54 protein-coding genes and 1 tRNA gene are annotated in these 56,035 nt (G+C 64.2%); 23 read left to right on the top strand and 32 right to left on the bottom strand.

What is annotated here, in order from left to right:
- Positions 1–14 precede the first annotated feature (14 nt).
- From lon to HG262_RS00255, 5 genes are all read right to left on the bottom strand, one after another.
- A complete protein-coding gene (lon, locus tag HG262_RS00275) occupies positions 15–2,465 on the bottom strand; it encodes an endopeptidase La (protein ID WP_169269120.1) in 2,451 nt (816 codons plus the stop codon).
- 206 nt (positions 2,466–2,671) lie between these two features.
- Complete coding sequence (gene clpX, locus HG262_RS00270) at positions 2,672–3,970, bottom strand: ATP-dependent Clp protease ATP-binding subunit ClpX (protein WP_006225306.1); 1,299 nt, start codon at positions 3,968–3,970, stop codon at positions 2,672–2,674.
- Positions 3,971–4,072: 102 nt separating this feature from the next.
- Complete coding sequence (gene clpP, locus HG262_RS00265; RefSeq protein ID WP_006225307.1) at positions 4,073–4,726, bottom strand: ATP-dependent Clp endopeptidase proteolytic subunit ClpP; 654 nt, start codon at positions 4,724–4,726, stop codon at positions 4,073–4,075.
- A 4-nt stretch (positions 4,727–4,730) separates the two neighbouring features.
- Positions 4,731–6,041 carry a trigger factor gene (tig, locus tag HG262_RS00260; RefSeq protein WP_169269119.1) on the bottom strand — a complete coding sequence of 437 codons (1,311 nt, stop codon included), beginning with the start codon at positions 6,039–6,041 and terminating at the stop codon, positions 4,731–4,733.
- A gap of 165 nt (positions 6,042–6,206) precedes the next feature.
- Entirely contained in the window at positions 6,207–6,962 is a 756-nt protein-coding gene (locus HG262_RS00255) for a M48 family metalloprotease (RefSeq protein WP_006225309.1), read from the bottom strand.
- Positions 6,963–7,226: 264 nt separating this feature from the next.
- Between HG262_RS00255 and HG262_RS00250 the strand changes: the two genes are divergently transcribed.
- Positions 7,227–7,772 carry a TIGR00645 family protein gene (locus tag HG262_RS00250; RefSeq protein WP_169269118.1) on the top strand — a complete coding sequence of 182 codons (546 nt, stop codon included), beginning with the start codon at positions 7,227–7,229 and terminating at the stop codon, positions 7,770–7,772.
- Positions 7,773–7,943: 171 nt separating this feature from the next.
- Here the strand turns inward: HG262_RS00250 and HG262_RS00245 are convergent, their stop codons facing one another.
- From HG262_RS00245 to HG262_RS00225, 5 genes are all read right to left on the bottom strand, one after another.
- Positions 7,944–8,150 carry a cold-shock protein gene (locus HG262_RS00245; RefSeq protein ID WP_006225311.1) on the bottom strand — a complete coding sequence of 69 codons (207 nt, stop codon included), beginning with the start codon at positions 8,148–8,150 and terminating at the stop codon, positions 7,944–7,946.
- A 330-nt stretch (positions 8,151–8,480) separates the two neighbouring features.
- Positions 8,481–9,044, bottom strand: coding sequence for a DUF924 family protein (locus HG262_RS00240; protein WP_169269117.1), 564 nt, complete (start codon positions 9,042–9,044; stop codon positions 8,481–8,483).
- A gap of 115 nt (positions 9,045–9,159) precedes the next feature.
- A complete protein-coding gene (locus HG262_RS00235) occupies positions 9,160–9,363 on the bottom strand; it encodes a cold-shock protein (RefSeq protein WP_006220190.1) in 204 nt (67 codons plus the stop codon).
- 370 nt (positions 9,364–9,733) lie between these two features.
- Complete coding sequence (locus tag HG262_RS00230; RefSeq protein WP_006225315.1) at positions 9,734–10,054, bottom strand: hypothetical protein; 321 nt, start codon at positions 10,052–10,054, stop codon at positions 9,734–9,736.
- Positions 10,055–10,149: 95 nt separating this feature from the next.
- The gene (locus HG262_RS00225) at positions 10,150–10,548 is read right to left on the bottom strand and encodes a hypothetical protein (protein WP_169269116.1); all 399 of its coding nucleotides are present in this window, start codon (positions 10,546–10,548) and stop codon (positions 10,150–10,152) included.
- Positions 10,549–10,668: 120 nt separating this feature from the next.
- Between HG262_RS00225 and HG262_RS00220 the strand changes: the two genes are divergently transcribed.
- On the top strand, positions 10,669–10,971 hold the full coding sequence (locus HG262_RS00220) for a DUF2513 domain-containing protein (protein WP_006225318.1): 303 nt from the start codon (positions 10,669–10,671) through the stop codon (positions 10,969–10,971).
- An 18-nt stretch (positions 10,972–10,989) separates the two neighbouring features.
- Here the strand turns inward: HG262_RS00220 and HG262_RS00215 are convergent, their stop codons facing one another.
- Genes HG262_RS00215 through HG262_RS00205 form a run of 3 tightly spaced genes read right to left on the bottom strand, consistent with a single transcriptional unit; the run spans position 10,990 to position 12,901 of the window.
- Positions 10,990–11,262 carry a hypothetical protein gene (locus HG262_RS00215; RefSeq protein ID WP_169269115.1) on the bottom strand — a complete coding sequence of 91 codons (273 nt, stop codon included), beginning with the start codon at positions 11,260–11,262 and terminating at the stop codon, positions 10,990–10,992.
- Positions 11,263–11,313: 51 nt separating this feature from the next.
- On the bottom strand, positions 11,314–11,709 hold the full coding sequence (locus HG262_RS00210) for a Rid family hydrolase (RefSeq protein WP_169269114.1): 396 nt from the start codon (positions 11,707–11,709) through the stop codon (positions 11,314–11,316).
- A 37-nt stretch (positions 11,710–11,746) separates the two neighbouring features.
- Positions 11,747–12,901: a DSD1 family PLP-dependent enzyme gene (locus HG262_RS00205; RefSeq protein WP_169269113.1), complete on the bottom strand. Its 1,155-nt coding sequence runs from the start codon at positions 12,899–12,901 to the stop codon at positions 11,747–11,749.
- Between the two features lie 128 nt (positions 12,902–13,029).
- Between HG262_RS00205 and HG262_RS00200 the strand changes: the two genes are divergently transcribed.
- Positions 13,030–13,941, top strand: a complete 912-nt coding sequence (locus HG262_RS00200; protein WP_169269112.1) for a LysR family transcriptional regulator — start codon at positions 13,030–13,032, stop codon at positions 13,939–13,941.
- Positions 13,942–13,951: 10 nt separating this feature from the next.
- Here HG262_RS00200 and HG262_RS00195 read toward each other — a convergent pair whose 3' ends face one another.
- Complete coding sequence (locus HG262_RS00195) at positions 13,952–14,350, bottom strand: RidA family protein (protein ID WP_169269111.1); 399 nt, start codon at positions 14,348–14,350, stop codon at positions 13,952–13,954.
- 65 nt (positions 14,351–14,415) lie between these two features.
- Entirely contained in the window at positions 14,416–15,606 is a 1,191-nt protein-coding gene (locus HG262_RS00190; protein ID WP_169269110.1) for an MFS transporter, read from the bottom strand.
- Positions 15,607–15,700: 94 nt separating this feature from the next.
- Between HG262_RS00190 and HG262_RS00185 the strand changes: the two genes are divergently transcribed.
- The 3 genes from HG262_RS00185 to HG262_RS00175 all read left to right on the top strand — a co-directional run bounded on the left by HG262_RS00185 (position 15,701) and on the right by HG262_RS00175 (position 18,233).
- Positions 15,701–16,285, top strand: coding sequence for a TetR/AcrR family transcriptional regulator (locus HG262_RS00185; protein WP_169269109.1), 585 nt, complete (start codon positions 15,701–15,703; stop codon positions 16,283–16,285).
- Between the two features lie 92 nt (positions 16,286–16,377).
- Entirely contained in the window at positions 16,378–17,811 is a 1,434-nt protein-coding gene (locus HG262_RS00180; protein WP_348984349.1) for an MFS transporter, read from the top strand.
- A gap of 113 nt (positions 17,812–17,924) precedes the next feature.
- Positions 17,925–18,233: a hypothetical protein gene (locus HG262_RS00175; protein WP_169269108.1), complete on the top strand. Its 309-nt coding sequence runs from the start codon at positions 17,925–17,927 to the stop codon at positions 18,231–18,233.
- 7 nt (positions 18,234–18,240) lie between these two features.
- Here HG262_RS00175 and HG262_RS00170 read toward each other — a convergent pair whose 3' ends face one another.
- Positions 18,241–18,498: a hypothetical protein gene (locus HG262_RS00170; protein ID WP_169269107.1), complete on the bottom strand. Its 258-nt coding sequence runs from the start codon at positions 18,496–18,498 to the stop codon at positions 18,241–18,243.
- 168 nt (positions 18,499–18,666) lie between these two features.
- The gene (locus tag HG262_RS00165; protein ID WP_348984348.1) at positions 18,667–20,226 is read right to left on the bottom strand and encodes an MlaD family protein; all 1,560 of its coding nucleotides are present in this window, start codon (positions 20,224–20,226) and stop codon (positions 18,667–18,669) included.
- A gap of 254 nt (positions 20,227–20,480) precedes the next feature.
- On the opposite strand from HG262_RS00165, the gene HG262_RS00160 reads away from it, so the two are divergent.
- The gene (locus HG262_RS00160) at positions 20,481–20,972 is read left to right on the top strand and encodes a GNAT family N-acetyltransferase (RefSeq protein WP_169269105.1); all 492 of its coding nucleotides are present in this window, start codon (positions 20,481–20,483) and stop codon (positions 20,970–20,972) included.
- Here HG262_RS00160 and HG262_RS00155 read toward each other — a convergent pair.
- Both HG262_RS00155 and kdsA read right to left on the bottom strand, forming a co-directional pair.
- Positions 20,969–21,277, bottom strand: coding sequence for a carbohydrate isomerase (locus HG262_RS00155; protein ID WP_169269104.1), 309 nt, complete (start codon positions 21,275–21,277; stop codon positions 20,969–20,971). The two genes, HG262_RS00160 and HG262_RS00155, sit on opposite strands and share 4 nt — an antisense overlap.
- A 66-nt stretch (positions 21,278–21,343) precedes the next feature.
- Positions 21,344–22,201: a 3-deoxy-8-phosphooctulonate synthase gene (gene kdsA, locus HG262_RS00150; RefSeq protein ID WP_105557658.1), complete on the bottom strand. Its 858-nt coding sequence runs from the start codon at positions 22,199–22,201 to the stop codon at positions 21,344–21,346.
- A 251-nt stretch (positions 22,202–22,452) separates the two neighbouring features.
- Between kdsA and HG262_RS00145 the strand changes: the two genes are divergently transcribed.
- Positions 22,453–23,670: a hypothetical protein gene (locus tag HG262_RS00145; RefSeq protein ID WP_169269103.1), complete on the top strand. Its 1,218-nt coding sequence runs from the start codon at positions 22,453–22,455 to the stop codon at positions 23,668–23,670.
- Positions 23,671–23,681: 11 nt separating this feature from the next.
- Here HG262_RS00145 and aqpZ read toward each other — a convergent pair whose 3' ends face one another.
- The gene (gene aqpZ, locus HG262_RS00140) at positions 23,682–24,395 is read right to left on the bottom strand and encodes an aquaporin Z (RefSeq protein ID WP_169269102.1); all 714 of its coding nucleotides are present in this window, start codon (positions 24,393–24,395) and stop codon (positions 23,682–23,684) included.
- 221 nt (positions 24,396–24,616) lie between these two features.
- Between aqpZ and HG262_RS00135 the strand changes: the two genes are divergently transcribed.
- Entirely contained in the window at positions 24,617–25,246 is a 630-nt protein-coding gene (locus tag HG262_RS00135; RefSeq protein ID WP_169269101.1) for a LysE family translocator, read from the top strand.
- A 15-nt stretch (positions 25,247–25,261) separates the two neighbouring features.
- On the opposite strand, the gene HG262_RS00130 is transcribed toward HG262_RS00135, so the two are convergent.
- Positions 25,262–25,654 (bottom strand): VOC family protein, encoded by a 393-nt coding sequence (locus tag HG262_RS00130; RefSeq protein ID WP_169269100.1) that lies wholly within the window; start codon positions 25,652–25,654, stop codon positions 25,262–25,264.
- A 258-nt stretch (positions 25,655–25,912) separates the two neighbouring features.
- Here HG262_RS00130 and HG262_RS00125 point away from each other — a divergent pair, with 258 nt between their 5' ends.
- Entirely contained in the window at positions 25,913–26,920 is a 1,008-nt protein-coding gene (locus tag HG262_RS00125; protein WP_169269099.1) for a tripartite tricarboxylate transporter substrate binding protein, read from the top strand.
- A 1-nt stretch (position 26,921) separates the two neighbouring features.
- Here HG262_RS00125 and HG262_RS00120 read toward each other — a convergent pair whose 3' ends face one another.
- The 5 genes from HG262_RS00120 to HG262_RS00100 are packed head-to-tail and all read right to left on the bottom strand — an operon-like array spanning position 26,922 to position 33,733.
- Entirely contained in the window at positions 26,922–27,506 is a 585-nt protein-coding gene (locus tag HG262_RS00120) for a glycerol-3-phosphate responsive antiterminator (protein WP_006225339.1), read from the bottom strand.
- Positions 27,507–27,508: 2 nt separating this feature from the next.
- Positions 27,509–29,065, bottom strand: a complete 1,557-nt coding sequence (locus HG262_RS00115) for an FAD-binding oxidoreductase (RefSeq protein ID WP_169269098.1) — start codon at positions 29,063–29,065, stop codon at positions 27,509–27,511.
- A complete protein-coding gene (locus HG262_RS00110; RefSeq protein ID WP_169269097.1) occupies positions 29,062–30,741 on the bottom strand; it encodes a glycerol-3-phosphate dehydrogenase/oxidase in 1,680 nt (559 codons plus the stop codon). The genes HG262_RS00115 and HG262_RS00110 overlap by 4 nt, the downstream gene beginning before the upstream one ends.
- Positions 30,738–32,279, bottom strand: a complete 1,542-nt coding sequence (locus HG262_RS00105; protein WP_169269096.1) for an FGGY family carbohydrate kinase — start codon at positions 32,277–32,279, stop codon at positions 30,738–30,740. The genes HG262_RS00110 and HG262_RS00105 overlap by 4 nt, the downstream gene beginning before the upstream one ends.
- A complete protein-coding gene (locus HG262_RS00100; protein WP_169269095.1) occupies positions 32,276–33,733 on the bottom strand; it encodes an MFS transporter in 1,458 nt (485 codons plus the stop codon). The genes HG262_RS00105 and HG262_RS00100 overlap by 4 nt, the downstream gene beginning before the upstream one ends.
- Before the next feature lie 408 nt (positions 33,734–34,141).
- Between HG262_RS00100 and HG262_RS00095 the strand changes: the two genes are divergently transcribed.
- Positions 34,142–34,378: a toluene tolerance protein gene (locus HG262_RS00095; RefSeq protein ID WP_169269094.1), complete on the top strand. Its 237-nt coding sequence runs from the start codon at positions 34,142–34,144 to the stop codon at positions 34,376–34,378.
- A 386-nt stretch (positions 34,379–34,764) separates the two neighbouring features.
- On the opposite strand, the gene HG262_RS00090 is transcribed toward HG262_RS00095, so the two are convergent.
- A complete protein-coding gene (locus HG262_RS00090) occupies positions 34,765–35,313 on the bottom strand; it encodes a hypothetical protein (protein ID WP_248293176.1) in 549 nt (182 codons plus the stop codon).
- Positions 35,314–35,564: 251 nt separating this feature from the next.
- Here HG262_RS00090 and HG262_RS00085 point away from each other — a divergent pair, with 251 nt between their 5' ends.
- Both HG262_RS00085 and HG262_RS00080 read left to right on the top strand, forming a co-directional pair.
- Positions 35,565–36,800 carry a molybdopterin-dependent oxidoreductase gene (locus HG262_RS00085; protein WP_169269093.1) on the top strand — a complete coding sequence of 412 codons (1,236 nt, stop codon included), beginning with the start codon at positions 35,565–35,567 and terminating at the stop codon, positions 36,798–36,800.
- Between the two features lie 9 nt (positions 36,801–36,809).
- Positions 36,810–37,169, top strand: coding sequence for a sulfite:cytochrome C oxidoreductase subunit B (locus HG262_RS00080; RefSeq protein WP_169269092.1), 360 nt, complete (start codon positions 36,810–36,812; stop codon positions 37,167–37,169).
- 235 nt (positions 37,170–37,404) lie between these two features.
- On the opposite strand, the gene HG262_RS00075 is transcribed toward HG262_RS00080, so the two are convergent.
- A tRNA-Leu gene (locus tag HG262_RS00075) sits at positions 37,405–37,491 on the bottom strand.
- A 47-nt stretch (positions 37,492–37,538) separates the two neighbouring features.
- Here HG262_RS00075 and dapC point away from each other — a divergent pair.
- The 9 genes from dapC to HG262_RS00030 all read left to right on the top strand — a co-directional run bounded on the left by dapC (position 37,539) and on the right by HG262_RS00030 (position 49,209).
- The gene (gene dapC, locus HG262_RS00070) at positions 37,539–38,735 is read left to right on the top strand and encodes a succinyldiaminopimelate transaminase (protein WP_169269091.1); all 1,197 of its coding nucleotides are present in this window, start codon (positions 37,539–37,541) and stop codon (positions 38,733–38,735) included.
- Positions 38,736–38,759: 24 nt separating this feature from the next.
- Positions 38,760–39,581, top strand: a complete 822-nt coding sequence (gene dapD, locus HG262_RS00065) for a 2,3,4,5-tetrahydropyridine-2,6-dicarboxylate N-succinyltransferase (RefSeq protein WP_169269090.1) — start codon at positions 38,760–38,762, stop codon at positions 39,579–39,581.
- Complete coding sequence (dapE, locus tag HG262_RS00060; protein WP_169269089.1) at positions 39,581–40,765, top strand: succinyl-diaminopimelate desuccinylase; 1,185 nt, start codon at positions 39,581–39,583, stop codon at positions 40,763–40,765. The genes dapD and dapE overlap by 1 nt, the downstream gene beginning before the upstream one ends.
- A 108-nt stretch (positions 40,766–40,873) precedes the next feature.
- Positions 40,874–41,770 (top strand): 50S ribosomal protein L3 N(5)-glutamine methyltransferase, encoded by an 897-nt coding sequence (gene prmB, locus HG262_RS00055; protein ID WP_169269088.1) that lies wholly within the window; start codon positions 40,874–40,876, stop codon positions 41,768–41,770.
- The gene (locus tag HG262_RS00050) at positions 41,767–43,701 is read left to right on the top strand and encodes an ATP-binding cassette domain-containing protein (protein WP_348984347.1); all 1,935 of its coding nucleotides are present in this window, start codon (positions 41,767–41,769) and stop codon (positions 43,699–43,701) included. The genes prmB and HG262_RS00050 overlap by 4 nt, the downstream gene beginning before the upstream one ends.
- A gap of 123 nt (positions 43,702–43,824) precedes the next feature.
- Positions 43,825–44,313 (top strand): RNA polymerase sigma factor, encoded by a 489-nt coding sequence (locus HG262_RS00045; RefSeq protein ID WP_169269087.1) that lies wholly within the window; start codon positions 43,825–43,827, stop codon positions 44,311–44,313.
- A complete protein-coding gene (locus HG262_RS00040) occupies positions 44,313–45,236 on the top strand; it encodes a FecR domain-containing protein (RefSeq protein ID WP_169269086.1) in 924 nt (307 codons plus the stop codon). The genes HG262_RS00045 and HG262_RS00040 overlap by 1 nt, the downstream gene beginning before the upstream one ends.
- 122 nt (positions 45,237–45,358) lie before the next feature.
- Positions 45,359–47,983: a TonB-dependent receptor gene (locus tag HG262_RS00035; RefSeq protein WP_169269085.1), complete on the top strand. Its 2,625-nt coding sequence runs from the start codon at positions 45,359–45,361 to the stop codon at positions 47,981–47,983.
- Positions 47,984–48,117: 134 nt separating this feature from the next.
- Complete coding sequence (locus tag HG262_RS00030) at positions 48,118–49,209, top strand: cytochrome c peroxidase (protein ID WP_248293175.1); 1,092 nt, start codon at positions 48,118–48,120, stop codon at positions 49,207–49,209.
- Positions 49,210–49,252: 43 nt separating this feature from the next.
- On the opposite strand, the gene HG262_RS00025 is transcribed toward HG262_RS00030, so the two are convergent.
- The 3 genes from HG262_RS00025 to HG262_RS00015 are packed head-to-tail and all read right to left on the bottom strand — an operon-like array spanning position 49,253 to position 53,060.
- On the bottom strand, positions 49,253–49,558 hold the full coding sequence (locus HG262_RS00025; protein WP_169269083.1) for a chorismate mutase: 306 nt from the start codon (positions 49,556–49,558) through the stop codon (positions 49,253–49,255).
- A 2-nt stretch (positions 49,559–49,560) separates the two neighbouring features.
- Entirely contained in the window at positions 49,561–51,855 is a 2,295-nt protein-coding gene (locus tag HG262_RS00020) for a UvrD-helicase domain-containing protein (protein WP_105557636.1), read from the bottom strand.
- Positions 51,852–53,060, bottom strand: a complete 1,209-nt coding sequence (locus HG262_RS00015; protein ID WP_105557635.1) for a fatty acid desaturase — start codon at positions 53,058–53,060, stop codon at positions 51,852–51,854. Before HG262_RS00015 ends, HG262_RS00020 begins: the two co-directional genes overlap by 4 nt.
- Before the next feature lie 446 nt (positions 53,061–53,506).
- Here HG262_RS00015 and HG262_RS00010 point away from each other — a divergent pair, with 446 nt between their 5' ends.
- Positions 53,507–53,815 carry a hypothetical protein gene (locus HG262_RS00010; protein WP_248293174.1) on the top strand — a complete coding sequence of 103 codons (309 nt, stop codon included), beginning with the start codon at positions 53,507–53,509 and terminating at the stop codon, positions 53,813–53,815.
- 22 nt (positions 53,816–53,837) lie between these two features.
- Here the strand turns inward: HG262_RS00010 and HG262_RS00005 are convergent, their stop codons facing one another.
- Positions 53,838–55,298 (bottom strand): RsmB/NOP family class I SAM-dependent RNA methyltransferase, encoded by a 1,461-nt coding sequence (locus tag HG262_RS00005; RefSeq protein ID WP_169269314.1) that lies wholly within the window; start codon positions 55,296–55,298, stop codon positions 53,838–53,840.
- Positions 55,299–56,035 lie beyond the last annotated feature (737 nt).

The following is a 56,035-nucleotide window of genomic DNA, read 5'->3' as shown; positions in this document are numbered from 1 at the left end:
CCTTGGGGTCGCGATCAGTGCTTGAGCACCGGATCGGTCGAACCCGGCTCAGCCGGCTTGGCCACCAGGGGCTCCTTTACCGCTTCTTCCTCGGCCAGCGGCTCGGGCAGGCGTTCCAGGGCCAATTCCAGCACCTTGTCGATCCAACGGACTGGCACGATCTCAAGGTGGTTCTTGACGTTGTCCGGGATCTCCGCCAAATCCTTGACGTTTTCTTCCGGGATCAAGACCGTCTTGATGCCGCCACGGTGCGCAGCCAGCAGCTTTTCCTTCAGGCCGCCGATCGGCAGCACTTCGCCGCGCAGCGTGATCTCGCCGGTCATGGCGACATCGGCGCGCACCGGGATGCGCGACAAGGCCGAGACCATGGCGGTCGTGATCGCGATACCCGCGGACGGACCGTCCTTGGGGGTCGCGCCTTCCGGCACGTGCACGTGCATGTCGTGCTTCTCGAACACGCTGTCGGCAAACCCCAGACGGCGGGCACGCGAGCGCACCACCGTACGAGCCGCTTCAACCGATTCCTTCATCACATCGCCGAGCGAACCCGTGCGCTGGATGACGCCCTTGCCGGGCATGTCCGCGACTTCGATCGTCAGCAGGTCGCCACCGACTTCCGTCCACGCCAGGCCGGTCACCTGACCGATCTGGTTTTCCTTTTCGGCCATGCCGAAGGTGTAGCGGCGCACGCCCAGGTAGTCGCTCAGGTTTTCACCCGTGACATTGACCGGCTTGACCTCAAGGGTCTTGCCTTCGGCTTTGGCGCGATCGGTCTGGGTCAGCAATTGCTTGATGACCTTGCGGCAGATCTTGCCCACTTCGCGTTCGAGCGCACGCACACCAGCTTCGCGGGTGTAGTAGCGCACGATGTCGCGCAGCGCGGAGTCGTCCACCGTCAGCTCGGTATCCTTCACGCCGTTGTTCTTCATCAGCTTGGGCAGCAGATGGTCGCGGCCGATATGGATCTTTTCCTCTTCCGTGTAACCAGACAGGCGGATCACTTCCATACGGTCGAGCAGCGCCGGCGGAATGTTCAGCGTATTGCTGGTGGCCACGAACATGACGTCCGACAAGTCGAAGTCGACTTCGATGTAGTGGTCCTGGAACGTGTGGTTCTGTTCCGGATCCAGCACTTCGAGCAACGCCGAAGAGGGGTCGCCACGGAAATCCATGCCCAGCTTGTCAATTTCATCAAGCAGGAACAGCGGATTGCGCACGCCGACCTTCGACATGTTCTGGACGATCTTGCCCGGCATCGAACCGATGTAGGTCCGGCGATGGCCACGGATCTCGGCCTCGTCGCGGACGCCGCCCAACGCCATGCGCACGAACTTGCGGTTCGTTGCCTTGGCGATGGATTGGCCCAGCGAGGTCTTGCCCACGCCCGGAGGTCCAACCAGGCACAGGATCGGCGCCTTCACCTTGTCCACGCGCTGTTGCACGGCAAGATATTCCAGGATGCGTTCCTTGACCTTTTCCAGACCGTAATGGTCGTTGTCCAGCACCGTCTCGGCGTTGGCGATCGAGTTGTTGATCTTGCTCTTCTTCCTCCAGGGGAGGTTGATGAGCGTATCGATGTAGTTGCGCACCACGGTGGCTTCAGCCGACATGGGCGACATGAGCTTGAGCTTCTTGAGCTCGGCATCGGCCTTCTTGCGCGCCTCTTTAGGCATGTGGGCAGCGATGATCTTCTTTTCAAGCTCTTCGATGTCCGCGCCCTCTTCGCCTTCGCCCAACTCCTTCTGAATGGCCTTGACCTGCTCATTCAGGTAGTAGTCGCGCTGGCTCTTTTCCATCTGCTTCTTCACGCGGCCGCGAATCCGCTTTTCGACCTGGAGGATGTCGATTTCGGTTTCAAGCTGAGTGAGCAGACCTTCAAGGCGCTCGGAGGTGCCGACGATCTCGAGCATCTTCTGCTTCTGCTCGAGCTTCAGCGGAAGATGCGCGGCGATCGTGTCGGCCAGGCGCCCGGCATCATCGATGCCTGCCAGCGAGGTCAGGATCTCCGGGGGGATCTTCTTGTTGAGCTTTACGTACTGTTCGAACTGGGCAACGATCGCGCGGCGCAGGGCCTCGGTTTCGGAGCCTTGCATGGCGTCCGGCTCGATCGGGGTCACCTGGCAGGTGAAATGCGAATCGGCGTCTTCGATGGTGTTGATGCGGGCACGCTGGGTGCCTTCGACCAGCACCTTGACGGTGCCGTCGGGCAACTTGAGCATCTGCAGGATGCCGGCTACGCAACCAATCTCGTAGACGTCTTCAGGGGTGGGGTCATCTTTGCCGGCGGACTTTTGGGCCACGAGCATGATGCTTTTGCCCGCTTCCATCGCAACCTCGAGCGCGCGAATGGAGCGCGGACGGCCGACGAACAGCGGGATGACCATGTGCGGGAACACCACGACGTCGCGAAGTGGAAGCAGGGGCAGGTCGATCGGGTCGGAAGGCAGGGTCTGGCTGGCAGACATAGGAGGTTCCTCGGTATGACTCGGCGTATCGGGGACAGGAGGCCGGGGTATACCCCGAGCTATCCACGTCAGTTACGTCTGTTATGGGAACAATAGCCGAAAATTCAAGATCCCGGCGGCCCGATAAACGAAAGGCAAAAAAAAATGCCCCTGAGGGTCGCCAGGAAGGAAAAAAACCCGTTACAGGAACGGGTTTTTTTGAAATATCAGGCTGCGGCGTCGCGGACTTCTCCGCGGTCCGGCTTTTCTGTTTCGCCGGCTTCGTCGGCGTAGATCAGCAGGGGCTTGCCTTCGCCTTCAATGGCGTTTTCGTCCACCACGACGCGCTTGACGTTGCCTTGGGAGGGCAACTCGTACATGGTGTCCAGCAGCGTCTGTTCGATGATCGAACGCAGGCCGCGGGCGCCCGTCTTGCGCTTGAGCGCCTTGCGGGCGATCGCCTTCAAGGCGGCAGGCCGCAGATCGAGCTCGGCGCCTTCCATCGCGAACAGCTTCTGGAATTGCTTGAGCAAGGCATTCTTGGGCTCGGTCAGGATCTGCACCAGGGCCGCTTCGTCCAGCTCGTCCAACGTAGCGACGACAGGCAGGCGGCCGACCAGCTCAGGGATCAGACCGAACTTGATCAGATCTTCGGGTTCGACTTCCGAGAACAGTTCGCCCACGCCACGTTCGGACTTGGCCCGCACGGACGCCGAGAAACCGATGCCCGATTTCTCGGTGCGGTCGCGGATGACCTTTTCCAGCCCATCGAAGGCGCCGCCGACGATGAACAGGATGTTCGTCGTGTCGACCTGGACGAAGTCCTGGTTGGGATGCTTGCGGCCGCCCTGCGGGGGCACCGAGGCAACCGTGCCTTCGATCAACTTCAGCAAGGCCTGCTGCACGCCCTCGCCCGACACGTCACGGGTGATGGACGGGTTATCGGACTTGCGGGAAATCTTGTCGATTTCGTCGATGTAGATGATGGCGCGCTGCGCCTTCTCGACTTCGTAGTTGCAGTTCTGCAGCAACTTCTGAATGATGTTTTCGACGTCTTCGCCCACGTAGCCGGCTTCAGTCAGCGTGGTGGCGTCAGCCATGACGAAGGGCACATTCAGCATGCGCGCCAGCGTCTGGGCCAGGAGCGTCTTGCCCGACCCGGTGGGGCCGATCAGCATGATGTTGCTCTTGGAGAGCTCGACTTCGTCACCCTTGATCTCGCCGTGACGAATGCGCTTGTAATGGTTGTAGACCGCCACGGCCAGCATGCGCTTGGGCGAATTCTGCCCAATCACGTACTGGTCCAGGAAGGTCTTGATCTCGGCCGGAGTAGGCAGTTCGGAACGAATAGCCGCGCGCGCGGTCGCTTGCGCTTCCTCGCGGATGATGTCATTGCACAGGTCTATGCATTCATCGCAGATGAACACCGACGGACCCGCGATCAGCTTGCGGACTTCATGCTGGCTTTTATTGCAAAACGAGCAATGCAGCACTTTTGCGTCTGCCGATCCCTTTTTTTCAGGCATATTTGTTTCGTATCTCAGGTAAAGATGCGCCAGACCGGGTAAAGGGTCCAGCGCATGCGCTTACTCAAACTTGATGGCAGCGGGTTTGGATCAACCGGGAAGTCAGCCTTCCGAGCGGGAGGTCATCACCTTGTCCACCAGTCCATACGATACCGCATCTTCGGCGGACATGAAGTTGTCACGTTCCGTGTCCAGGCCGATGCGCTCCATCGACTGGCCGGTATTGTCGGCCAGGATCCGGTTCAGGCGTTCACGCAGGTCCAGGATCTCGCGAGCCTGGATCTGGATGTCGGACGCTTGGCCCTGGGCGCCGCCCGACGGCTGATGGATCATGATCCGCGAGTTGGGCAGCGTGAAACGCTTGCCCTTCTTGCCAGCCGCCAGGAGGAACGCGCCCATGCTGGCCGCCAGGCCAGTGCACAGGGTCGATACGTCCGGCTTGATGAACTGCATGGTGTCAAAAATGGCCATTCCCGCATACACCGACCCGCCAGGCGAGTTGATGTACAGGGAAATGTCCTTGTCAGGATTCTCCGATTCCAGGAACAGCAACTGCGCCACAACCAGATTGGCCGTTGCGTCATTGACCGGACCCACCAGGAAAATGAGCCGTTCGCGGAGCAGACGCGAATAGATGTCGTAGGCGCGTTCGCCGCGCCCCGACTGCTCGATAACCATGGGAATGTAGCCCAGGCCGGTGGGGGTCACCGAAGACCCGCCATTCATTGCCGCATAGAAATCGGTGAATCTCTGCATAGTGTTACGCCATCCCCATCAACTGATCGAAAGGCACCTTTTCGTCGGTGACCTTGGCCTTTTCCAACACGTGCGCGACGACGTTGTCTTCCAGCACGATAGCCTCGATTTCAGCACGACGCTGGCGGTCAGCCAGGTAATAGCTGACAACCTGAGCGGGTTGTTCGTAGTTCTCGGCGAATTCTTCAATGCGCGCGCGAACTTGCTCGGGCTTGGCTTGCAGCTGGGCTTGCTTGACCAGTTCCGACACCAGCAGGCCCAGGCGGACACGGCGTTCGGATTCGGTCGAGAAGGCTTCAGCCGGGATCGGCACGGACTCGGCGTTCGGGATGCCGCGCTGCTTGAGCTCTTCGCGGGCAGCGGCGACACGGCCTTGCACGTCGTTGTCGACCAGGGCCTTCGGCACGTCGAACTTGCCGGCTTCGACCAGGGCGTCCATGACGCTGGACTTGGTGCGGCCAGCCGAACGGACCTTGACTTCGCGCTCGATGTTGCTGCGGATGTCTGCCTTCAGCTTTTCGATGTCGCCTTCGGCTTGGCCGAGGGACTTGGCGAATTCGCCGTTCAGTTCGGGCAGGACGCCTTCAGCCACTTCCTTGACGGTGATGGTGAACTCGGCGGTCTTGCCGGCGACTTCCACACCTTGGTAGTCGTCAGGGAACTTCAGTTCGAAAACCTTGGTTTCGCCAGCCTTCAGGCCGCGGGCGGCTTCTTCGAATTCCGGCAGCATGCGGCCTTGGCCGAGCACGAACGGGAAGTCTTCGGCCTTGCCGCCTTCGAACGGCACGCCGTCGATGGTGCCGGCGAAGTCCAGCGTGACGCGGTCGCCGTCTTGCGAGGCGCGGCCTTCACGGGCTTCGAACGTGGCGCGCTGCTTGCGCAGGACGTCCAGGGTTTGTTGGACTTCGGCGTCGGTGACGGCGGTGTCGAAGCGGGTGACGGCCAGGGACGACAGGTCCGGCACGGCGACTTCGGGGTAGACCTCGAACGTAGCGGTGAACGCCAGCGTGTCGTCGGTGACGCCTTCAGTCTTGGGTTCCAGGTTCGGGGCGCCAGCGACGCGCAGCTTGGCGCCGTCGATGGCTTGTTCGAACGCACGGCCAACTTGGCTATTGATCACGTCGTAGCGGATGCTGGGGCCATGGCTGCGCTCGAGCATGGCGAGCGGAGCTTTACCCGGGCGGAAGCCGGGGACCTTGGCGGTGCGAGCCACGCGCTTCAATTGCGCCTGGACTTCCTTTTCGACGTCGGCCACCGAGACGGCCAGATCAACACGGCGCTCCAGGCCGGAGAGGGTTTCAACCACAGGCTGCATTAAAAGACCTATTTTCCGAGAGATGAGATTACGGGCGGATAAACGCGGCATTTTACCGGAAACTTCCGGATCCCTGACGCAAAGGGGCGCGAGCCCCGGATTTGCCCGGATGCTCGCGCCCCGTTTTCCGCCCGAAAAGGGAGGGGAAACGCCTTTTCGGCGTCTTTATTTGGCCTTGGCGATGCGATCTTCGATGTGCTGAGCGCGCTTGGCCGAGGACGGGTGCGAGCTCATCATATCGCTCTTGCCGCCATCCAGCTCTGCCAGCTTCTGAAATGCCGTCACCAGACCACGGGTATTGAGCTTCTTGGCCTGCAGCTGGTCGAACGAATAGTCATCCGCGGCGCTTTCCTGCGATTGCGAGAATTGCGCGTTGATGAACTTCTCGGTCAGGTCGCCCAGCTGCGAGGAATTCAGGGCTGCGACCGTCGCACCGCCGGCCGCGCCGGCGGCGTCGCGCGCGGCCGATACGGTGTAGGCCGTCTGCATGGCCTTCTTGCTGTGGCCGAGCGCCACGTGGCCGATTTCGTGGCCGACCACGCCCAGCACTTCGTCGTCGGTCATCATGTCCATCAGGCCGCTATAAACGCGGATGCAGCCGTTGGCCATCGCCCAGGCATTGACGTCCTTGGTGATGTAGACCTTGTAATTGGCCTTTTGGCCATTGACCGTACCGCCCAGCGACTTGGCGATCTTCTGCAGGCGGGCGTCGTACTTGCTGCCCGGCGCGGCGATTTTTTCCTGCGAATCGCTTTGCGCGCAAGCCTTGTCGGACAAGGTCTTGATTTCAGCGTCGCTCAGGGTGGCAGCTTGCACGACCTTGCTGCCGGCGCCCACCAGGCCGCCGATATCGAGGGCATGCGACGCAGAATAAGGGGCAAGCGCAACGGTCAACGCGGCAACGGTGTAGCGGATCTTCATGGGAACAAACTCCTCTTGACTGGCTCTATGCGAGTGAGGCGGCAATTCTATCCATGCCAAAAGCGCTCAAAGCGTTTCGCCACAGAGTTTCGCAAATGGCAGTTTCGCTTACATAAAAGCCCAGCAGACCGCGCGCAGGCGTGCTATTGCGCAGCGTTCCCCAACATGAACGCGCCACAAAAAACTCATGCCAGTCCAGTCCGGGCATTGATAGAATTGCCGCCGCACTTTTCATCGCCCCATTACAAACGGCTCGCACCCAACATGCATAACACCCCCCCTCCCCGCCTAGGCCTGCTGCCCAGCCTGATCTTCAGTTCGCGCTGGCTGCAACTGCCCCTGTACTTGGGCCTGATCGTCGCGCAAGGCGTCTACGTCATGCTCTTCTTGAAAGAGCTGTGGCACCTGGTGACGCACGCCAGCAGCTTTGGCGAAATGGAGATCATGCTGCTGGTGCTGGGCCTGATCGACGTGGTGATGATTTCGAACCTGCTGGTCATGGTGATCGTGGGCGGCTACGAGACCTTCGTGTCCCGCCTGCGTCTGCAGAACCATCCGGACCAGCCTGAATGGCTGAGCCACGTCAACGCCAGCGTGCTCAAGGTCAAACTGGCGATGGCCATCATCGGCATCTCGTCGATCCATTTGCTGCGCACCTTCATCGAAGCCGGCACGATCGGCACGCCCAACGCGCGCTTCACCGAAGCAGGCGTCATGTGGCAGACGATCATCCACGCCTTGTTCATCCTCTCGGCGCTGGGGATCGCGTTGGTGGACAAGCTGTCGACGACCAGCCCGCAAAAGCACTAAAACAAGGCAAAACGCCCCCAAGCCTCGCACGCGCTGCGTGCTTGCTGCCTCCAAGGAAGCACTTTTGCCTTGGGACAGCCCGGCGAAAAAAAAGCCCCCATGCGTTGCGCATGGGGGCTTTTTTATGGGCCGAACACCGGGATCCCGCCCCGGAGCGCTACCCGGAAAACATCAGGCCGCGACCTTGATGTTCTTGGCGCTTGGCCCCTTGGGACCGGTGCCGACCTCGAACGTGACGCGCTGGTTTTCCTGCAGCGACTTATACCCTTCGCTGCGGATTTCGGAGTAATGGGCGAAAAGGTCTTTGCTGCCGTCGTCGGGCATGATGAAGCCATAACCCTTTTCGGCGTTGAACCACTTAACGATGCCGGTTGCCATGGAGTGTCCTTGAACCTAGAAAGTGCGATTGCTCGCGGGGCGCCAGATCATCAAGGATGGGAGAGGAAGCAACCGCAGCACCACTGACGGCGACAAGTTAACGCAGACCGCGTCGCTTGAAAATCTCGCTGAACTCAGTGTATTGGTGAACCCCGAAAAACGTCAAATATGCGAATGGTGGAAGCCGCAAGCCGGCATGCGCAATTGCCGGACACGGCCTACCGTCAACGCATCGCGCCAGAGAATATTTTCACCTTGGCATGAACTGATACATGCCGATACCGCGCGCTTCGCCTGGCCTGGCCGGCCTTATCCGCCCTGCCGGACGCCTTAGCCCGAGAAGCCGCCAGCGTCGAGGAACTCCTGCTCGGCCTGAGTGGTCTGGCGGCCCAACGCCGCGTTGCGGTGCGGGAACCTTCCGAAGCGCTTGATGATGTCGCGGTGCAGAACGGCCCAACGCAGGGAATCCGCGTCCAGGGGCTCCATCAGCGCGACGCCGCGATTCTGCGTCACCAGGCTTTCCGCATGTTCGAACGGGAGATAGAAAAATTGGCGCAGCTGCGGATCAACGGCAAGGTCTTGACCGGAAGCAATCGCGCGTTCGGCGAAGTATTGGGCCAAGGGATCAGTGGCGAACATGTGCGCCGTTCCCCGGAAGGCGTTTCGCGGGAACTGGTCCAGCAGGATCATCAGCGCCAGGGCGCCGTCTGCGTCTTCCAGCCAGTCATCGAGTTCGCGCGCAGCGGCGGCCCAGTGCGCGGCTTCGAAACGCCGGCGGAACTCGGCGTCGAATGCTTCGTTCTTGCTGAACCACTGCTGCGGCCCCGCATCCATCCAGAACGCGACCACGTCTTGCGCCTGCACGGCGAGAGGTTTCGGGGAGGGGGAAGTCATAGCGAGGATCCTGGGGGCATTGAGAAGCGGCAGCGCACATCTGCGGCCAGCACCAGAGGATACCGCGCAAAAACAAAAAAAGCCCCCGAAGGGGCTTTTTTGAAAACTCAGACCTTTACAGGACCTGAATCTTCGTGGCTTGCGGGCCCTTGGGGCCATTGGCCGTCACAAAGCTGACGCGCTGGTTCTCTTCCAGAGACTTGAAGCCAGAACCCTGGATTTCGGAGAAGTGAGCGAACAGATCCTTACCACCCGCTTCCGGGGTGATGAAGCCATAGCCTTTTTCCGAATTGAACCACTTAACGACGCCGGTTTCCATACTGTATTTCCTAGAGATAATGGGCAAATGCCCGGAGGTCACGAATCAATCAAGGAGGGGACAGTAGAACAATAACGCTGAGCCGGAAAAGGCACGGCACTGAACGAAAATCGCAACGCTTGTGATCGTGTGCCGACACTATCGTTATGTTCCCCTCACAAGTCAACATAATCCTAAAAAATACGTGCCAATAATGCAACAAAGAGAAACTGCGTTGAAAATTTGCACGTTTTCATAGGCAAAACTTGTCCCTGCATAGGTGTAAACACCCATACATCATAAAAAAACAATCAAGGCTTATATAAATGCCGTCTAAACCCGTACACCCTTCATACGCCGTTCAGATAGGCACTTTGGTTTGCCGCCAGGCTTACTCGTCGATAGGTAAACCCAACAAATCGAGTGCCGCGCCAAAAGCATCGGAACCCGAGCAAAGGAAAACCGCCACGTCGCCGGGATTCATATTTTCCAGGACTTGGTCGATTTGTTCTTGCGCATTATCAACATTGTCGACATTTGAAGCGTGTATATCCGCCCCAGCCTCGACTTTTTCGATGGGGACGATGTCCGCGATCGCATTGAGATCGGTTACGCCCACCACGACATAGACGCTGATGGACTCGCCATCAATCGTCGTGAGCAGCTCGACGCCGCCCGTCACGTCGGCAAGGTGCCGACTTACTATTTCCATGTTCAATCTTCCTTGATCAGCGGGCGGGGCCCGCTTGGACGCACGCACCGTGCAGGTGCAATCTCACGCCCAGGCGCGACTATAACAGCCTTATGCTAATGCTTCTTGACATTCGGTCCCAGGGACTTCCTGGCGGCGCCGGACGTGGCGGCGACGCTACGGCAACGCACCCCGGCATCGGCCAGGACGCGGATCAGCGGCTTCTGGGCGTCCAGGAAGGCGGCCTTCTCGTCGCCAGCCAGCTTGCAGATGAACATCTGGGCCAGCAGCTGGGTGCGGCGGGCCTTGCGGTTGCCGGCCTCTTCGGCAAGCCATTCGCCGATCCAGGCGGCGGCCGCTTCGGCGTCGCCCTGTTGCTTGACGTGGCCCAGCAAGTCGTAGACCGTCACGCCGGCGATGCGGTCGTCTTCGCCGCGCGAAAGAAAGAGCTTGGCAGCCTGGCCCGAGTAGCCGGGGATCAGCGCGAGGCAATCGCGTTCAGCGGGTTTCTTCATAGCGTTCTGTGTGTTTCGTTGTCGAGAACCCTGGACTGTAACCCGGCCTTGCGCCCTGTCGCATCGGCGCCACGGAACTCTGCTATTGTCGGCTTACCCATTTTCTACACGGTGAACATCATGCAACGCGATTTCGATCTGGTCGTCACGATTCTGGGCGCCCTGCGCGACGCGCCTGGCCCCAACCTGAGCACGCACGACATCAAGAACGCCGCCCTGGCCCCGCACCCCGAAGAGCAAGGCCTGCAGACCATTGCGCATCATCTGGACCTGTTGTCGGACGCCGGCCTGGTCAAGCAGGTCAGCGAGACGGCCGCCAGCGCCGCCGCGACGCGCTGGCGCATCACGTGGAAGGGCTACGATGCCCTGGAGCAGGACGAGGACGACGAAGAAGACGCCGAAGACTTCGACGCCGAAGAATAAGGCGATAGCGCCTGGCGCTCAGCGGCGCTGCAAGATGCGCCGCGTGAGCAGCGATGCGGCGGTGCCGATCACCAGGCTGAACATGAAGGCGGCGATCGACAGCATTGCCGACAGGTCGCTGAAGCCGCCATGGCGCGACAGCAGGAAAACCGCCACGAAGACCGCGACGGCCAACGCGACCACCCCGATCAGCACGTGTTTGACCGAGCGCAGGCGGCCACACAGCGAGCCGCCGATCAGCGCGGCCGCCACCATCGCGGCCATGGACCAGAACAAATATTCGTACTGCATGCGAACGTTCTCCCCCGAAGGCATGAAGGCGTCCGCATTATAGGCGCGGGATCAGCCCTGGGCGGCGACCGCCACCACGCTGATCTCGACCAGCGCGCCGTAGTGCAGTTCACGCGTGGGCACGATGGCCCGCGCGGGGCGGTGGGCACCGAATACCCGTTCGTAGACCCGGTTCACCTCATCCCACAGCGCGACGTCCGGGATATACACCGTGACGCTGGCGACCGTGGCCAGCGACGCGCCAGCGGCCGCCAGGATGGCCTTCACGCTCCGTAAGGCCTCTTCGGTCTGGGCGGAGGCCCCCACAGCCAGCTGCGGCTTGGCGCCGGCCTGCGCGGGCGCCAGAAAGCCCAGTTGGCCGGATACGAAGACAAAACCGTTTGCCCGCACCGCCTGCGAGTAATGTCCGGCGGGCGGCGTGGCGTCCGGGGTGTTGATCAATTCCATGGTCGATTCCTGTGGATGTGGGGAAGACGGCAGAGGCCTACCAGCCGCGGAAGCGTTCCCAGCGGGCCACCACGCCAGGCTCGCCCAGACGCACGACTTGATAGGCGTCGTGCTGCGCGCACGTGGCGCACGCGTGGTTCGGCATGATGCGCAGCTTCGTCCCCAGGGGCAGATCGGGCAGCCGGGCGTCGCTTCCGGCGCGCAGCGTGATAATGCCCTGCTCCTGGTTGGTTTCGGCCAACAACAGATCGGGATAGACCTCGCCGTCGATGTCGCAAACCAGGCCGTAAAGCTGATCCACCGGTTGCTTGGCAGTACCCCGGTCGCGCGACATGGCCATCCAACCCGCATCGACGAGGATCCAGCCCTTGTCGGCCTGATGGCCGATCACGGTCGTCAGCACGGTGGCCGCGATATCGTCGACCGTGCACACGCCCAACCCCGCCATCACCAGGTCGAAGAACACGTAGACGCCTGCGCGCACTTCCGTCACGCCGTCGAGGTGGCGGGCAAAGTGCGCGGTGGGGGTGGAACCGACGCTGACGACCGGGCACGGCAGCCCCGCCTGACGGATCGCTTCAGCGCAGCTGACTGCGGCCCAGCGCTCTTGTTCGGCCATGTCGGCAATCGCCTCGGCGCTGCGGCAGCCATAGGACTCGCCGGCATGGGTCATGACGCCTCGCAGGCAGCCCGCGGCATGCAGCACGCGCGCGATGGACAGCAGATGCCCGTGGTCGCCCGGCTGCACGCCGGCGCGGTGCCCGTCGCAATCGATCTCGATCAGCGTAGGCACGGGGCCGCCCGTGGCCGTGGCGCGGGCGGCGACGGCCTGGGCGGCCTCGACGCTATCCACCACCACGGTCAGGTCCACGCCTTTCTCACGCAGGGCCAGTACGCGGTCGAGCTTCGAGGGCGACACGCCGACGGCATAGAGCAGATCGGTGACGCCGGCCGCGGCGAATTGCTCGGCCTCTTGCAGTGTGGAAACGGCAGCCGGCCCCTGGGGGCTGGCCATCACGCGCCGTGCCACGTCGATCGATTTAGGCGTCTTAAGATGCGGCCGCAATTGCACCCCGTGGCCGGCCATCAGCGCATTCAGGCGCTGGATATTGCGCATCATGCGGGTTTCGTCCAGAAGCAAGCAAGGGGTGTCCAGGGAATCCAGGGACGTCGGCGGACGGAGGATAGTCATCGGGGTGGGTCTCGGCAGGTCGGATCGGATGGACGCCAGGCAGGCCTGGGTCAGGTAGCAGGCAGTATGGCGCGCCGCGGTCCATGCGTGTTTAATACAGGCTTAATTTTCAATTAATGTGAATCTGAATGATCACCACTGACGACCTGCGTTTTTTCATGAGCCTGGCGGCCACGCCATCGCTGGCGCAGGCCGCGCGCGCCCTGGACGTGACGCCCCCTGCCGTCACGCAGCGGCTGAACGCGCTGGAAAAGCGCCTGGGCGTCAGGCTGGTCAACCGGTCCGGACGCGGCACCGCGCTGACCGACGAGGGCCGGCTGCTGGCCTTGCGGGCCGGGCAGATCTGCGGCGAATTGGGCGATCTGGCCGATGAACTGGCAGGTCGGCGCGGCGTCGTGGCCGGCCATCTGCGCGTGGTGGCGCCCCTGGGTTTCGGCCAGCGTTACGTGGCCGGGCTGGTGGCCGGTTTCCGGAAAAGCAGCGGGGACATCACCGCCAGCCTGACCCTGTCCGACGGTCCGCCGCGACTGGCCACCGATAACTGGGATGTGATGGTGCATATCGGCGAACTGCGCGATTCCACGCTGGTTGCTTACCCGCTGGCGCCCAACCGCCGCGTCCTGTGCGCGTCGCCCGCCTATCTGGCGCGGCACGGCGCACCCGCCAAGCCTGAAGACCTGCGCGAGCATGACTGCATCGCCTTGCGCGAAAACGACGAGGACGTGACCTTGTGGCGCTTCAAGCGCGGCCGCGGGCCGGCGGTCGGCGTACGGATCGCCCCCGTGCTGTCCAGCAATACTGGGGCGGCCGCTGTGGCGTGGGCGCTGGCCGGGCACGGCATCATCGCGCGGTCGGAATGGGATGTGGCCGAACACGTGAAAGCCCGGTCGCTGGTGCCGCTGCTGGCCGGGTGGAACCTGCCCGACGCCAATGTCGTGGCGCTGGTGAAATCGCGCCAGGATTTGTCCGCTCGCACCTCGGGGTTCCTGGCCCATCTGCGCGCGGCGTTCGCCACCACGCCCTGGCGCGAAAAGGGCTGAATCGCCCTGCTCAGTCCAGCATCGCTTCCGCTTCGATCTCGACCAGCCACTCGGGCAGGGACAGCCCGCTGACGATGACCCACGACGAGGGCGGAGGGTCCACCGGAAAGCGGTCGCGCAAGGCTTGCGCGATCACTTCCTGGTCTTCACGGGCCGTCTCGCAGATGTAGATGCGCAGCATGATCACCTGCGCCAGCGTGCCGCCCGCCGCGGCCAGCACGCGCTGGACATTGTCCAGCGCGGCCTCGGTCTGCTCTTGCAAGCCCGGCCCGACCGTGCGTTCGTCGATATCGACGCCGACCTGACCCGACAGCAACATCCTGCGCTGCCCGGTCACGATGACGGCCTGGCTGAATCCGTATTGGACGGAGTTGAAAACAGTGTCGGGATTGACGACGGTTCTAGACATGAGGTGCTCCTGTGGACGGCGCGCCCCGCAGCGCGCCGGAACCGCCATTCTATCGACCTGCGCGATCAGGACGCGACGCGTCCCGCCGCGCCGGCCCGCGCGCCCGCCAAGGCCACCAGCAGCACGATCGCGCCTGCAGCGACCGCCGTCCAGAATCCCGCCCGCACACCGTAATGGTCGACCACCCAGCCCGCCATCGCCGCGCCCGCGGCCACGCCCGCGCCCAGCCCCGTCACCAGCCACGTCAGCCCTTCGGTCAGGCGCTGGCCGGGCACGCTGCTTTCGACCAGCGCCATGGCGATGATCATGGTGGGCGCAAACGACAACCCGGCCAGCAGCACGCCCAGCGAGAGCGTGACCAGGTCATTCACCAGCAACAGCGGCAAGGTCGTGAAGGCTGTGACCGCCGCGGCGATGGACAGCATCCGGGCAAGCGGCATCTGGAATTTCAGCACGCCGAAAAGCAGCCCCGCCACACACGAGCCCAAGGCATAGGCAGACAGGATCAGGCTGGCGCCGGCCGGCACGCCTTGCGCGCGGGCGAACGCAACGCTGAGCACATCGATCGTGCCGACGATCACGCCCATGGCCGACATCATGGCCACCAGCGACCGCATGGGGGGCATGCGCAGGACCGAGGCCTCGCGCCCTGCCGGCCTGATTTGCACGGCGGGCGCCGTGGCCCGCTGCAGGACGAATGCCGTCACGCCCACAGCCAGCAGCAACGCCGCGACCAACGGGGCCGCCTGGGGAAACAGCGCCACGCTCAGGCCCACTGCAATCGGCGGCCCTACGATGAAGCTGAGTTCGTCGGCGACGGATTCCAACGCGTAAGCCGTGCGCAGCTGGGGTTGGTCGCGATAGATTTCCGTCCACCGCGCACGGATCATGGCGGGCATGCTGGGCAAAGCGCCTGCCAACGCGGCGAAGACGAACAGCGCCCAATCCGGCGCGTTCCATTGCACGCACGCCGCCAGGCCGATCAGCGCCAGCACGCATATGCCCGCCGCCACCGGCAGCACCCGCTCCTGTCCATGCTGGTCGACCAGGCGAGAAATGCGCGGCGCGAGCAAGGCCGTGGCCAGCGCGAACGTCGCGGCAACGGCGCCCGCCAGCCCGTACGCGCCGCGCACTTCGGACAGCATCGTGATGATGCCGATGCCGATCATCGGCAAGGGCAGGCGCGCGATCGCGCCAGCCAACACGAAACCCGTGGCGCCAGGCGCCTTGAACAACTCACGATACGGATTGGACACCGACAACCTTTTGAACCTGGTAGACGGCGAGATCGTATTCACATACATTGCGTATGTCAATTAACATACGCGCCGTATGTCACTGGAGAACCGCATGTCGCGTTCGCGCGCCGAGATGATCGAAGCCACCCGGGCCAAATTGCTGGCGACTGCCCGCCAAGCCTTTCAACGCGCGGGATACGCCGCCACGTCCATGGACGACCTGACCGCTTCCGCGGGGCTGACGCGAGGGGCTTTGTATCACCATTTTGGTGACAAGAAAGGCTTGTTGGCGGCCGTCGTCGAACAAATCGACGATGAGGTCGATCAGCGCCTGAATGCCGTTTCGGCGCAAGCCGCCGCACCCTGGGACGCGTTCCGTGGACGCTGCCAGGCCTACTTGCGCATGGCGACCGAGCCCGAGATCCGCCGCATCGTGCTGCAGGACGCGCGGGCGGTGCTGGGTCCGACGTCCGACGCCGCGCAACAACAATGCGTCGCGTCACTTGCCGGGCTGCTGCAGGACCTGATGACGGCGCGCATCGTCGACAACGCCGACCCGCAGGCCCTTGCGCGGCTGGTCAACGGCAGCCTGACCGACAGCGCATTCTGGATCGCCGACGCCCCCGATGACGCGCCCCGCCTCGAGCATGCCTTGCAGGCATTGGATCTGTTGCTGCGCGGCCTGTTGCGACGATAAGACCCCGCTGATCGCAGGCCTTCAGTTGCGCATGTTGGGCCGCGCACGTATTATCCAAGCATAATCTTGCTTAAATAATGATGGAGACCGTTGTGGCCGTCAGTACAACCCCTGATTCGAGCGCTTCCTGGGCCGACCTGCTGCATGGCGCCAACGCCCTGCGCTCGATCGCCCTGGCAGGCGGCGTGGCGCTGCATGCCATCAACGTCTATATCGTCACCACCATCCTGCCCAGCGTCATCCAGGATATCGGCGGCCTGGAATACTACGCCTGGAACACGACGCTGTTCGTCGTGACCTCCATCATCGGGTCGGCCTTGTCGGCCAAACTGATCGAAACCGTCGGACCGCGCGCCGCCTACCTGCTGGCCGTGGCCATTTTCACCACCGGCGCGGTCGCCTGTGCGCTGGCGCCGACCATGCCCGTGCTGCTGGCCGGCCGCAGCATCCAGGGCCTGGGCGGCGGCATTCTCTTTGCCTTGAGCTACGCGCTGATCCGCTTAGTGTTCGACGCGCCCCTCTGGTCGCGCGCGATGGCGCTGGTCTCGGGCATGTGGGGCGTGGCCACGTTGTGCGGACCGGCGATCGGCGGCGTCTTCGCCCAGACCGGCCACTGGCGGCTGGCGTTCTGGGCACTGCTGCCCGTTGCCGCGGCGCTGGCCTTGATCGTGGCGATCAAGGTCGGCGGCCGGTCTTCGGTGCCCCCTGCCCCGCCTTCGTCTTTGCCCGTGGGCACACTCGCGCTGCTGGTGGCCTCGGTGCTGGCCGTCACGCTTGCCAGCCTGTCGACGGATCTGGGCTGGAATCTGGCCGGCATCGCCGGGGGGCTGGCCCTTGCAACGCTGATCGCCCGGGTGGACTCGCGCGCCAAGCGGCGCCTGCTGCCGACAGGCGCCTATTCCTTGCGCGCACCGCTGGGCGCGCTGTATGCCGTGATGTGCCTGGTGGTCGCCGCCATCACGACCGAGATCTTCGTGCCGTATTTCCTTCAAGTCATCCACGGCCTTTCGCCGCTGACTGCAGGCTATATGACGGCGGCGATGGCGGCGGGCTGGACGCTTGCCGCCATGCCCAGTTCCACGCGCACGGGCACCGCCGCCGATCGCCTGGTGCGCACCAGCCCCGTCGTGATTCTGGCGTCGTTGATCGCTCTGGCCCTCATGACACCGCAGACGGGGATGCTGTCGTCCCTGGGGGGACTGGCGGCCTACATCGTGGCGCTGGCGGGCGTGGGTTTCGGCATCGGGCTGGCGTGGCCCCATCTGCTGACCCGGATATTCAACGCCGCGCCCAAAGGCGAAGAAACGTTGACATCGTCCTCGATCACCACCGTGCAGCTCTACGCGTCGGCGGTGACCGCGGCGTTGGCGGGCGTCGTCACCAATAGCGCGGGCTTGGCGGATCCTGGCGGCGTCGAGGGCGCGCAGCACGCGGCCCGGTGGCTGTTCGCCGCCTTCGCCGTCGCGCCCGCGTTGGCGGTGCTGCTGCTTGCCCGGGTCACGCGCAGCGCGGACGGCAAGCCCTGAAGCTACCGGGTATCGGCGAATCTTGGAACATAAGGACTGAAATCCACCAAACGCGGTATGGAACGCCGCACGGGTCTTTGCTACGCTGACGGCACCTGAACAGGGTGACGTCCATGAGCAACAAGATCCGACTGCTTTGCGTTCAACCATCCTCGCTTTCGGCGCGCTTCGCCTTCGTGGCGATCGCCTTGCGATGGTCGATGGGGGCCACGCCACGGCCCACGCGCCTGATGATTGGGCCGCACGAACTGGAGCCGGTCGGCACGGAATCCGCGTTCTGGCAATTTGCGCTGCGCCATGCCCTGCTGGGCCAGTCGTTTCTGGTCACCCGCGGCAGCCACTGGGACGTGGCCGCCTCCGTGGAGGGCGACGAAATCCGGGCATTCGGCCGCAAATTCAACCTTAGCCAATGCTTGTATTGAGGCCTCGCTACACACCGAATTCGCGCTTGCGGTGGAAGGCGGCCAACTCCTCGGCCGTCCAGCGCTGCCTCGCTTCTTCCTGACAGCACGTGCGAAAAACCAGCGCGCCGACTTCCAGGAAACGCCTGACATCCGCGTCCGACAGTTTGGCCTGCACCTGCAGCAGGCAGTCCGCGTAGGCCGAGAGTATGCCGTCCCAGCCGTCGAGCTTGCCCGGCGCAACGGGCTGCGAGATCATGCGCACCATCATTTCACTGTGGTCCATACGATTGTCCCCCTCGGATACCACGCCGGCGCCCAACATCCGGCGGCCGGTCGCGCAATGCTTGCAGCAAGTGCCGTACCCGAGCCCGCGGCGCCATGCCCGCCCGACCGTGGCCGCCGCCGCGGTAAAGGCGCCGCCTTAAATGAAAAAAATACCGCCGGCAAACCCCTACCGGCGAGCCGGCGCGTCCGGCGCCCTTCCCTTAAGCAACGCCTCCGGATTCGTCTGGAGGTAATCCGATAGTTCCCGCAACGATCTGGCCGCCCTGGCCAGTTCGCGCAAGGCGGTATCGGTGTTCTGGGGCAGCACGGAATCCGGCGCCAGCAGCCCGCCAACCGCCGCCAGCGACCGGTTGGCTTGCCGCAGCAAGGCCTGTGCCTCGGGTGCCAACTGCGTGTCCATCCGCCTGACCAGGCTCGATGCCGCGCGCAACGCCCCGCTAAGCTCGGTTCCGATCGCGTCGAACGGCACGCGGTCGAGCTTGGTGAGGATGCTGTTGATCTGCTGCTGCAACTGATCCAGGTTATTCGGCGCGGTCGGGATGAAAGGTTCGTCTTCCATCTTGAACTCCACGGGCTTGGAGTTCGGGAGTTCGACCATCGCCACATACAACTGGCCTGTCAGCAAGTTGCCGATACGCAACTGCGCGCGCGTGCCGCGCTTGACCATCGCCGCCAACACTTTCCCGCTGGGATGCTCCAGGTCGCCTCCGGCGTAATCCTGGATCTCGCTTAACGTCTGCCCGCCCAGACGCTCGGGATAGAGCGTGGCGGAGACCACCGCGTAGAACTGCCGGGCGCTCCTGTCGAAATCCAGGTTGATCGCTTCGACCTGGCCGATCGTCACGCCGTAGGCATCGATGGGTGCGCCGACCGCCAGGCCACGCACCGACTGGTCAAAGCGCATACGGATGCGTAGCGGCACGCCATCGGGTTGCGCACGGGCCGCCTCCTCGTTGGGATAGATGACAAACGACGCGTCCCCCGCCGCTGCCTGATGGCTGTGTTGTTCCTGCGTGTCGAACGCCACTCCGCCGACAATTACGGACAGCAGGGATTGCGACCGCATCCGCAGGCCGCGCGCATCGACGCTGAAGTCCACGCCGCTGGCGTTCCAGAAGCGCGTGCCCGCGTTGACATAGGCATCGTTGGGGGCATCGACGAACACCTGCACATCGACGCCTTGTCCGCCCTTGGACAACCGGTACCCCACCACCTGCCCCACCGCGATGCGGCGGTAGTAGACGGGCGACCCGATGTCCAGCGATCCGAGGTCCTGTGCATGCAGCGTGAAGCGCTTGCCCGCGCGGTCCTGAGACACCTCGGGTGGCACTTCCAACCCGGTGAATTCGTACTGGCTCTTCGGCCGCGGCGCGTCCTTGCCGCGGTGTCCCGACGGGTCCAGGCCAATATAGGAACCGGACAGCAATGTGCTCAAGCCGGACACCCCGCTTAGCGTCAGGCGCGGCCTGACGACCCAGAACACCGTGCCCTCCTGCAGCAGGCCGATGGCGTCCTTTTCGAGGCGGACCGTCACGTCCACCCCCGAACGATCCGGATTCAGGGCCAGGCGCTCCACAAGGCCGACGGCGAGTTCCTTGTAGCGCACCTGCGTCTTGCCGGCCTCCAGCCCCTCGGCGGTCTGGAAATGGATGATGGCCGTGGGTCCCGCGTTCAGCCAGACCTGCACCACCAGCAGCAGTCCGCCCAGCGCCGCGACGATGGGCACGAGCCAGATCCAGGAGAGTCGCCGCCGCCCGCGCGGCACGGGCGATGGCGGTTGACCAGCGGCAGAACCAGACTCAGCCATAGAGGACATCCCCTTTGTGAACACGTCCGGACGCGAGGGCGGATTCCTCCGCTAGAGTCGCGCCGTGCTCCACCCAACGCAAGAGGGGGGATTCCCGGTGACTGCGCCCCGGCAGCGTGAGCACCCCCTCGCATTAGCGGGTAGCATGGCCGTCCCCTTTGGAGGAAGTCAACGTGAATATCACCATCCGCCCCGCCACCCCCTCGGATGCGGCCCAAATCTACGCTTTCATCACCGAATTGGCCGTCTACGAACGCGCCGCGCACGAGGTGATCGCCAGCGCCGACGACGTCGCCCGCACCTTGTTCGCCCCGCAGGCTCCGGCCAAGGCCCTGATGTGCCTGGCTGACGGCAAAGCCATCGGCTATGCCGTCTATTTCTACAGCTATTCGACCTGGCTGGGCAAGAACGGAATCTATCTGGAAGACTTGTACGTCACGCCCGACCATCGCGGCATCGGCGCCGGGCGCGACCTGTTGCGCCACCTGGCGCAGGAAGCCGTCGCCAACGACTGCGGGCGGCTGGAATGGAGCGTGCTGGACTGGAACAAGCCGGCAATCGATTTCTACCGGTCCATCGGTGCGTTGCCGATGGATGAGTGGGTGCGCTACCGTCTGACCGACGATGCGCTGCGCGGCTTTGCCGAAGGCCGCCGCGCCGCCTAGAACTCGGGCAGATCGAACAGGGTGTGCAGCGTGGAGCTGGGCACCGGAACGGACGCCAGATGCTCGCGCCCATCGTCGTCGACAAGCACCCGCACCGGCCGCAATGCCACGCTGGTGCCTTCGACGCTGAAGGCCGTTTCAACATCCCCGCCGTCCTTGATGACTTCGATGACCTCGGATGCCGCCGCCGTCACGGGTTCCGTGACCCAGCCGGGCACGCCGCGCTCGGCCTGGCCCCAGCGCACATAGGCGATATGCCCGCTGACGGGTTCTTTTCGAACGGCGACGATCACATGCAAAGACATCCAGGCCTCCCTAAAGTGTGGCCTGGATCGTATAACACGTTGACGTAGGCTGGATGACAGTCCGCGTCACGGCTCGATGTCGATGGGGGCAAAGGATTTCACCAGGTCGTCCAGCTGCTTGAGCTGGGTCAGGAAAGGTTCCAGTTTGTCCAGCGGCAAGGCGCTGGGGCCGTCGCACTTGGCGTTCTTGGGATCGGGATGCGCTTCCAGGAACAGGCCGGCCAGGCCGACTGCCATGCCAGCGCGCGCCAGTTCGGCGACCTGCTCGCGGCGGCCACCCGAAGCGGCGTCCAGCGCCGAGCGCTGCTGCAAGGCATGCGTCACGTCGAAAATCAGCGGGCGGTTGCCCGTCACTTTTTTCATCACGCCGAAGCCCAGCATATCGACGACCAGATTGTCGTAACCGAAGCTGGTGCCGCGGTCGCACAGGATCAGCTTGTCGTTGCCGGCCTCGGTGAACTTCTCGACGATGTTCAGCATCTGGGTCGGGCTCAGGAACTGGGGCTTCTTGATGTTGACCACGCGCTGCGTTTGCGCCAACGCCACCACCAGATCCGTCTGCCGCGCCAAGAAGGCGGGCAGTTGCAGGATGTCGGCCACTTCGGCCACCGGCGCGGCCTGCCAGGGTTCATGCACGTCGGTGATGACCGGCACGCCGAATTCTTTCTTGACCGCCTCGAAGATCTTCATGCCCTCTTCCAGCCCCGGGCCGCGGTAAGAGTGGATGGACGAACGGTTGGCCTTGTCGAAGGACGCTTTGAACACGTACGGAATACCCAGCTTGCGGGTCACGCGCTGGTACTCCTCGCAGGCGCGCAGCGCCAGATCCAGCGATTCCAGCACATTGATGCCCCCGAACAGCACAAAGGGACGATCGTTGGCGCAGGGGATCGACGGGGAAATAACGACTTCTGGGGCGGTCATGGTGAAGGAATCCTGTAGAGATAAAGCAGGTGACAGTGCGTAATGTACAACTTGCCCGCCAGTTACCCACCTTCCGGCACGCATTCCCCTGCTGTCAGCGGCTGCCAACAAACCGCCAAGCGTAGGGATCTCCGACTTACGGCACCCTGAGCAACGGGCGTTATCGCTGGACGCCGTGGTATTCACTGGCCACAATGACCCGTCGCGGACCGGCCATCGCGCTGTCCGGCATTTGAATCAAAGGTGGGCTCATGGGGTTTTTGGATTTCTTCTTCCGGCGCAAGCCCTCGCCGGACCAGTTCGCCAAGCTGTTCGTCGCCGCGGCGCGGCGCGAAGGCTTCGCGAACGCGCTGACCTACAAGGCCGATGAATTCCGGTTGCTGCTGGGCGAAGGCTCGTACTTCAATCTGCACAATGCCTATCATGCCTATTGCAACACTCGCGGCGCTGAACAGAAGCGTGCGCTACAGGGCTTCGTATCGGCGCTATCCAGCAGCACGCAGGGCACGCCGCAACAGGCTTGCGTCGCCCGGCCGATGCTCAGGCCCGTGATCCGCGGCCGCAGCGCGCTGGAAGACGTGCGCCTGCACCACGTCCGCACCGAAGGCAACGATTCGGCGTTCCATCCTGCCTTCCGCCCCTTTGGCGACGATTGCGTCGTGCTGCTGGCGCTGGACCATCCCGACGCCATCTCCACGCTGACCAATGGCCCCGAGGCCGCATGGGCGTTGACGTTCGAGCAGGCGCTGGCAGTCGCCGTCGACAATCTGCGGGATGCGCCCGACCACTTTTCCGAATTGGCGCCCGGCGTCTTCCGCGGCGGCTGGGCAGACGGCTACGACATCAGCCGCGCCCTGCTTGCCGACATGCTTGAGCGTGTCCCAGTGCGCGGCCGTCCCGTGTTCATGATGCCCACCCGCGACGTGCTGCTTGTCACCGGGGACAACGACGATGACGGACTGACCGCCATGGTGGAATTGGGCCTTCAGGCGTTGCAGCACGGGCGGGTGGTCAGCGCGCACATGTACCACTATGAAGACCGCGAACCCGTGCGCTACCGGCCCGCCAGCCCGGCTTTGGCGCACCGTCTGGCGCATCTGGCGCGCCTGCTGGACAAGTCGGAATACGACGCCCAGAAAGAAGCGTTGGACCATATCCATGAAGAACAGGGCATGGATATCTTCGTGGCCCACTACAACCTGTTCACGCAAGACGACGATCCCGCCACGTCGTTCTCGCTGGCGTCATGGACGCGAGGCGTGGACACGTCCCTGCCCAAAGTCGACCGCCTGGCGCTGGTGCGCCCGGACGCCGAAGACGAGATCGGCGAAGTCCGGGTGGTGTCCTGGGAACAGGCGGCGCATCTGCTGGAACCCTTGCTGGCCAAGGAAACCGGCTACCCCGTCCGGTACCGCACGCGAGGTTTCCCGGCCGACGCCCAGCTGGCGCAGCTGGACGAGCTGCCTTAGCGAATTCCGGGCTAGCCCCTTTCCGCTGCCGGATCGCTGACCAGGCGATAGGCGATGGCGCCGATGATGGCGCCAGCGATCGGCGCGACCCAGAACAGCCACAGCTGTTCGATCGCCCATCCGCCCACGAACAGCGCCGGACCGGTCGAACGCGCCGGATTCACCGACGTGTTCGTGACCGGGATGCTGATCAGGTGGATCAGCGTCAGCGCCAAGCCGATGGGAATCGCGGCAAAACCGGCCGGCGCGCGCTTGGACGTGGCGCCAAGGATCACGAACAGGAAGCCCGCCGTCATCACCACTTCCGTCACCAGGGCGGACACCAGCGAATACTTGCCCGGCGAATACGCGCCGTAGCCGTTGGCCGCGAAGTGGCTGCCCTTGAGATCGAAGCCCAGCTTGCCGCTGGCGATGCACGCCAGCACAGCCGCCGCCACGATTGCGCCCAAGACCTGCGCAATCACGTAGGGCAGGATCTCCTTGGCGGGGAAGCGGCCGCCCGCCACCAGGCCGACGGTGACCGCCGGGTTGAAATGCCCGCCCGAAATATGGCCCACCGCGAATGCCATGGTCAGGACCGTCAGGCCGAACGCCAGCGCAACGCCCGCGAAACCGATACCCAGCTCCGGGAATCCGGCGGCCAGCACCGCGGCGCCGCACCCACCCAGCACCAGCCAGAACGTGCCGAAAAACTCCGCGCCGCAACGCTTTGAAAGCGAATACATGTCAACTCTCCGAATAGAAAGGTCCACGGTATCGCGCGGCGGCGATCATGACTTTAAAGAACTGAAAATCTTGACAGTTCTTGTCCGGACAGACTGGGCGCCGGCGCATTGCTGACGGTAAGGCGCGAACCGGGATCCAGGGATCGTGTAAACGGGCTAGTCCGAAAGGTCCGGCCTTTTCGCGCTATCCTGATACGGCCCCTTGGAACTCCCCCCCCGATATGGACGCCACCCCCCTCTTGCTCTATATCGTCGCCGTCAGCGCGGTGATGATCACGCCCGGCCCGTCGATGCTGCTGGCCTTGAACAACGGCGCTTGCCACGGCATGCGGGTGGCCCGGTGCGGCATCGCGGGCGCGGCCCTGTCGGACCTGATCCTGATCGGCGCGGTGGGTTGCGGGCTGGGCGCGTTGTTGCAAGCGTCCGAGCAATGGTTCTCGATCGTGAAATGGGGCGGCGCGGCCTACCTGCTTTATCTGGCTTGGGCCATCTGGCGGTCACCGGCAGAAGCCTTGCGCGTGGATGCGGCGCAGCCGCTCGCAAGCGGCCGCTCGGCATTTTTCAGGGCGCTGTTCGTGGGATTGTCCAACCCCAAGGGGGTGTTGTTCTTTTCGGCGTTCCTGCCGCAATTCATCCAGCCTGCCGCGCCTGTCGCCCAGCAATACCTGGTGCTGGCATTGACCAGCGCCGCCATCGACTGCGTGATGATGAGTCTTTACGCGTTCGGCGGACGCCACGCCATGCGCACGTTTTCCGCGCGGGTAATGACGTGGATCAACCGGGGCTGCGCGGGCATGCTGGCCGCCTTGGCGGTGGGCCTGACGCTATACCGGCGCAGCGACCTGCGCTGATTCCGCCCAGGCGGATCAGCCGTGCATCGGCGTGCACAACTCCACAAGCGTGCCGTCGGGACAACGCAGGTACGACACGACCTGGCCCCACGGCTTCGCCGTCGGCGCACTGAGTTCAGTGGCGCCCAGCGAGATCGCCTGGGCATGCGCGGCGGCGACATCCTCGGTCACGAACGCCACTTCCATGCCCAGCGGTTTGGGGGACGACGAGGCTTCGACGTGCCCGGTGCTGAAGTTCATGCTGCCCAATTCGTGCGCGGCAAACGACAGCGTGGTGTCGCCCGTGTCGAGTTCGCCGTAAGTCTGGGATTCATGCAGGAACCGGCGCGGAAATCCGAAGGCGCGTTCGAAGAACGTCAGCGATGCCGCAACGTCCGGCACATAGATGATGGTGTATCCGAATTTCATGATCAGCCTTGCAGTGGGAAAAAACGGGCCCCAGGGCCACGCGTGGCGGTGGGTACTCAAGCACATTGAACCAAATTACTGGATAACTATCCAGCACTCCACATCAACGGCCATCAGACCGTCAAATTATCTTTGACACCATGTCAACTGCGGACGGCATTGTCAAAGAAACGCACGAGGGCAAGAATCGCCGGATAAGCGCGATGGCGTCCGGGCCCCTCCCTGGCGAACAAACGCGCAACTTCTGGAGACAAGCCCATGACTGCGCACGCCCCCCGTCTGCCGCGCCGCCAGTGGTTGAAACAAAGCGCTTGGAGCCTGGCCGCGCTTAGCCTGCCCCCTTTCGCTTTCGCTCAAGACGCCTGGCCGGCCAAGCCCATCAAAATCGTGGTGCCCTACAACGCCGGCGGCGCCACCGACATCGTGGCCCGTCTCGTGGCTGAACGGCTGTCCGCCGCCGTCGGACAACCGGTACTGGTCGAGAACCGCGGCGGCGCGTCCGGCATCTTGGGCACGGACGCCGTCGCCAAAGCGGCGCCGGACGGCTACGCCCTGACCGTGTCACTGAGTTCATCGTTGCTGTTGAACCAGTTCCTGTACAAGAACCTGCCCTACGACACGGGCCGCGACCTGGTACTGGTCTCGCAGATCGCCATGGCGCCCGTGACCCTTGTCGTCCACCCCAGCGTGCCGGCACGCAACGGCGCGGCGCTGCTCGACTACGTGCGCCGCAACCCGGGCAAGCTGGCATACGGCTCCTGGGGCGTCGGCTCGTACGCGCATCTGGGCGGCGCCTATCTCAGCGAAACGCAAAAGGGCGACATGACGCACATCGCCTACAAGGGCGAATCGCCAATGCTGCAAGACCTGATCGGCGGACGGATCCAGATGGCGTTCGCGAGTGCCCTGGGCGCGAAACCCTACGTCGACAACGGCAGGCTGGCGCTGATCGGCGTCACCGGCGAACAGCGCATGCAAGTACTGCCCGACTCCCCAACCCTGGCCGAGCAAGGGCTGACGGACGACGCCTACCGCGTGGTCGGGTGGGTGGCGATGGCCGCGCCCATCCAGACGCCCAAGCCCGTCGTGGCGCGCTTGGCCGGCCTGATGCAGGCCATGACGCGCACACCCGACATGCAAGAGCGCCTGAGCGCGATGGGCTTCATCGCGCTGGGCAACACGCCCGAGGCTTTCCTTGCGAACTACCAGGGCGAGTACGCCGTGTGGCAGGAACTGGTGCGCAAATCGGGTGCGCAACTGGACTGAATCAGCCTTTGAGCTGACGCGGGTCCAGACTCCACAAGGCATGGTCGCTGGTCGACACGCCCACCGCGCCGTGTTTCATCGCGATGCCGATATCCGTCTGGTTGCACACGAATCCCGACGCCACGATGGGGGGCAGCGCCTTCAGGTCCTGTTCCGCCATGTGCGTCAGCATCGGCGCCGGCATCAACTGGACCAGATTGGGGTCGCTTTGCTCCAGCGCCTTGACGCTGCGCGGCCAGGTGGAACGGTCGGTCACGAACACCTTCTGCATCGTGACCATGCCCGCCCGGTTGGCGCGCTGGATGGTGGCCACCCGCGTGGACACCAGGCTGGCCACGCCGATATCGGCCAGGTATTCCACCCCGCCCTTGTCTTGCGAGAGGCCTTCGCAGCTGTCTATGTTGACGATCGCGAACTTGCCCGCCCGGTTCAGCGCCGCGATCACCGGCGCCAGCTTGCGCAGCTCGACGTTGGCGACGATACCGATTTCGGCCACGCTGCCCACGAAGGTATTGATCTGCTCAAGCCCATACATCGTCGCAATGACGGGATGACGCGCCAGACATGCCCCGAATGACCTATCCATGGTTATCGATTTTCCTGACCGTAAGAACGCTGATCGCTTAATCCCAACTTGCCGGGGTTGAGGATGTTCTGCGGATCCAGCGTGCGCTTGATCGTGCGCAGCACGTCGAACGCGCCGCCCAACGATTCCTGCATGTACGGCGCGCGCAACAGGCCCACCCCGTGATGGTGGCTGAGCGCGGCATTATATTTAATCAGCACGGCGTTGGCCGCATCCCAGGCGGCGCGATACCACTGGGCTCGCCGTTCCACTTCGACTTCGCCACGCAACGAAAAATACAGGCAAGCGCCGTCAACATAGGCATGCGATTGGTGCGCCGAGCCGGCCAGCGTACCGGGCACCGCGTTGACCGCCGCCACCACCTCCGCATAGATGGCCGGCAGGTCGCTCCAGCGGCCCGCCATTTCCAGCGTGTCGGCCACGAACCCCGGGCTGCGCTTGAAGCCTTCAGCGCTCTTGCCGGTCAGGTAGCGGGTGTCCAGCCAGCGTTCGAAAACCGCGTCGCCATCCAGTTTTTCTCCCCGTTCCTCGCATACGCCCTGGCTGATCTCCATGACGGCGTCAACAATCTGGCGCGCGCCTTCATCCGCCACCAGCAGCACGTTCAAGTCGGGCCGGTTGAACTGCACGCCGCTTTCCAGTTCGTCATAGAGCCGCAGCGCGGCCGGGTTGGCGCCGCGCTGCATGATTTCGCGGCACACATCCAGGCCGATGGCGAACGTCTTGAAGCCATAGGCGATGGCGCGGCCGTAATCCGGTAAGCGGTGCAGCTTCAGACGCAGGCGCACGATCACGCCCAGCGTGCCCTCCGACCCGATGAAGACCTGCTGCAGGTCGGCGCCCACCGCCGCGCGCGAATACCCGCCCACGGTGACCAGGCTGCCGTCGGCCAGCACCACGTCCATGCCGAAGACCATGTCTTCGATCTTGCCATAGCGCGTGGACAACTGGCCCGCGCCGCGGCACGCCGCCCAGCCGCCCACCGTGCTGATGCCGAACGACGACGGCCAATGGCCCATCGTCAGGCCATGCTCTTTTTGGATCGTTTCCTCGAACACATCGCCGAACATGCCCGCTTCGACCTCGACGATCTGGCTTTCACGATCCACGCCGATCAACTTGTTCAACTGGCAGACGTCCAGCACGATGCCGCCGCGCACGGGCAAGGCGGCGCCGGTAACGTTGCTGCGGCCCGCCGACACGGTGACCGGAATCGCGTCCGCGTGGGCGATGCGCATCACCGCTTGAACCTGCTCTACTGTGGACACCTTGACAATCACCGCCTGGGGCGTGGCGGGCTTGCCGCCCGTCTCCGACACCATCGACCCGGCCCACCAGTCACGCGTCCAGGCCACGACGTTGGCGGTATCGGTCAGGACATCGTCGGCCACATGGCGCAACGCGTCGATTCGCGCCTCCGGCACGCGTACCGGATCGCGCTGCATCCCGGGCTCAGAGCCGGTCTTGCTCAGTGCCGCCGCATAGGCGGGCGGGGTGTGCGCGCCGACAACGTAGTTGCCGCGGTTGTAACCGCGCTTGATGGCTTCTTTGCTGATCATTCCTTGTCTCCCATGAGTACGGATTTTTCGTGCTTGACGGCAGCCAGGTAGTCATTGACCTGCTGCGTAATGCATTCGGGCGCCACGCCCAGTTCGGTTTGCAAGATCTGCCCCACGCGCGCCGCGGCCAACGCCGATGCGTCGCGCGCCATCAGGCGGGCGCGCATCCTGCGCGACAGCACGTCCTCGACGGTCGCGGCCAGCTCGTGGCGCACGGCGTACAGGACTTCGGCCTCGGTATAGGGCAGGCCCTGGACGATGGGCGCCTGCAGTTCCGGCGCGGCTTGCATCAGGTCGCTGACAAAGCGCGCCTCGGTGCCATAGCGTTCGCCCAGATGCGCCGACATGCCGCCCGAAGCCACAATGGCCTGCGCGTCATAGCCGGCCGCGCCCAGCAGGTAGGCCTTCTTCGTCTGGCAAGGGTTGCGCTGGCCAATGACCTGTTGCGCGGCGTCGATCGTTTGCTCGGCCATGTGCCGCGACGTGGTCAGCTTGCCGCCCACGATCGTGACCAGGCCGTCCGCCGCCACTCGGATTTCGTGGTTGCGCTTGATCTCCAGCGTCTTGCCGCCCGGCGGCCCGACCAGCGGACGGCAGCCCGCAATGCTGCCCACGACATCCTCGGGCTGCAGGTCAGTCTTCAACGCGGAGCGCGCCCCTTCCAACAGGAAGTCCAGCTCGCGGCGCGTGCAATAGACGTCGTCCAGATCGCCTTCATAGTCTTCGTCTGTCGTGCCCAGATAGGACACGTTGCCCCAGCGCGTGATCGTGGCGCGGCGGCTGCGGCCGGGCACCGGAATGGTGACCGTGCAATCGTTGCGCACCTTCAGCCAGGGCACCGCCACGTGTACGCCCTTGGCGGGGCGCACGTGCAACGCGGACGCATCGCCCCTTTTCGCGCCGCTCCAATCGCGCAGCCAGACGCCAGTCGCCATGATGACCACACCGGCGCGCGCGCGGATCTCTTGCTGGCCCGCCTGGACGATCACACCGTCCACCTTGCCCTGCGCGTTGCGCGTCACCTCGATTGCCTTGGCGTGATTGATGACGGTCGCGCCATGGAAGGCCGCAGTACGCGCGACGGCAAGCGTCAGACGCGCGTCGTCCACGCGTGCATCGAAGTACAGGAATCCGCCCAACAACCCCTCTTCCTTGAAGGTCGGGCAATGCGACAGCACTTCCGCGGCAGTCAATTTCTGATGCAGGATGCCCTCGCGCCACCCCCCTGCCATGTCGTATGTCCACAGCAGGCTTTCAAAGGCCTTGGCCAGGCGCTTGTCGAACACCCCGTCCCGCTCCAGGATCGGAAACAGGAACGGCAGACGCTGCACCAGATGCCGCGCGTTGCGCCGCAGGCGCTGGCGTTCGTGCAGGGAATGCCGCACCAGGCCCAGGTTGCCCTGTTCGATGTAGCGCAACCCGCCGTGCACCATCTTCGAGGACTTGGAAGACGTACCCGACGCGAAATCATCCTTCTCGATCACCGCCACGCGATAGCCGCGCAGGCTGGCGTCCAACGCCGCATACGCGCCCGTAATGCCGCCGCCCACGATCAGCATGTCGTACTGCTCACTGCCCAACCTGTCCAATTGCTCTTGCCGCATCAGACGTAATGGCTCGGTGTTCGTCATATCGGCCCGGTCCTTCCTGGGCTTTCTGGATAGCCAACCGATCATTTGTGCAACGCCTCCTCATTTTCCTGCTTGAACTGCCTGACGTGGCCCAATTCGGAACCCACCCGTGCGTGCCACAATGCCCGGCGTCGCGTGCGCTCCTGCGCGTCGATGGTGGGTTCGAATACCGCATCGGTCGCGATGGTCTGGCATGCATCGCGCAGCGAGGGCCACAACAGCCCCGAAGAACCCGCCAGATACGCAATGCCGCGCAGGCTGGCCCGGTCGGACTCCTGCATGCGGCGGATGGGGATGCCGATCAGATCCGCCTGGATCTGCAACAAGGGATCGCTGCACGATAAGCCGCCACCGACCACGAGTTCCGACACGCGCACGCCCGACACGGCTTCATCCGCCTCGATGCAACTGGCCACGGAATGCGCGATGCCTTCCAGAATGGCGTAGGCGACCTCGGCCTGCGTGGTCGCCATGGACACGCCGGTGAGCGACGCGCGTGCCCCCGCCTCCATCCGGGGCACGCGCAGCCCCGTCAGGGCCGGCACGAACGTCACCCCTTGCGACGAGTTCACCGTGGCGGCCAGCGCACTGATCTCGCGCGCGTCCGCGAACCACTTCAGCTTTTCGCAGACCCAGTTCAAGGCCGAGCCGGTCGTCGCTACAAACGTCTCGACTGCGAAATGCGACACCCCATGCTGGCGTCGGGCGGTCATTGTCAACGCCCCCTCGGACAGGCCGGAATTCACGGGCGGCTCGGGCCCGATGATCAGATCCACAAAGCTTCCGGTGCCGTGTACGCACATCCCCTGTCCGCGTTCCAGGCAGCCCAGGCCGATGGCGCCGGCATGCTGGTCGCCCGCCGATGCCAGGATCGGCACCTCGATGCCCAGCACGTCGGACCGCGTCCGCCCAAAATCGTCCGCGTCCTGGCGCAACGCGGGCAAAAGCTCGAACGGAAAGTCCAGCGCCTGCGTCCATTCCAGGTAATAGCGGTGGTCCGCCAGCACATAGGCTCCGGCCGACGTGGCGTTGGTCGGCGTCGTGACGACCTCCCGCCGTTGCGAGAAATGCCACAACAGCCAGCTGTCCACCGTGCCGAACGCCAGGCGCCTTTCGCGCCAGGCTTGCGCCACATGCGGCGTGTCACGCAGATGGCGCGCCGCCCACAGATAGAGCGATCGCACGCCCACCGGACGGCCCACGCGGTCCCGCAAGCGGGCATCCCATTCAGGCGCCAACTGGTCCAGCTCGTCCACAAAACGCGTGTCCTGCCAGACCATGGCCGGCACCAGCGCGGCCCCCGTCTGCGTGTCCCACAAGACGGCAGTCGCACGCTGCGTCGCCAACGCCAGCGCGACAATGCACTGCCCTGCCCGTTCTGCCTGGGCAATGGTGGCCCGGCAGACGCTGATCGTCTTTTCCAGAATCTCGTTGGCGTCCTGCTCGACCACGCCGGGCCGGGGCGTCTCGACGTGCAGCGTCAGGTACTCCAGGCAGGACACATGGCCGTCGGCGGACACGGTGGCCGCCCGCGTGCCGGACGTGCCTTCGTCAATCGCCAGAATTACATCGTTGTTTGTCATCGCGAGGCTTTCCCAATGGCGGGGTCCAACGTGGCCAGCGCGTCATCGTCCTTGAACTGCGGCGCGCCGGTTTCCGTGTCGGGGTTGATGGTGGTGCGGGTGGGATCCCACTTGATCACAAAGCAGATGATGCTGGCGATCAAGGGCACCACGGACAGGATCAGGAAGGTCTTCTCCAGGCCGTAGTTCTCCCGGAAGATCGGGAACACCAGCAAACCGATCGCCGCGCCGGTGGAACCCAGCGCGCCGATGATGCCGTTGGCGCCGGCGCGCAGTTCGCTACGGAACGACAGCGACGACAGGCTCTTGCCGTTGGCCCCCGGGCCGCCCGAGTGGAACAGGATGAAGAGCGACGGCAACGCGACCGCCAGCCACAACGGCATCTGGCCGTGGAACGTGCCCAGGACGAGCAAGATCACAAACACCATCGCGAAGCCGAACGCCGACGCGCGCCGCAGCCCCAGCTTGCGCCCGATGTAGGGCGACAGGAAGCCGCCGAAGATCCCGAAGACGTTAAAGACCAGCGCGCCGATCGTCGCGTAGATGAAGTCCTTGCCGAACAGCGCCGCGCTGATCAGCGGCAGGTACCAGCCCACGGCAAAGTACTGGATCGACTGGCCGATCTGCACCGTGGCCGCCAGGATCGTGCGCGGCAAGTACACCCCGCGGAAGATCAGCAGCACATTGGCCAACCCGCGCTTGGCCTGATTGACGACCGCCACCCGCTCCGCCAGCGGCGCGGCGGCAAAGGCCTGCCCGTAGATCCGCGTCATGGCCTGCGCGGCCTGCTCGACGCGTTCCTTGCGCGCCAGCCAGATCGGGCTTTCGACCATGTAACTCAGCTGCAGCACCAGGATGATCAGGGCAAAGATGGCGGTGGCCCCGACGGAATAGCGCCAGATCGAATCGCCCACATCCCACGAAAAGAACAGCATCGCCAGCAGCAGGTTCGTGCACACGGCCGTGTACCACATGCCCTGCCAGGTGTTCAGGCGGCTCTTGAATTTGACGGGGGTGAACTCGGCCAGCACCGCCATGGCGATGGCGAAGTCGATGCCGTACGCCGCGCCCACAAAGAAGCGGCCGACCAGGATGACTTCGAAATTGGGCGCAAACATCACCAGCGCGGCACCGATGACCGCCAGGAACTTGGCGATGATCAAGGGGCGGATACGCCCCCAGCGATCGGCCATCCAACCGCCGATGGGGTTGAAGGCAATGGCCACCCAAGAGGCGAACGAGGTCATCAACGCGACCTGGCCCGCCTTCAGTCCCAGGTCTCGAGTCATCGGGCCCAGGCCCGCGCTTAATGCCGAGTTTGCAAACGCATCCAGGAACAGCCCGCCCAGCGCCAGCCACCAGATCAGGCCAGCCCGGCCGGCGATGCCGGGGCGTGAATCGATAAAAGCGATGACATCGTCGATGCCACGTATTTTCACGGTCGATGATTGCACAGTCGTCTCCTCTTGGAATTATTTCTGTAAGAGGTCGACGCAATCTGCACGCGATAAAAGACCACCTTACAGATGGTCTTTTATCTAAATCTGTGCGGTGACTTTATGGGCTGCGCGATAGGGTGTCAAGCGGGATGCGCATCAGGACAAACCCTGTCTCCCATTGTTTTTTCGCCTGCGAGAAAAAGTATCCAAAGTACTGGGAAAGTATAAGGAAAACTCGGTTTTTATAATTTTTATCGTTATTTTTCAATGACTTGCATTAATCCTGCAAGCTGGCAAACTACGCCAGATCCAAAAAAAGATCCCTGCCGCAGGCGCCGTATTCACGCGCCGCGCACGTGCACATCCGCCCCCACCCAAATCCGCCAAGAGGCGATCACACAACCCTGCTTCAAAGGAACTCCCATGCGCTTAATCACCGATCAGGAACTCGGCAATATGTCGACTGAAAATAAACGCCGCCGCCATCAGGAACTGGACAAGAAACTGTCGGTTGCGGCCGATCGAGGTTGGGCCTGCGTACCGCGCATCGAAGCCAGCCGCGCAAAAGTGCATGCGGCAATCTTGATGGACGTGCAATTAGGCCGCGACGTGGAACCCAGGACGGAAAAGCGTCGCGACCGCGTCAAGACCAAGAACTGATCAATTCCGCGCCACCTGCCGGGCATGCTGATGACGGACGATGAGCGCGACTTCATGTCGCTGAACGGATTTCCGAACCGCCCGGCACCGGAGGCGGAAGGCGGATAATCGGGAAAGGGTCTGGGCGAGATGGATTCCAGACCCGGTAGTACAGAAAAAGGCCTCTTGGCAAGCATGCCAAGAGGCCTTTTTTGCGTGCGCGGATTACCGTGCGCCGTTTTGCTGTTGACCCGTCTTCATGTAGTACTTGGCGCGCGCAAGGTCACTGAGATCTCCTAGTCGCACTGATGAACTTCGCCAGAAAGACGACTGAATCGGAACCAATGACAATATCCGGTGGCGCCCCGCCCCAGGTGCGATGCGATGCGGGGCGCAGCCGAATTCGCTCAGGCGCCCATCAGAATGCCCAGGCGGCTATTCCAGGTATCGCCATACCCTTTACCGGCGACGGGAACATGGATCAACGGTCTTTTGAGGTCGTTGGTGGAAAAGGCGAAATGGACGTTCTTGAAGGCGAGCCCGCCATTGCCTGAAACCTCGGTCCATTTCAACTGCCATTGCCTGATGTATGAAAAGTCGAGGACCTCGCCGGGATCCTTCGCGCCCGACACCATGCAGAGTTTTCGAGTTTGGGGATCAAACGCAATGACAAACTTCTTGTCCTTGTCGCTGAGGATCAGCTCGCTGTCCACGCTGGTTTCAGGGAAGGACGTACCGAGGCGCTGGTTGTGTTCGCGAAACTTCGCCAACAACGCGTTGTGCCGTTTCTTTTGGCGGTGGATTACCCAGGCAATCAGGGCAGCAAGAGTGAGGACGATGGAGATTAAATCAAACATGACGCTGTTTTTCCGATGGCCTATGGAAGCGGTATCGGCATTAACGGCAGCCAGAGCGGAAACTTGAGCGCGGCGCCGGGGCAATTCAGGCTTTTGCATGCGCGCTGCATACTCGATCACCGCGTATCCCGGCCGAATACCCTCCAGGGCCGGACATTGACGAACGTCGGGCGGTTGCCTAAACGTCAGTCTCTTTGGGCGGAAATGCACTGATTGTGCAGAGAACGCGATTATTGGAACGGCCGTTGCAAGACGCCGCAACAATTAACGTGGCCGTCAGCTAGCCCGGCGTAGCCTGATTCGACGGCACCGCGAGTAGCCGGGTACTGGAAAACAACGAGGAGACAAGCATGAGCACATTCGATCCGGATGGGCGCCGGCGCTTCCTGCGCCAAGCCTGTACCGTGGGCGCGGCCGGCACGCTGGCCGGCCATGCCCTGGTCAGCCTGGCCGCCCCTGCCACCGTCACGCTGCCTTTCGCGAACGGCGAGCGCGACCTGATCGCCTACCCGCAAAAGCGCCCCCTGATCCGCCAGACTTCGCGGCCGCCGCAACTGGAAACGCCCTTCGAAGTATTCAACGACAGCGTCATCACGCCCAACGATGCGTTCTTCGTGCGCTACCACCTGGGCAACATCCCCACCGCCATCGACCCCGCCACCTACCGGCTACGCGTGGGCGGGCTGGTCAACACGCCACTTGAGCTGTCGCTGAATGACCTGAAGCAGCAGTTCGGCGCGCCCGTCGAACTGGTGGCCGTCACCCAATGCTCGGGCAACAGCCGGGGCTTTTTTGAACCGCGTGTGGGCGGGGGCCAACTGGGCAATGGCGCGATGGGCAACGCCCGCTGGGTGGGCATTCCGCTCAAGCGCATCCTGGAAAAGGCTGGCATCCAGGCCGGCGCCCGTCAAATCACCTTCGAGGGGCTGGACCGACCCGTGCTGCCGGGCACCCCGGAATTCGTCAAGGCGCTGGACGCGGCCCACGCCCTGGACGGCGAAGTCATGCTGGCCTACGCCATGAACGGCGCCGACCTGCCCATGCTAAATGGCTATCCCGTGCGGCTGGTGGTGCCCGGTTATTACGGCACCTACTGGGTCAAGCACCTGGCCGACATCAAGGTGCTGAACACCGAGTTCGACGGCTTCTGGATGCAGAAGGCCTACCGCATCCCTGACAACGACTGCGCCTGCACGCCGAAGGGTAAAGCGCCAGAAAAAACTCGCCCCATCGGCCGCTACAACGTACGCAGCTTCATCACCAACCTCGCCGACGGCGCCCGCGTGGCCAAAGGCCAACGCGTGCCGGTGCGTGGCATTGCCTTCGACGGCGGCCGCGGCATTCGCGACGTGCAGTTCTCGGCCGACGACGGCAAGACCTGGCGCGCCGCCTCGCTGGGCGAGGACCTGGGCCGCTATTCCTTCCGCGAGTGGCACGCCGACTTCACCCCTGAGCAGGCCGGCGCCTATGTCCTGAAGGTACGCGCCACCAATACGGCGGGCGAAACCCAACCCTTAGATCCGCTGTGGAACCCGCCTGGGTACATGCGCAACGTGGTCGAAACCGTGCGCGTCGACGCTACGTAAGGAGCCCCCATGACCCGCCCCGCCCGTCGTCATCCCCACGCCAGCCTGGCCAGGCTGGCCATCGCCCTGGCCGCTATGTCTGCCTGCGCATCCGCCGCCGCCCTGGACATCCAGCTCCCCCCTGAAACCGCAACGCTGCACCCTGGCACCGGTGCCGGTGCCCAAAGCGCGGCCCTATGCCTGATGTGCCACTCGGTCGATTACCTGTCGTCGCAGCCGCCGATGCCATTGGGTTTCTGGAATGCCGAAGTCAAAAAGATGGTCGGCACCTACGGCGCCCCCATTCCGGCCGAACAAGTGCCGCTGATCGTGCAGTACCTGAACCAGGCCTATCCCCCGCCCCAGCCCGCCGGGTCTCCCAAGCCCTGAGGCCTTGTCTCCCACGGGCCGCGCTTGCAGACCTCGGCGCGCCATGTGTCCCCACGCGTGCGAAAAGGGGCCAGTGTCCCCTTTTGGCCCGAATCCCGGTGTGGATTTGACGTGGCAAAGTGGGCGAGTTAATGGGGAATGCAACGCCGGGGCAAAAGAAAACCCCCGGCGCATTCGAGCGCTCGGGGGTTGTATGACATTGTCGGCGTACGGCCAAACAACGTCAGGCAATAGGTGGTGCGAAGGAGGGGACTCGAACCCCTACACCTGTTACGGCGTCAGGACCTAAACCTGGTGCGTCTACCAATTTCGCCACCTTCGCTAAAGGTCAAGCCCGCTATTGTAGCTTGCTTGTTAAAATCTTGCGTCATGAATCCGCGCCTCGATGCTTTACACCCCTACCCGTTCGAAAAACTGCGGGCGTTGCTGGCTTCCGCCAGCACGCAGCCGGACGGCCTGACGCCCATCAATCTTTCGATCGGCGAGCCCAAGCACGCCGCGCCGGAACGGGTGGCGCAGGCGATCCGCGACCACATGGACGGGTTGTCCGTGTACCCCTCCACCAAGGGCGACCCGGCGCTGCGCCAGGCGATTTCGGGCTGGCTGGCCCGCCGCTACAGCATCCCCGCCCCCGACGCGGACACGCAGGTGCTGCCGGCGCTGGGCTCTCGCGAGGCGCTGTTCGCGTTCACGCAGACGGTGATCGACCCGTCGGCCGGTTCGGTGGTCATCTGCCCCAACCCGTTCTATCAGATCTACGAAGGCGCCACGCTGCTGGCGGGCGCCACGCCCTACTTCGTCAACGCCGATCCATTGCGTAATTTTTCCAGCGACTGGAACCAGGTGCCCGACGCGGTCTGGAAGAGGACGCGGCTGGTCTTCGTGTGTTCGCCGGGCAACCCCGCCGGCAACGTCATGGCGCTGGACGACTGGGAAACGCTGTTCAAGCTGTCCGACCGCCATGGCTTTGTCATCGCGTCGGACGAGTGCTATTCCGAGATCTATCTGGATGAAGGCAACCCGCCCCTGGGCGGCTTGCAGGCGGCGCGCCGCCTGGGCCGGGACGACTACCGCAACCTGGTGGCGTTCTCCAGCCTGTCCAAGCGGTCCAACGTGCCCGGCCTGCGGTCGGGTTTCGTGGCCGGCGACGCGGCGCTGATCGGCCGTTTCCTGCTGTATCGCACGTATCATGGCAGTGCGATGAGCCCGCTGGTCTCCGCGGCCAGCGTCGCGGCCTGGTCGGACGAGGCGCACGTGAAGGACAACCGGCGCCTGTACCGCGAAAAGTTCGACGCGGTCGTGCCGATTCTTGAAAACGTGCTGGACGTGTCGCGCCCGCAGGCATCTTTCTACCTGTGGGCGGCCACGCCGGGGTCGGATACGGCCTTTGTGCGTGACCTTTACGGCCGCACCGGTGTTACCGTTCTGCCGGGCAGTTTCCTGGCGCGGGAAGCGCATGGCGTGAATCCCGGCCACGGCCGCATCCGTATTGCGTTGGTGGCGCCTTTGGCTGACTGCGTGCAGGCAGCCGAACGCATCGCCCATTTTGTACATACTTCTGTTTGATCAACCTTTAAAAGCTGAGCCGCTATGACTCTCGACCTGCAGACCACCATCGAAAAAGCCTGGGACGACCGGGCGAACCTGACGCCCGCCGACGCCAGCGCCGAAGTGCGCGAAGCGGTGGAACACACCATCGACGGCCTGGATCTGGGCCGCTTGCGCGTGGCCGAGAAAATCAATGACGACTGGGTGGTCCACCAGTGGATCAAGAAGGCCGTGCTGCTGTCGTTCCGCCTGAGCGAGAACGCCATCATGGGCCAGGCCCCGCTGCAGTTCTACGACAAGGTGCCGCTCAAGTTCTCGGAATACGGCGACAACGCCTTCAAGCAAGGTGGCTACCGCGTGGTGCCGCCCGCTGTCGCCCGCCGCGGCGCCTTCATCGGCCGCAACGTGGTGCTGATGCCCTCCTACGTGAACATCGGCGCCTACGTCGACGAAGGCACGATGGTCGACACCTGGGCCACCGTCGGTTCGTGCGCCCAGATCGGCAAGAACGTCCACCTGTCCGGCGGCGTCGGCATCGGCGGCGTGCTGGAACCGCTGCAAGCCAACCCCACCATCATTGAAGACAACTGCTTCATCGGCGCCCGTTCGGAAGTCGTGGAAGGCGTGGTCGTGGAAGAGAACTCGGTGCTGGCCATGGGCGTGTTCCTGTCGCAAAGCACCAAGATCTTCGATCGCGCCACCGGCAAGATCACCTACGGCCGCGTGCCGTCCGGTTCGGTCGTGGTTCCGGGTTCGCTACCGTCGGCCGACGGCTCGCACAGCCTGGCTTGCGCCGTCATCGTCAAGCGTGTCGACGCGCAAACGCGCGCCAAGACCAGCATCAATGATCTGCTGAGGGCGTAATGAGCAGCACGACCGCACGGCCGCCCGAAGGGCGTGCACCCTCCCAAGCCTCCAGCGCCGTACTGGATCTGGTCAAGGACCTGATCGCCCGCCCGTCGGTCACGCCGGCGGACGAAGACTGCCAGGCGGCGCTTGCCGCCCGGCTGGAGCGCATCGGCTTCACGTGCGAGACCATCGCGCAGGGCGGTGTCACCAACCTGTGGGCCCGGCGCGGCAGCGCCGCGCCGCTGACCGTGTTCGCCGGTCACACGGACGTGGTGCCGCCGGGCCCGCGCGAAAAGTGGGAGAGCGATCCGTTCGTGCCCACTGAGCGCGACGGCTGGCTGTACGGCCGCGGGGCGGCCGACATGAAGAGCTCGATCGCCGCCTTCGTAGTGGCGGCCGAGGAATTCGTGGCGGCCCACCCGCAACACGACGGTTCGATCGCGCTGCTGATCACGTCGGACGAAGAAGGCCCGTCGATCGACGGCACCGCCATCGTCTGCGACGCGCTGAAAGCGCGCGGCGAACAGCTGGACTACTGCATCGTCGGTGAGCCGACCTCGGGCGACGTGCTGGGTGACACCTGCAAGAACGGCCGCCGCGGTTCGTTGTCGGGCAAGCTGACGGTCAAGGGCATCCAGGGCCACGTGGCCTACCCGCACCTGGCGCGCAACCCGGTGCATCAACTGGCGCCGGCGCTGGCCGATATCGTGGGCATCGAATGGGACCAGGGCAATGAGTACTTCCCGCCCACGACGTTCCAGGTGTCGAACCTGAACTCGGGCACCGGTGCGACGAACGTGGTGCCCGGCGAAGCCGTGGCGCTGTTCAATTTCCGTTTCTCGACGGCCAGCACGCCGGAAAGCCTGAAAGCCCGCGTGCATGCGGTGCTGGACAAGCACGGCCTGGAATACGACCTGGACTGGGAACTGGGCGGCGAGCCTTTCCTGACCCCGCGCGGTTCGTTGACCGATGCGCTGGTGCAGGCGATTCACGCTGAAACCGGCGTCACCGCCGAACTGTCCACCACCGGCGGCACGTCCGACGGCCGCTTCATCGCCAAGATCTGCCCGCAGGTGATCGAATTCGGTCCGGGCAACGCCACGATCCACAAGGTCAACGAGCGTGTCGAAGTGGCCTCGCTGGATCCGCTTAAGAATATCTACCGGCGCACGCTGGAAAATCTTCTGCTGAAAAAGTGAAACCGCCCCACGGGCCATCCGCTTGGACGGACCGTGGGGAAACGAAACTGCCCCCTCCGAGGGGGCGCTTTCCCCTTGGGGCCGCCCGTGGGGAAAAAAGGCCTGACTATGTATCAATCCGCCCGCCAAGAATTGCTGACCCTGCGCGACCTCATCCGTTACGGGGTGTCGCGGCTGAACGGCGCCCAAGTGGCGCTGGGACACGGCAGCGACAACGCCTGGGACGAGGCGGTCTACCTGACGCTGCACGCCCTGCACTTGCCGCTGGACACGCTGGAGCCGTTCCTGGACGCCCGCGTGGTCCGCGAAGAGCGTGACCGCGTGCTGGACCTGCTGGAACGCCGCGTGACCGAGCGCGTGCCCGCCGCGTACCTCACCAACGAGGCCTGGCTGCGCGGCCATCGCTTCTATGTGGACAAGCGCGTCATCGTGCCGCGCTCACCCATCGCGGAACTGCTGGACCAGGGCTTGTCGCCCTGGGTGCAGGATGCGACGGCGGTAGAAAACGTGCTGGACATGTGCACCGGGTCGGGCTGCCTGGCCATCCTGTCGGCCCTGGCCTTCCCCTACGCCCATGTGGACGCGGTGGACGTGTCGGCGGATGCGCTGGATGTCGCGCGCCGCAACGTCGACGACTACGGTTTGCAAGACCGTCTGGACCTGCACGAAAGCAATCTGTTCGACAGTCTGCCGGCATGCCAGTACGACGTCATCGTCTGCAATCCGCCTTACGTGAACAGCGGCTCCATGGATGTACTGCCCCAGGAGTACCTCCATGAACCGCAACTGGCCCTGGCCGGTGGCGAAGACGGCATGGACCTGGTGCGCCGCATTCTGGCGGCGGCTCCCCAATACCTCACGCAAGACGGCGTGATCGTGCTTGAGATCGGCCACGAACGCGACTTCTTCGAAGCCGCCTTCCCGCAGCTGTCTCCCGTATGGCTGGATACGGAAGAGGCGTCGGACCAGCTCCTGCTGCTTACCCGAGAGCAACTTACCCTGTGATACGCGCTACTGGATTGACCCTGCGCCGCGGCACGAAAGTGCTGCTGGACGGCGCTGAATTCGTTGTTCATCCGGGCGAACGCGTCGGCATCGTGGGCAAGAACGGCGCGGGCAAATCCTCGTTGTTCGCCCTGCTGACCGGCGCCCTGGACCTGGACGCCGGCACCGTGAACCTGCCCGTCGGCTGGCGCATCGCCAGCGTCAAGCAGGAACTGGACGCCGACGACCGCCCGGCCCGTGAATTCGTCATCGACGGCGACACGCACCTGCGAGAATTGCAGGCGCGCCGCGCCACGCTGACCGACGACCAGGGCACGCAGATCGCGGAAGTGGAAGCGGCGCTGGTGGAAGCCGGCGCCTGGAGCGCGGCCTCGCGCGCCGAACAGCTGCTGGCGGGCCTGGGCTTCAAACCCAACGAATGGATGCTGCCGGTAGAGAGCTTTTCCGGGGGCTGGCGCATGCGCCTGGCCCTGGCAAGCGCGTTGATGGCCCCGTCTGAACTGCTGCTGCTGGACGAACCCACCAACCACCTGGATCTGGATGCGATGCTGTGGCTGGAGAAATGGCTGGGCGCCTATCCGGGCACCGTCATGCTGATCTCCCACGACACCGAATTCCTGGATGCGGTGGCCAAGTCGATCCTGCACTTCGATCACGCCAAGTTGGTGCGCTACCGAGGCGGCTATGGCGATTTCCTGACGCAACGCGCCGAGCGCCTGCGCCAGACCAACATCGCCTACGAACGCCAGACGCGCGAGACGGCCCGTCTGCAAGGCTTCATCGACCGCTTCAAGGCCAAGGCATCCAAAGCCAAGCAGGCGCAAAGCCGCGTCAAGGCGCTGGCCCGCATGCAGGTGCTGGCGCCCTTGCATGCCGAAGCCGGCATCGACATCCGCATCCCGTCGCCAGATCAGGTCCCCGACCCTTTGCTGACGCTGGAACACCTGTCCGCCGGCTACACGGATGCGGCGGGCAACGCCGTGCCCATCCTGCGCGACGTCACCTTGATGGTGCGCGCCGGCAGCCGCGTCGGTGTCCTGGGCGCCAATGGCGCGGGCAAGAGCACGCTGATCAAGACGCTGGCGGAAGAGATTCCCGTGCAGGCGGGTGAACGCCGCGCCTCGCGCGGTCTGGCCATCGGCTATTTTCATCAGCACCAGCTGGACATGCTGGACGTGGACAGCACGCCGATCGCGCACCTGGCGCGGCTGGCGCCTGATACCCGCGAGCAGGAGCTGCGCAACTATCTGGGCGGTTTCGGGTTTTCGGGCGATACCGTCACCAGCAAGGTCGGCCCCATGTCGGGCGGCGAAAAAGCGCGTCTGGCATTGTCGCTGATCGTCTGGCAGAAACCCAACCTGCTGTTGCTGGACGAACCCAGCAACCACTTGGACGTGGAAACGCGCGAAGCCCTGGCCGCCGCGCTGGCCGACTTCGGCGGCAGCATGCTGCTGGTCTCGCACGACCGCCACCTGTTGCGCACCACAGTAGACAGCTTCTGGATCGTGGCGGACGGCGCGGTGCGCGAGTTCGACGGTGACCTTGAAGACTACCGAGACTGGCTGGCCGCCCGCAATGCCGGCGAACGCGCAGAAGCCGCACGCGAGAACGCCGAAGGCAGCGAACCCGTCGTGGACCGCAAGGCGCAACGCCGGGCCGAAGCCGAACAACGGCAACGCCTGTCCGCCCTGCGCAAACCGCTGGAATCCAAGCTGGCCAAGGTCGAATCCGAAATGGAGAAGCTACGGACCAAGCTGCACGCGCTGGACGCCGTCATCGCCGATCCGGACTTGTATTCGGATGCGCGCCGCGCGGAACGCCAGAAGGTCATGGCCGAACACGGCGAGCACGGCAAGCGCATCGACGAGCTTGAAGAGCAATGGCTTGAGATCCAGGGTTCCCTGGAAGAAATCGACCAAAGCGAAGCCTAGGACGTTGCTTGGGCGGTGGGCCTGCCCCGCCGCCTGGCCGTCCATCCTTATCTGGTAATAATAAGCATTATCATTTATACTTCGTCGCGAAATTGACTTTATCTGGCGCCGGACGCCAGCGACATGTCTACGCTTTCGGACGTATTCCTTCGCCATTACCGCGAACTGCTTGGCTTTCTTTCGATGCGCACCGGCTCACGCGACGTGGCGCAGGATTGCGCGCAGGACACCTGGATCAAGCTTGCGGAATTCAACGACCGCACCCGCCCCGACAATGACCGGGCGTACGTGTTCCGGGTGGCCGCCAACATCGCGACGGACTGGCACCGCCGCCGCACCCGCGAACTGTCGGCCACCGCCGACTACGCCGCCGCGCTGCCCGTCGCCCATGCCGCCGATACCTTCGACGTGGCATCCGCCCATCAGACCCTGCGCCGCCTGGAATCCGCCCTGCTCGCCCAACCCCGCCGCAGCCTGGACGTCTTCGTGCTGCACCGTCACGAAGGCCTGACCTACCGCGACATCGCCAAGCGCTTCGCGATCTCCATCAGCGCCGTGGAAAAACACATGATGCGCATCTTGCTGGCCTGCGACCTGGCGCTGGCCGACTGATGGCCACGCGCGCCCGCCCGCTCGACCCCGTGCAAGAAGCTTCACGTTGGGTGATCCGGCAAAGCGGCGAGCGCCTGGACGACGAATCACATGCCGCGTTCGAGGCCTGGTATCGGGCGGATACACGGCATGCCGCGGCCTACGACCGCCTGTCGCGCCTGTGGCGCCGCATGGGCGAGATCGACCGCGGCAAGCTCGCGAAGCGCCCGACCCGCAAGCTGCGCGTCACCGCCATGCTGGCGCTGCTGACGGCCGCGTTCGCCGGTTGGTTCGGGTCCACCGCGCCCCAGTCGCAAGCCGACTACACCGCCGATGTCGGCGTGCGCCGCATTATGCTGCCGGACGGCTCCGCGGTCGTGCTGGATGCGCACAGTGCGTTGGCGCTGGACTATGGCGACGGCCGCCGCCAGGTTCGCTTGCTGCAGGGCCGCGCCCAGTTCGAGCCCGCACCGCGGCAACCTGGCATGGCGCCGTTCTCTGTCATCACCCGCGACGCCTTCGCCACGGCGCTGGGCACGCGCTTCACCGTAGATCTGCTGCACGGCGGCACGCGGGTGGCGGTGCAAGCGCACCAGGTCGCCGTGCGCTGCCTGCCGTGCACCGATGAACAAGGCCTGACTTTGTCTACCGGCGAAGCGGCGGAGGTGTCCGCGGCAGGCGTCAAACGCGACGCCGAGGCCGGCACGGCGCAGCCGGGCTGGACCCGTGGCCTGCTGAGCTTCGACGACGTGCCGCTGCCAGCCGCAGCGGACGCGCTGGCGCGCTACAGCGCCAAGCACATCCTGGTTTTGGGCGACGCAGCCAAGACCCAACGCGTATCGGGCACCGCCCTGGTCGCCGATCCGCTGCGGGCGCTGGAACTGCTGCTGGCGCAGACGCCGGTCCGCGTGACCGAACTGCCGGGCCTGCTGATCTTGCGCTGACGGCGTCAAGACGCTTGCCAATCGGTAAATGAGAATCGATATAAATTATTCATCGAAAAATCGATGAGGGGTTTGGGCGGTGCCGACGTCCTACGGCTGACATTACTGCTTAGGACTTACGCATGTCTTCCCGCCTTTCCACGCGCCGCCCTCCCGTCGCCGCCGTCGCCCTCTGCGCAGCGTTGGCGCTGGCCCACCCGGCACAGGCCCAGACTCGCGCCGCCCCTGTCGCCTTCGACATCCCGGCCCAGCCGCTGGGCCCCGCCTTGCTTGCCCTGGGCCAGCAGGCGAATCTGGAAGTGTCGTTCGTGCCCGCTGCCGTCGCCGGCAAATCTGCGCCCGCGCTGCGGGGCACCTTGTCGCCGCTGGATGCGCTGGACCAGTTGCTGCGCGGCTCCGGCCTGGCATTGCGCGGCGACGGCCCCGGCCGCTACATCATCTTTGTCGACAAGACGAACCAGTTTTCCGCATTGCGGCTGGAAGCGGTGAAGGTGTATGGCGAACACAGCGACGAACGGGTCTACAGCCGGGAAGAAATCGCGACAAAGCCGACCGGCAATCAAGACCTGACGTCGCTGGTGGCCACTCATCCTGCCGTGCGCACGAATACCCCGGCCAACGGATCGACGAACCGCGGCTCAATGAATGTCGAGGACATCTCCTTCCACGGCGCGAGCCCATACCAGAACCTGTTCCAGATCGACGGCATGGACGCGACGAACCGCGTCGACCCTGCCAGCAAGAACCTGAATCTGCAGATCGCCAACATCCCCAGCAACGCGCAGTCCTATTTCGTCGACACCAATCTGCTGGGCGAGGTCCGCGTGATGGACAGCTTCGTGCCCGTTGAATATGGACGCTTCACAGGTGGCGTGGTGGACGCGCGGCTGCGCCGGCCGTCCGGTGAAAACCACCTGCAACTCGACTATCGTTGGAACACGTCGAAGATGACCCAGCAGAAGATCGCCGAAGGCGACGAAACGGGATGGGGCCAGGGCAAGCCGGGGTTTTCTCCGGAGTGGAAGAAGCGCTTTTACACCGCCATCGGCGACATCGCCATCAATGACAAGACGGGCGCGGTGCTGAGCATGTCGCGACGCGAATCCAGCATCCGGCGCTGGAACATGGGCGTGGACGGCGACCAGCCCACGCAAGGCGAAGACAACTACGACGATCGCATCGACAACTTCCTGGGCAAGTTCACGGTACGGGCCACGGCGGACACCATCTCCGACCTGACGCTGAAGTACAGCGACCGCCGCGAAACCCTGTCCAGCGACACCTTCCGCGACACCCAATGGGACAACACCCATGCGGCGCGCGGCGTGGGCTGGAACCTGGACCACGCCTTCCTGGGCGGCCGGGCATCCGTGCAGGCAGGCTGGGACAACGCGCTCAGCAACCGCTCGTCCGACGCAACGTCGCTGGTCACGCACAAATTCCCGTCGATCCCGCAATACGTGACGGGCGGCTTTGGAAAAGAGCAGAAGGAACAGGACACCTGGACGCTGAAAGGCCGGGTCGACCTGGATCCAATACGTACCGGCCCCTTTACGCATACGCCCTACGCGGGGGTGGACCTGCAGCGCGTCGGCGTGAATTTCGAACGATTCAGCGATGCGTACTCGTACATCGCCGTGCACGCCGCGGACGGCTCCGAACGCCATACCAGCAAGGTACACAACCTGCGCGGAACCGTCGAGACGAAGTACAACACCGCTTCCCTCTATGCCTCGGACCGGGTGGAACTAGGACGCGTGGCCTTGACCGGCGCGCTGCGCTACGACCGCGAGACCTTCCTGGGCAACAGCAACCTGTCGCCGCGCACGCGCCTGGACTGGGACGCGTTCGGCAACGGCAATACCGTGATCAGCGGCGGGTGGGCGCGCTACTACGGCTCGGACGTGCTGAACATCGCGCTGGAGGAACGGATCAACACCCTCAGGCGCCAGGTATTGGACCGCTACGGCAATCCGGTGGCGGACGGGTCCAAACCTTACTACGTCTCCTACGAAGGCTTGCGCACCCCGTACGACGATGAATGGGCGCTGTCGGTCAGGCAGCGGATGGGCACTGTGGAAGGGCTGGCGGCCTACGTCCACCGCAATGGGCGCGATCAGGTCAGCAAAGCCGGCGACAACGTCCAGGGCTACCGCTATCTCAACAACGGCAAGTCCACTACGGATACGATCAGTCTGTCGTTGCGGACGCTGGAACCCTGGCATCTGATGGAGACCCGCTGGACCGCGCGCGCCGACTGGAGCTATCAGAAACGCAAGGTCAACGCGGACCTGGTCGAGGGCTATGAGGGCGGCGCGCGCGACCCGGACGAATACATTCTTTACGACGGCGAACGCATGCGCGCGATCGACCTTCCGCCTACGTCGTTCCATCAGCCCCAGAAGGCCTCGCTTTCCTTGACGGGCATGTGGCCCCGCGCCGGGCTGACCTGGGACAACAGCATCCAGTGGCGCAGTTCGCGCATGACGTCTGTCTATGTCGGGTACGGTCCACGCCCTGAATCGCTGCAAAGCTACCGCAGCGCCCGGCTCGCCTCGTACTGGACGTGGGACACCCGCCTGATCTGGGAGCCTGCCTTCGCTCGCAACGTCGCCTTCACACTGGACGTCCTGAACGTGTTGAACAAGACGCCGGCCATCACCGCCAGCAACCCCAATCTGACGACCAACCGAAACACCTATCAGGTCGGCCGCGAGATCTGGGTGCAAGCCAGCTACCGCTTCTGATGCACCGCGCCCTCTTACGCCGCACCCTCGCCGGGGCGGCGGCAGCCCTCGCCCTGGCGGCAGGCACTCCCCTCCGGGCGGAGCCAGCCGCGACGGCCCCGGCCCTTGCATGCCGCGATGGCGCCGCTTGGGACATGGCTTGCCTGCGGGCGCGCTATGCCGGCCCCCCAAGCCTGTGGCCGGCCCCTGCCATCGATCCCGGCATCACGTGGACCGAGTGGGCCAGGGTGCCGCCCGTGGACGCGCCGCCGTCGTCCTGGATGGCGGCGAATGCCGGCCGCGCCGAGTTGGCGAGCGATATCCGGAAGCCCGAGATCGTGGCGCTGGGGCAGATGCTGTTCTTCGATGGGCACTTGTCGCGCAAGGGGCAGGTGTCTTGCGCGTCCTGTCATATGCCGCAGCGGGCCTTTACCGACGGCCGTCCACTGGCGGTCGGGGAAGACCGGCTGATGGGCAGGCGGCGGTCGCCCTCCTTGCTGGCGGCCCCCTTCGCGCCACGCCTGTTCTGGGACGGGCGCGCCGGCACGCTGAAAGCGCAGGTGTTGGGTCCGGTGCAAGACAGCCGGGAGATGAATCACGACCTGGGCAGCGCCATCGCACGCCTGCAAGGCCTGCCACCCTACCCCGCGCAATTCTTGAAGGCGTTCGGCCCGGCGATGAGAGACGTGGCTTCGGCTTCCGGGTCAGCGTCGACTTCAGGTCGGGACGCCGTCGACAGCGACCGGTTGGCCCGTGCGCTGGCCGCCTATGTCGCCACGCTTCGTCCGCAAACCTCGCGCTTCGACGCGTTTCTCAATGGGGAGCGCAATGCCTTGAACGACACGGAACTGCGGGGCATGCATTTGTTCCGCACCCAGGCCCGCTGCATGAACTGCCATAGCGGCGCGCTACTGACGGACCACCAGTTCCACAACATCGGCCTGTCGTTCTATGGCCGGCGCAATCAGGATCTTGGCCGTTTCGAAATCACCCGAGACCCCGCCGACCTTGGCAAATTCCGTACGCCCAGCCTGCGCAATGTCTCGCAGGCCGGCCCGTGGATGCACAACGGCCTGTTCGCGGACCTGAAGGGGTTGCTACGGATGTACAACGCAGGCATGGGCCGGGAGGCCGCGCCCGCTGATCCGCCAGATCCTTATGCGCCGCGCAAGTCCGAACACATCCGTCCACTGGATCTCAGCGCGGACGACATCGACGCCTTGCTGGCGTTCATGAAGGTCTTGTAGGGGAAAGGGAAGGCGGCGCCCCTGGGGCGCCGCCAGCCTGGCATTACGAGTACGGACGCTCGCGCAGGCGGGTATGGTGGTCGACCACGGTGTCGATCACTTCGCGCAGGATGGTTTCCGCCAGAGCGGGCGGCACGCCCGCTTCTTCGGCCAGCCGGCGGATGCGTTCCACCTGTTGGGATTCCCGTACGGGATCCACGAGGTCCATGCCGTGGTTGGTCTTCAGTTCGCCGATCATGTCCGTGCAACGGAACCGCACGCCCAGCAGCAACATGATCTGTTGGTCGATTTCATCGACCTCGGCGCGCAGCGACGCCAACTCGGCTTTCGGAGAATCGTTGTTGGCCATGTTTAACCTTGAACAATATCAAGTTTGGCGATGCCCAGCGCCAAGGTCTTGGCGCCGACGTCACGGAACTGGATTTCTGCCTGCGCGTCCTGTCCTGCGCCGCTCAAGCCAATGATCGTGCCATCGCCAAACCGCGCATGATGCACGCCCTGACCCACACGATACTGCTTGTCGCCCACCGTGACACCGCTTGCGATGCCGCGCGGTTGACGCGGCGCAATAGTGTTGGTGGCCTTGCGTCCGAACGCGTCGCCGCGGTTGCCCCCGCCCCAGCCGGCGCCCGTGCTGCTGACCGGCGCCAGGCCGGCCTTGGGAGACAGCCATTTCAGGTGCTCTTCCGGAATTTCGTCCAGGAAGCGCGAACGCATGGCGTAGCGCGTCTGGCCATGCAGCATCCGGCTTTGGGCCAGGCTGATGTACAGGCGCTGCCGCGCGCGGGTGATCGCCACGTACATCAGGCGGCGCTCTTCTTCCAGCCCGGACTGTTCCAGGATGCTGTTCTCGTGGGGGAACAAGCCTTCTTCCAGGCCGGTGATAAACACGGCGTCGAATTCCAGGCCCTTGGCGGCGTGAACCGTCATCAGCTGGACGGCGTCCTGGCCTTGCTGGGCCTGGTTGTCACCGGCTTCCAGCGCCGCGTGCGACAGGAATCCCGCCAGCGGCGTCAGGCCGTCCGAGGCCACGATAGGCGCGTCGACCACGCCCGGCATCAGCGTGGACGAGGTGGCCTGTTCAGGCACCACGCCAGCAGGCATGCCGTCATAGTTCTCTTCGGAAGCGAACACGGCCGCGGCCGTGATCAATTCGTTCAAGTTCTCAAGGCGCTCGGCGCCTTCGCGCTCGGCCTTGTAATGGGCGTTCAGGCCGCTGGCTTCGAGCATGTGCTCGACCATTTCCGGCAGCGGCAGATCGCGCGTTTCTTCGATCAGGCGATGGATCAGCTGCGCGAACTGGGCCAGGTTGGACCCGCCCTTGCCGCCCACCAACGCCACCGCCGCGTAAAGGCTGGTGTCGTGTGCGCGGGCCGCGTCAGCCAGTTGCTCCAGCGTACGCGCACCGATGCCGCGCGTCGGGAAGTTGACGACACGCATCCACGACGTGTCGTCGTTGGGGTTGGCCATCAGCCGCAGGTACGCCAGCGCGTGCTTGATTTCCTGGCGCTCGAAAAAGCGCAGGCCGCCGTAGACCTTGTAGGGAATGCCGGCCGAGAAAATGGCGTGTTCCAGCACGCGCGATTGCGCGTTGCTGCGATACAGCACGGCGATCTCGCGGCGCAGGCTGCCGTCATGGATCAGCGAACGGATTTCGTCCACGATCCATTGGGCTTCCATGCCGTCCGAGGGCTGTTCGATGACGCGCACCGGCTCGCCTTCACCCTGGTCGGTCCACAGGTTCTTGCCCAGCCGGCCGCTGTTATGGCCGATCAGCGCATTGGCGGAATCCAGGATGTGGCCAAACGAACGGTAGTTCTGTTCCAGCCGGATCACGGTGCCATGCGCGTAATCACGCTCGAAGTCGGACATGTTGCCGACGTTCGCGCCCCGGAAGGCGTAAATGGACTGATCGTCGTCGCCCACGGCGAAAATGGCCGCGCCACCGCCAGCCAGCAAACGCAGCCACTTGTACTGCAGCGTGTTGGTGTCCTGGAACTCGTCGACCAGGATGTGGCGGAAACGGCGCTGATAGTGCTCGCGCACCGGTGCGTTGCGCGACAGCAGTTCATAGGCGCGAAGCAGCAGCTCGGCGAAGTCGACCACGCCTTCGCGCTGGCACTGGGCTTCGTAAAGCTGGTAGATCTCGATCAGGCGGCGGCGATGGGCGTCATAAGCTTCGACGTCCTGCGGGCGCAGGCCCTCTTCCTTGGCGCCGTTGATGAAACGTTGCACGTCGCGCGGCGGGTACTTTTCGTCGTCGACGCCGTTCGCCTTCATCAGGCGCTTGATGGCAGCCAGTTGATCGGTGACGTCCAGGATCTGGAAGCTTTGCGGCAAGCCGGCATCGCGATGATGCGCGCGCAGCATGCGATTGCACAGGCCGTGGAACGTGCCGATCCAGAGGCCGCGCGTATCAATCGGCAGAATCGCCGACATGCGCGCCAGCATCTCGCGGGCGGCCTTATTGGTGAACGTGACCGCCAGAAGCCCAAAAGGCGAAGCCTGGCCGGTTTGAATCAGCCAGGCCATGCGGGTAGTGAGTACCCGGGTCTTCCCGCTGCCCGCCCCGGCCAAGACCAGGGCGTGCTGCGGTTCTAACGTTACTGCGGCGCGTTGTTCAGGGTTGAGCTTCTCTAGCATCATGCCGCGTAGCGGCGCAGATGTTGAGCAAATTGCTCGAGCCCGGCGATGCCGCTTTGCTGGGCGCGCTGGCACCAGGCCTGCAGGTCATGGAGGAGCTGTTCGCTGCTGGCGCTGGAGCTTTCCCAGATGCGGCCGAGTTCGCGGCGCATCTGCACCAGGGTCGACAGCGACTTGTTCTGGGCGATGGCCTTGTCCACGGCGGCAAGCTGTTCAGGCTGGAGGATGTCCTCGTTGCGGTGGATGGCGCGGCGCACTTGATGCAGCTTGGTGTAGCCGCATTCAGCGTTGCCTTCCTGGCGCGAGGCCTTCAGTTTGCTCAGTTCTTCGCGAGCGGCGCTCTTGATCACGTCCGCGTAGCGGGCCATGACTTCGTAGCGGTGCGTGATCACGCCTTGCAGCGTACGCAGGTCGATGCCCGTGCGGGTGTCGTCCAGCTTCAGCTTGGGCGCAACCTTCTTGATCTTGGCCAGGCCGAAGAACTTCAGGATGTTGATGTAGCACCAGCCGATGTCGAATTCGTACCACTTGGCCGAGAACTTGGCCGACGTGCCATGGGCGTGGTGGTTGTTGTGCAGCTCTTCGCCGCCAATCACGATGCCCCACGGGAACACGTTGGTGCTGGTGTCCGGGCTGTTGTAGTTGCGATAGCCCCAATAGTGGCCGATACCGTTGACGACGCCGGCCGCCCAGAAGGGAATCCAGGCCATCTGCACCGCCCACACCGTCACGCCCATCGCGCCGAACAGGGCGACGTCGATGGCCAGCATGGACAGCACGCCCCACAGGCTGTGCTTGCTGTAGACGTTGCGTTCGAGCCAGTCGTCAGGCGTGCCGTGGCCGAACTTGGCCATGGTTTCCTTGTTGTTCGATTCTTCGCGATACAGTTCCGCGCCGCGGAACAGCACCTTCCAGATGCCGAACAGCATGGGCGAGTGAGGATCGCCTTCCTTTTCGCACTTGGCGTGATGCTTGCGGTGAATGGCGACCCATTCCTTGGTGACCATGCCGGTCGTCATCCAGAGCCAGAAACGGAAGAAGTGCATCACAGCCGGATGCAGATCCAGACCGCGGTGCGCTTGGCTGCGATGGAGAAAAACCGTGACCGCAACAATCGTGATGTGCGTCACGACAAGGGTGAATACGACGACCTGCCACCAAGTCGCTTGGGTCAGACCGCCGGCAATGAAGGAGAGGATGTAATCCATAAAGCTGTTATGAGCCTCGCTTGAGAAGTGCCTGAAGTTTAGCTTACCTTTGTCTTCTTATGACAAGGGAGTTTCAAAATAGTTTTTGAGCGAAATCAAGGACTAAGCCCCGGTTTTGGCGCACAAAACCCCACTCTCGCGGCCCTTTCGGGCAGATCGCGAGGCCGAGCCTTGCGGACATCCGGCGCCTGGGCCGGCTACCCCATGAAGGTGGGGGGTATTCGCAATGGCACCAGGTTTTGGCTACATTTCGCTACTAAAGTTCCTGTCAGCAAGGGATTTCCGTCTTGTGGACGCCACGTTCGCGGCGCAGACTTGCCGCCTTTCCCGCTGACCAAACTGTCTCTTTTGCCCCACTGATGTTGCCGAAAACAATACGACCCTATTTATTTTCAGCCCTGTCGGCGCTGGGAATCGCGCTGTGCGCGCCTGTCTTGGCGCAGACGATGAAGTCCGGCGACGTCGTCGTGTTGGCCTCGTACTACGAAATCCGGGGGTCGGATTGCCTGGCGCTCCGGGCGCCGCGTGTGCAAATCACCCAGAACCCCACCCTGGGCAAGGCCAGCATCATGCAGACGCGGGGCCAGTCCAGCGATTCGGGTCGTTGCGCCTATCGCCCGGTAGCCGTTTCGCAAGTGGTCTACCAGGCGGACCGCCCCGGGTCCGACACCCTGGCCTGGGAAGTGAAATACCAGAACAAGACATTGGGCACCCGCCGGTTCAGCGCGACGGTCGGCGTCACGCCGGCTCCCTGAGCCGGCGCGGGCCGAACGCGCGTCAGGCCGGCTTGTCTTCCTTGGCCGGTTCGGCCCCGGGGACAGATTCAGCCACCGGATCCGCCACGGGCCCGGCTTCGGGCTTGGCCTCGGCCTGGTCGCCTGCAGGCACCACCGCATCGGCCGCCACATCTGCCGCCACATCCGCATCTGCGGCCGCATCCACTCCCGAATCGTCGGCATCCAGCTCGGCGCCGGCAACCGCCGCCTCGGTGGTTTCCGCCGATGCGCCGGCTGCGCCCTTCTTTTTGCGCTCGAATACTGCGGCAAAGAAGCCGTCGGTGCCGTGCACGTCAGGGCGCAACTGGACGTAGGGGCCTTCCAACTTCAGGGTTTCGCAGCGCGCGGCCAGGATCTCGGCGGCGTCCACGCGTTCGAAATCGGGGTGGCCAGCCAGGAAACGCTCGGCCTGCACTTCGTTTTCTTCCGCCAACAGGCTGCACGTGGCGTACACCAGGCGGCCGCCGGGCGCCACGCAACGCGCGGCGCTGTTCAGGATGCGTTCCTGCAACCGGCCCAATTCGGCCAGCGCCTCGGGGTGCTGGCGCCACTTCAGGTCGGGATTGCGGCGCAAGGTGCCGATGCCGCTGCAAGGCGCGTCGACCAGCACGCGCTGTGCCTTGCCGGCCAGGCGTTTCACGCGGGCGTCGTTCTCGCTATCGATCACGACGGGCACCACGTTCGACAGGCCGCTGCGTGCAAAGCGCGGCTTGGCGCGCGCCAGGCGCGCCGCCGACACGTCGAAGGCGTACAAACGGCCGGTGGAGCGCATCAATGCGCCCAGCAGCAACGTCTTGCCACCGGCGCCGGCGCAGAAGTCGATGATCATTTCGCCGCGGCGCGGCGCGACCAGCAGGGCCAGCAACTGGCTGCCTTCGTCCTGCACTTCGATGCTGCCGTTTTCAAATTGCGGCCAGCGGTTGATAGCCGGGCGGCCTTCCATACGAATGCCCCACGGCGAAAACGGCATGGCCACGGGTTCGTAGCGACCGGCGCTTTGCTGCAGTTCGGTCAGCATGGCATCGCGCTCGGCCTTCAGCGGGTTGACGCGCAAATCCAGGCTGGCCTGGCGGTTCAGCGCTTCGACCAGGGTTTCCGGGCTGTCCATCTGGCTCAGGCGTTCGTCCAGCCAGTCCGGGATGCTGCCGCGCACCGCGCGGGGCAAGGTGGCCAGGTCGATCTGCGACACGCGCTTGAGCCATTCGGCTTCGGCGGCGTCCATGCCGTCTTCCAGCGCTTCGGCGCCCAGCGTGGCGTTCAGGCCCAGGATAGCCAGGCGGCGCGAGGCGGGGCCCACGCCGCTTTCACCGAACTGGCGGTAACGGCGCAGATGGCGCAGCACATCGTAGACGGCTTCGGCGACCTCGGAACGGTCGCGCGCCCCCAGGTTCGGATGATGGCGCAGCCAATGCGACAGCGCGGAATCGGCCGGATAGGTCCATTGCAGGATTTCGCCCAGCACGCGCTGCACCTGATCGATGCGGATGGCCGCGTACGACTGGCGCGGACGGTTGAATTGCGGCTTTTGCGAAGCGGGCTCACGATTGCCGTGCGACGAATCATCGCCGCGCGGGCCGTCATAGGAGGGACGACCTTGGCCCTGGCCTTGGTGTTCACGACGTTCCGAACCATAGGACGTGCGTTCGCCGCCACGGCTGTCGCCGCGCGGGCCGTTGCCGTACGACGGACGCGAATCCGGACGGCCCTGCCCCTGGCCTTGGTACTCCCGGCGTTCCGAACCGTAGGAGGCGCGTTCGCCGCCACGGCTGTCGCCGCGCGGACCGTTGCCGTACGACGGACGCGAATCCGGACGGCCCTGCCCCTGGCCTTGGTATTCCCGGCGTTCCGAACCGTAGGAGGCGCGTTCGCCGCCACGGCTGTCGCCGCGCGGACCGTTGCCGTATGACGGACGCGAATCCGGGCGACCCTGGCCCTGGCCTTCACGGCGGTCCGAACCATAGGAACCCCGGTCGCCGCCACGGCTGTCGCCGCGCGGACCGTTGCCGTACGACGGACGCGAATCCGGGCGACCCTGGCCCTGGCCTTCACGGCGGTCCGAACCATAGGAACCCCGGTCACCACCACGGCTGTCGCCGCGCGGACCGTTGCCGTACGACGGACGCGAATCCGGACGGCCCTGGCCCTGGCCTTCACGGCGGTCCGAACCATAGGAACCCCGGTCGCCGCCACGGCTGTCGC

Source organism: Achromobacter sp. Bel (genome assembly GCF_012928505.1).
In the GTDB taxonomy this organism is placed as follows: domain Bacteria; phylum Pseudomonadota; class Gammaproteobacteria; order Burkholderiales; family Burkholderiaceae_B; genus Achromobacter.
This window is presented reverse-complemented; position numbering and strand designations above follow the sequence as displayed.

Coding starts and splice junctions, on each gene's coding strand:
- HG262_RS00235 (WP_006220190.1), bottom strand. CDS start 9,363: ATGGAAACCGGCGTCGTTAAGTGGTTCAATTCGGAAAAAGGCTATGGC.
- HG262_RS00225 (WP_169269116.1), bottom strand. CDS start 10,548: ATGAAGAAACCCGCTGAACGCGATTGCCTCGCGCTGATCCCCGGCTAC.
- HG262_RS00010 (WP_248293174.1), top strand. CDS start 53,507: ATGAAGTCCGGCGACGTCGTCGTGTTGGCCTCGTACTACGAAATCCGG.
- aqpZ (WP_169269102.1), bottom strand. CDS start 24,395: ATGTATTCGCTTTCAAAGCGTTGCGGCGCGGAGTTTTTCGGCACGTTC.
- HG262_RS00020 (WP_105557636.1), bottom strand. CDS start 51,855: ATGATGCTAGAGAAGCTCAACCCTGAACAACGCGCCGCAGTAACGTTA.
- HG262_RS00185 (WP_169269109.1), top strand. CDS start 15,701: ATGTCGCGTTCGCGCGCCGAGATGATCGAAGCCACCCGGGCCAAATTG.
- HG262_RS00230 (WP_006225315.1), bottom strand. CDS start 10,054: ATGGAAATAGTAAGTCGGCACCTTGCCGACGTGACGGGCGGCGTCGAG.
- HG262_RS00090 (WP_248293176.1), bottom strand. CDS start 35,313: ATGCAAAAGCCTGAATTGCCCCGGCGCCGCGCTCAAGTTTCCGCTCTG.
- HG262_RS00205 (WP_169269113.1), bottom strand. CDS start 12,901: ATGACTATCCTCCGTCCGCCGACGTCCCTGGATTCCCTGGACACCCCT.
- HG262_RS00255 (WP_006225309.1), bottom strand. CDS start 6,962: ATGAAGATCCGCTACACCGTTGCCGCGTTGACCGTTGCGCTTGCCCCT.
- prmB (WP_169269088.1), top strand. CDS start 40,874: ATGTATCAATCCGCCCGCCAAGAATTGCTGACCCTGCGCGACCTCATC.
- HG262_RS00095 (WP_169269094.1), top strand. CDS start 34,142: ATGCGCTTAATCACCGATCAGGAACTCGGCAATATGTCGACTGAAAAT.
- HG262_RS00170 (WP_169269107.1), bottom strand. CDS start 18,498: ATGGACCACAGTGAAATGATGGTGCGCATGATCTCGCAGCCCGTTGCG.
- tig (WP_169269119.1), bottom strand. CDS start 6,041: ATGCAGCCTGTGGTTGAAACCCTCTCCGGCCTGGAGCGCCGTGTTGAT.
- HG262_RS00015 (WP_105557635.1), bottom strand. CDS start 53,060: ATGGATTACATCCTCTCCTTCATTGCCGGCGGTCTGACCCAAGCGACT.
- HG262_RS00220 (WP_006225318.1), top strand. CDS start 10,669: ATGCAACGCGATTTCGATCTGGTCGTCACGATTCTGGGCGCCCTGCGC.
- HG262_RS00125 (WP_169269099.1), top strand. CDS start 25,913: ATGACTGCGCACGCCCCCCGTCTGCCGCGCCGCCAGTGGTTGAAACAA.
- clpX (WP_006225306.1), bottom strand. CDS start 3,970: ATGCCTGAAAAAAAGGGATCGGCAGACGCAAAAGTGCTGCATTGCTCG.
- HG262_RS00215 (WP_169269115.1), bottom strand. CDS start 11,262: ATGCAGTACGAATATTTGTTCTGGTCCATGGCCGCGATGGTGGCGGCC.
- HG262_RS00195 (WP_169269111.1), bottom strand. CDS start 14,350: ATGTCTAGAACCGTCGTCAATCCCGACACTGTTTTCAACTCCGTCCAA.
- HG262_RS00115 (WP_169269098.1), bottom strand. CDS start 29,065: ATGATCAGCAAAGAAGCCATCAAGCGCGGTTACAACCGCGGCAACTAC.
- lon (WP_169269120.1), bottom strand. CDS start 2,465: ATGTCTGCCAGCCAGACCCTGCCTTCCGACCCGATCGACCTGCCCCTG.
- HG262_RS00105 (WP_169269096.1), bottom strand. CDS start 32,279: ATGACAAACAACGATGTAATTCTGGCGATTGACGAAGGCACGTCCGGC.
- kdsA (WP_105557658.1), bottom strand. CDS start 22,201: ATGACCGCCCCAGAAGTCGTTATTTCCCCGTCGATCCCCTGCGCCAAC.
- HG262_RS00130 (WP_169269100.1), bottom strand. CDS start 25,654: ATGAAATTCGGATACACCATCATCTATGTGCCGGACGTTGCGGCATCG.
- HG262_RS00175 (WP_169269108.1), top strand. CDS start 17,925: ATGAGCAACAAGATCCGACTGCTTTGCGTTCAACCATCCTCGCTTTCG.
- HG262_RS00035 (WP_169269085.1), top strand. CDS start 45,359: ATGTCTTCCCGCCTTTCCACGCGCCGCCCTCCCGTCGCCGCCGTCGCC.
- dapC (WP_169269091.1), top strand. CDS start 37,539: ATGAATCCGCGCCTCGATGCTTTACACCCCTACCCGTTCGAAAAACTG.
- HG262_RS00200 (WP_169269112.1), top strand. CDS start 13,030: ATGATCACCACTGACGACCTGCGTTTTTTCATGAGCCTGGCGGCCACG.
- dapE (WP_169269089.1), top strand. CDS start 39,581: ATGAGCAGCACGACCGCACGGCCGCCCGAAGGGCGTGCACCCTCCCAA.
- HG262_RS00145 (WP_169269103.1), top strand. CDS start 22,453: ATGGGGTTTTTGGATTTCTTCTTCCGGCGCAAGCCCTCGCCGGACCAG.
- HG262_RS00110 (WP_169269097.1), bottom strand. CDS start 30,741: ATGATCGGTTGGCTATCCAGAAAGCCCAGGAAGGACCGGGCCGATATG.
- HG262_RS00155 (WP_169269104.1), bottom strand. CDS start 21,277: ATGTCTTTGCATGTGATCGTCGCCGTTCGAAAAGAACCCGTCAGCGGG.
- HG262_RS00080 (WP_169269092.1), top strand. CDS start 36,810: ATGACCCGCCCCGCCCGTCGTCATCCCCACGCCAGCCTGGCCAGGCTG.
- HG262_RS00025 (WP_169269083.1), bottom strand. CDS start 49,558: ATGGCCAACAACGATTCTCCGAAAGCCGAGTTGGCGTCGCTGCGCGCC.
- HG262_RS00120 (WP_006225339.1), bottom strand. CDS start 27,506: ATGGATAGGTCATTCGGGGCATGTCTGGCGCGTCATCCCGTCATTGCG.
- HG262_RS00030 (WP_248293175.1), top strand. CDS start 48,118: ATGGCTTGCCTGCGGGCGCGCTATGCCGGCCCCCCAAGCCTGTGGCCG.
- HG262_RS00040 (WP_169269086.1), top strand. CDS start 44,313: ATGGCCACGCGCGCCCGCCCGCTCGACCCCGTGCAAGAAGCTTCACGT.
- dapD (WP_169269090.1), top strand. CDS start 38,760: ATGACTCTCGACCTGCAGACCACCATCGAAAAAGCCTGGGACGACCGG.
- HG262_RS00245 (WP_006225311.1), bottom strand. CDS start 8,150: ATGGCAACCGGCATCGTTAAGTGGTTCAACGCCGAAAAGGGTTATGGC.
- HG262_RS00240 (WP_169269117.1), bottom strand. CDS start 9,044: ATGACTTCCCCCTCCCCGAAACCTCTCGCCGTGCAGGCGCAAGACGTG.
- HG262_RS00210 (WP_169269114.1), bottom strand. CDS start 11,709: ATGGAATTGATCAACACCCCGGACGCCACGCCGCCCGCCGGACATTAC.
- HG262_RS00045 (WP_169269087.1), top strand. CDS start 43,825: ATGTCTACGCTTTCGGACGTATTCCTTCGCCATTACCGCGAACTGCTT.
- HG262_RS00135 (WP_169269101.1), top strand. CDS start 24,617: ATGGACGCCACCCCCCTCTTGCTCTATATCGTCGCCGTCAGCGCGGTG.
- HG262_RS00250 (WP_169269118.1), top strand. CDS start 7,227: ATGCATAACACCCCCCCTCCCCGCCTAGGCCTGCTGCCCAGCCTGATC.
- clpP (WP_006225307.1), bottom strand. CDS start 4,726: ATGCAGAGATTCACCGATTTCTATGCGGCAATGAATGGCGGGTCTTCG.
- HG262_RS00085 (WP_169269093.1), top strand. CDS start 35,565: ATGAGCACATTCGATCCGGATGGGCGCCGGCGCTTCCTGCGCCAAGCC.